A 57,671-nucleotide genomic window follows, 5' to 3' on the forward strand; every position below is an offset into this window, starting at 1 on the left:
CGCCACAGCGCCCTCGGCGGCAAACCACCCATCAGTCGACTGTCACCAACCTGATGGCCGAGTACAGCTAGAGCGCGGACCTGCGCCATCGACGTAGTCGTACGACACTGTGTTGATGCTGCGCCTGCGGCGCACGACGACGGCGAGGTCGCGCGCTAAGCGCAGAGCCAAACCTCCTCGACGTGCCACTTCTTGCGGGTTCAGCGACGCTGGAACCCGCAAGGAGTGGCACGTCGAGTCATTTAGGGTGGGAGCATGACGCGCGACGGGGATGAGGACGCCCTCACGTGGGGCGGCGACGAGGATCCGACGCTGGCCGTGTCGGCGGATGAGCGGCGAAACCGGTCCGCCGCCGTTGCTCCTCGGGACCAGTCCCCGCTTCCCGCCGAGTGGAAGGTCGTCGGCGCGCCTGGTCGCATCCGCTCCCACGGCTCCAGCGACCCCTCGGAGGCCGACGAGCCGGCCGCGGGCGACGCCGAGGATGACGGTGCACCGCCGAGCCAGACGAACTCGTTCGCGCTCGTCGTCCTGAGCGCGCTCGGCGGCGTCTACCTGCTCTACGCGATCGGCTGGGCTCTCACCGCCGGCCGCGTGCAGCAGGCGTCGGCGGATGTGGTGGCCGACGTCATGTTCGCCGTCGGCGCCTGGCTCGCCGTGCTCGCACCGGCGGGATGGTTCGCACTCGCTCTCGGTCTCCGGGGGCTCAGCACGCGTGCGCGCATCCTCTGGCTGCTTCTCGGCGCTCTGGCGCTGATCCCCTTTCCGCTGTTGATCGGGCGGGGGCTCGCGGCATGAGCGCATCCGTATCCACCACCGAGTCGGCCGCCGGGTCGCCCACCGGGGCCCGCACGCCGCTGTGGCTGGCCGTGACCCTTGCCATCGTGTTCGGGCTGTTCTACGCCTACGACGTGTGGGAGGCGGTGGGCAACCTCGTTGGACTCGCCCAGTTCGCGGCGGCCCTCGACACGACCTTCACGCCCGTCGGCTGGGTCGTGCTTCTCGCGGGCATCCTGTTGCCGGTGCTGCTGTTCGCGGCGGCCTTCGTGGCCGGTCGCCGACGCGGGCCGCTGCTGCAGGCGGCGTTCTACGCGGTGGGGCTCGCCGTGTCGGCGGCCTGGTCGCTCGACATCCTGGCGGCGTTCGGCCCCGGCAACATCCTCGCCTGACCCGGATTCGCCGCCGAATGCAGGATGAGCGGCACGCCAGCGCTCCCACGGCCTCGCTGTGCTGCTCATCCTGCGTTTCGCCCCGCGTGGCACCGCCGATGTCGCCGAGCGTCACGGAGTCGGGGCGGCTTCGGAGGCTGGGCTAGAGTCATTGGTGATCGCGTCCCGACGCTGCGACGCAGACCCCTCCCACCGAACGCTGAAGGAACAGATCCGTCGTGTCAAAGCCGGTCGTGCTGATCGCAGAAGAACTCTCACCCGCCACGATCGACGCCCTCGGGCCCGAGTTCGACGTTCGCTCCGTCGATGGCACCGACCGTGCGGCCCTGCTGTCGGCCATCGCGGAAGCAAACGCGATCCTCGTGCGGTCGGCGACCAAGGTTGATGCCGAGGCGATCGCTGCTGCCCCGAGGCTGCAGGTGATCGCGCGTGCCGGAGTGGGCCTCGACAACGTCGACGTCAAGGCGGCGACCACGGCGGGCGTGATGGTCGTGAACGCGCCGACCTCGAACATCATCTCGGCCGCGGAGCTCACCGTCGGCCACATCCTGAGCCTCGCGCGCAAGATTCCCGCAGCACGCGACTCGCTGCGGGCGGGGGAGTGGAAGCGCTCCAAGTACACCGGGACCGAGCTCTACGAGAAGACGGTCGGCATCATCGGACTCGGTCGCATCGGTGCCCTCATCACCGCTCGGCTACAGGCCTTCGGGGTGAACGTGATCGCCTACGACCCGTACATCACCTCCGCCAGGGCGCAGCAGCTCGGAGTCACCCCGGTGAGCCTCGACGAGCTGCTCGAGCAGGCCGACTTCATCACCATCCACATGCCGAAGACGCCCGAGACCACGGGCATGATCGGTGCCGAGCAACTGCGCAAGATGAAGAACACGGCGTACGTGGTGAACGTCGCACGCGGCGGCCTCATCGACGAGGATGCCCTGCACGACGCACTCGTGGCCGGGGAGATCGCCGGAGCCGGCCTCGACGTGTTCGTATCCGAGCCTCCGACCAAGACGGAACTGCTCGCGCTCGAGAACATCGTCGTCACTCCGCACCTCGGCGGATCCACCGATGAAGCCCAGGAGAAGGCCGGCGTCTCGGTCGCCAAGTCCGTGCGGCTCGCGCTGGCCGGAGAGCTGGTCCCGGATGCGGTCAACGTCGCGGGCGGCGTCATCGACCCGTACGTGCGCCCCGGCATCCCGCTCGTGGAGAAGCTCGGGCAGGTGTTCTCGGGACTCGCCCACAGCAGCCCGCTCACGAGCGTCGACGTGCAGGTGCGCGGCGAGCTCATCGACTACGACGTGAGCGCCCTGAAGCTCGCCGCCCTGAAGGGCATCTTCACCAACGTCGTCAGCGAGACCGTCTCGTACGTGAACGCGCCCCTGCTCGCCGAGCAACGCGGCATCGAGGTGCGCCTGATCACCGACTCGGTCTCAGAGGAGTACCGCAACGTGATCACCCTGAGCGGCGCCCTGGCGGACGGCAGCCAGGTCTCGGTCTCCGGAACGCTCACCGGCACCAAGCAGATCGAGAAGATCGTCGAGATCGACGGCTACGACGTGGAGGTGCCGATCGCCGCCCACCACATCGTGATGCTCTACACCGACCGGCCCGGCATCGTCGCGGTGTACGGCCGCGAGTTCGGCGACGCGGGCATCAACATCGCCGGCATGCAGATCGCGCGTCAGAAGGCCGGCGGGCAGGCGCTCTCCGTGCTCACCGTCGACTCGCCAGTGCCCGCTGAGATCCTCGAGAAGGTGCGGGTGGCCATCGACGCCGAGGCGCTCATCGAGATCGACATCACCGAGTAGGGCGGCAGGAACGAAGAAAGGCCCCGGCGCGAGCCGGGGCCTTTCTGGTTCTTTCTCGGCATCTGCCTACAGCTCGGGCGTCGAGCTCTCGTTGCGGATCACCCGCGCGCCGTTGGCGTCAACGCCAGTGCGCGTCTCGGAGACGCTGCGTCGACGACGCAGGAGAAGCGCGAGTCCCACGATGAGGATCACGACTCCCGCCGCCATCAGCACGTATCCCACGATGTCCAGGTCGAGCCAGCCCAGGTCGACGTTCAACGCCCAGACGAGGATCGCACCCAGTGCGATGAGGAAGATGCCGCCGCCGATGCTCATCGGCTACGCCGCTCGGTTGCCCGAGATCACTCGGATGAGCCAGGCGATGATCGCGATGACGGCGAGGATGATGCCGACCCAGAGCAGCCACGAGAGGGCGCTGTTCAGGCCGCCGATGATGGCCAGCACGATGGCGACGACCACGATGATGATGAACAACAGATTCATGTGAGGGATCCTTTCGACAGGACGCGGAGTGCGTCTGTGTTGCGGTTACTGAGGGGCGAAGGTGTGACTAGTCGAGAGCGTCTTTGACGTCGTCGCCCGCCTGCTTGACGTTGGCCTTGGCCTGGTCGACCTTGCCCTCCGCCTCGAGCTTCTCGTTGTCGGTCGCCTTGCCGACACCTTCCTTGACCTTGCCGCCGGCCTCTTCGGCCTTGTGCTTGATCTCGTCTCCGACGCTCATCGCTCGTTTCCTTCCGGATATTCACCGCTGGTGTAACCACCAGCGGTACCAGTGGTTTCAGGTTCTCCGCGCACATCCCCTTCGGGATAGTCGCCCGCGGTGTACTCGCCCTCGACCGATGCCTCGCCCGGTTCGACGATGACTTCGTCGATCTCGATGATGTCTACCTCGTCGGGCTGATCCAGCTCGTCGGCGTAGTCGGCATCGGGGTCACGACGATTGGCGTCGTCCGCATCCCGGGCGTCGTTCGTGGTGCTCATCTGGTAAATCCTCCTCAGGGAGGTTCAGGCTCGCCGGGTGGCGGGCCGACCTACACATTACGGTCCTGCAACGGCCCTGAACAGGGGGTTGACAGGGTGTTTCCGGCGCCGGTATCCGCCCGGGCGGACCAGACAATGAGGTGTCGCGATGGCGAACCGGCGGCGCACCACCGCCGCTACGCTGAGATCATCTCTGTCATCGTCGCGAGGAGGCCCATGTCGCGCGTCATCTCCCTGGCCGTCATCCCCGGTGACGGCATCGGTCCCGAAGTCGTGGGCGAGGCGCTGCGCGTTCTCGATGTCGCGACCCGAAGCGAGTCCGTCACGGTCGAGAAGACCCTCTTCTCGCTCGGAGCGGCCCGTTACCTCGAGACCGGCGACGTGCTGACGGATGCAGACCTGGCGGCGATCGCCGAGCATGACGCCATCCTGCTCGGCGCGGTGGGCGGAGCCCCCGGCGACCCGCGTCTGGCCGGAGCCAACATCGAGCGCGGGCTGCTGCTGAAGCTGCGGTTCAGCCTCGATCACTACGTCAACCTGCGGCCGTCGGTGCTCTTCCCCGGTGTGAAGAGCCCGCTCGCCGACGCCGGAGCGGTCGACTTCGTCGTCGTACGCGAGGGCACCGAGGGGCCGTACGTCGGCAACGGCGGGGCCATCCGTGCAGGAACCGCGCACGAGGTCGCCAATGAGGTCTCGGTCAACACCGCCTTCGGGGTCGAGCGCGTGGTGCGGGCCGCCTTCGCCCAGGCGGCAGGCCGGACTCGCAAGAAGCTCACCCTCGTGCACAAGACGAACGTGCTCGTCTTCGCCGGTTCGCTGTGGAAGCGCGTCGTCGACGAGGTCGGCGCCGAATTCCCCGACGTCGCGGTCGATTACCTGCACGTGGACGCCGCCACCATCTTCCTCGTCACCGATCCTGCTAGATTCGACGTGATCGTCACAGACAATCTCTTCGGCGACATCCTCACCGATCTCGCCGCCGCAATCAGCGGCGGCATCGGCCTCGCAGCCTCCGGCAACATCAACCCGGACGGCCGATTCCCGAGCATGTTCGAGCCGGTGCACGGATCCGCGCCCGACATCGCCGGGAAGGGCATCGCCGACCCGACCGCCGCCATCCTCTCCGTCGCCCTGCTGCTCGAACACCTCGGGTTGCCGGATGCCGCAGGGCGGGTGCACGACGCCGTCGCGGCCGACATCGCCGCACGCGGTGAGGACACGCGCTCCACCTCGCAGGTGGGCGACGCCATCGTCGAGCGATTGGTGAACGCCGCGGGTGGAGCAGACTAGACGCAACCCTGGACGAAAGAGCAGCACATGACGATTCAGCTTCCGCTCGCGAGCCGCGATCTGATCTGGCAGGTCACCCGCAACGAGAAGGCGCGCAACGCGCAGGACCGTGAGGCGATCCTGGCGAATCCCGGCTTCGGCAACTACTTCACCGACCACATGGTCGACCTGTGCTGGTCGGAACTGGGCGGCTGGCATCGACCGAGGATCTCGCCGTACGGCCCCATCCAGCTGGAGCCCTCCGCCGCCGTGCTGCACTACGCCCAAGAGGTCTTCGAGGGGCTCAAGGCCTACCGGCACGAGGACGGCTCCATCTGGACGTTCCGCCCCTACGAGAACGCCGCGCGGATGCAGCGCTCGGCCAAGCGCATGGCGCTGCCCGAGCTGCCGAGCGAGTACTTCATCGAATCGCTGCGGCAGCTCATCGCGGTCGACGGCGACTGGGTACCCACCGCGCCCGAGACGAGCCTGTACCTGCGCCCCTTCATGTTCGCCAAGGAGGCCTTCCTCGGGGTTCGCCCGGCGAAGAAGATCGCGTACTACCTCATCGCCAGCCCCGCCGGCGCCTACTTCACCGGTGGCGTGCGGCCGGTCTCCATCTGGCTCTCCACCGACTACGCGCGGGCGGGCAAGGGCGGTACCGGAGCGGCCAAGACCGGCGGCAATTACGCATCGAGCCTGCTGCCGCAGGCCGAGGCGTACGAGCACGGCTGCGACCAGGTGCTGTTCCTGTCGGAGGGCACCTACCTCGAGGAGCTCGGCGGCATGAACATCGTGCTCGTGCGCCGCGACGGCACCCTGCTCACCCCGGAGTCCGACAGCATCCTCGAGGGCATCACCCGCGATTCGGTGCTGCAGCTTGCGGAAGACCGCGGACACGCCGTCGAGCGTCGCGCCGTCACGCTGGACGAATGGCGGGAGGGTGCAGCATCCGGCGAGATCGTCGGCGCCTTCGCGTGCGGCACCGCTGCGGTCGTGACCCCCATCGGCAGGCTGCTCGCCGAGGACTTCGAGATCGGCCACGGAGGCCCCGAGGCTCAAGAACTCGCGCTCTCGCTGCGCGACGAGCTCACCGGCATCCAGTACGGCCGGGTCGAAGACCGCCACGGCTGGATGCTGCGCCTGGACGCATAGGGCGACGCCAACCTGGGCGAGCGGTCGATCGCCGACATCGAGGCGTGGAGCCGCTCGCCCGGGCGCGCGATAGCGTTGCAGTCATGAAGATCGCACGGTTCAGCAACGAGGGTCGCATCGCATTCGGAGTCGTCGATGACGACGAACTCGTCGTGCTCTCCGGCGACCCGATGTACGCGGGATACGAGACCACCGGCGAGCGTGTGCCGATCGCGGATGCGACGCTGCTGGCGCCGGTCATCCCACGCTCCAAAGTGGTCGCCGTCGGCAAGAACTACCTCGACCATGCGGCCGAGATGGGCGGTGAGGCACCCGCCGAGCCCCTCATCTTCCTGAAGCCCAACACCGCCGTCATTGGAACCGGCGACACCATCATCCTTCCGCCGCAGTCCCAGCAGGTGGACTTCGAGGGAGAACTGGCGATCGTGATCGGCCGGATCACCAAGAACATCTCGGAAGACGATGCCCTCGATGCGGTCTTCGGCTTCACCGTCGCGAACGACGTCACTGCTCGCGACCTGCAGCGCACCGACGGCCAGTGGTCGCGGGCCAAGGGCTTCGACACCTTCTGCCCGCTCGGTCCGCTCGTGGACACAGAATTCGACGTCGCGAACGGCCGCGTCATCACGCGGGTGAACGGCGTTGAGAAGCAGAACGGACCGCTGTCCGACATGGTGCACTCGGCGCCTGCCGTCATCGCCTACGCCTCGAGTATCTTCACCCTTCTGCCGGGCGACGTCATCCTCACGGGCACGCCGGCCGGTGTCGGGCCGATCGTCAGTGGAGATACCGTCGAGGTCGAGATCACGGGGCTCGGCACGCTCTCCAACCCGGTGCTGCGCCGCTGAGAGAGCGCCCCTTTGCTCGGCGCTCGGTCAGACCCTGAGTGCCTCGAGGGCGGCCACGACGTCGTCCCGGTCGTTCCAGAGATGGAACGCCACCCGCGCCCGACCGGCCCTGCCCGATGCGGTGATGCCGGCCGCGGTCAACCGGGCGAGCCGGCTGCCGTCCGCATCCGGCCAGGTGATGACGGCACGGCCGGCTGGATCGATGCCGACCCCGTCGGCGAACTCGGCAGCCAGGGCGGTGGCGTGCTCGTGCACGCGGCGGATGTCGAGATCGGCGAACAGGCCGACGGCCGTCTCGGCTCCGACCCAGACCGGCCACGCGGGCGAGACGTCGAAGCGCCGGGCATCGGCCGCCAGGGTCATTCCCGGCCCGTAGCACGACGTCCACGGGTTCTCGCCGGCGTACCAGCCCGTCTGGACCGGTCGCACGCGTTCCTGGAACGCTTCCGACATCGTGAGGAAGGCGGCGCCCCGCGGAGCGCACAGCCACTTGTAGCTGTGGCACAGCGTGGCGTCGAAGTCTTTCGCGTCGACGGGCAGCCAACCGACGGCCTGCGTCGTGTCGCAGAGAGTGAATGCGCCGTGGGCGGCCGCCGCCTCGCGGATGGCGTCGGCATCCGCCAGCGCGCCCGTGGCCGACTGCACGAGCGAGAACGCCACCAGCCAGGTGTCGCGACCGATGGACGCGGCGAGCCGCTCGAGCGGAACCTGACGCACGCGGACGCCACGATGCCCCTGGCTGAGGAACGGGAAGACGATCGAACTGAAGTCCCCGTCGACGCAGAGCACCTCGGCGCCATCCGGCACGCTCGCGGCGAGAAGCGCCGCCTGCACCGAGGTCTGCGAGCCGATGGCGACCCGATCCGTGGGAACGCGCACGAGGCGCGCATAGGCGGCTCGGGTGCGCTCCACGATGTCGGTGTAGTCGGCCGCAGACGCGCGTCCGGATGCCCATGCCTCCGTGTCAACGCGCATCGCTGCAGTGGTCTGCACCGTCGGGAGGCCGAGCGTGCAGGCGGCGAGGTATCCCGAGGGAGCGGTGAAGCACGCGCGGGCGTGCTCGAAGGTGACCATGCCTCCATGGTCCGATCCGGGGTCCTATAGAACAACGGCCAGTGTTCGATGTGATCGATAACGCTCCGTTATGCTTCGAGGCATGGCCTCGGACGATCTCGCCCTCGACTCGCACTCCCTGCGCATCGTGCTCGCCATCGCGGAGTCCGGCTCGATCACCGCCGCGGCGGCCCGCCTCGGCTACAGCCAGCCCGCGCTCAGTCAGCACCTGAAGCGCCTCGAGGCGCGGCTCGGCATGCCGTTGCTGCAGCGCGTCGGCCGAAGCGTGCGCCTGACGGATGCGGGCACGGTGCTCGCACGGCACGCCCAGTCCGTCGCGAGCGCACTCGACGCCGCGGCCGGGGAGATCGGGGAGTTGCAGGGCCTGCGCTCGGGTCGCGTGCGGCTGGCTGCCTTCCCGTCGGCGTCGGCGACGATCGTGCCGCACCTGCTCGCCGGAATGGCCGCGCGGCATCCGGGTGTGCGCTCGGAGTACCTCGAGTCCGAACCCCCGGAAGCGGTCGCCGCAGTGCGGGAAGGGCGTGTCGACCTCGCTCTCACCTTCAGCTATCCCGGGGATCGCGAAGACCCGCACACCGAGAGCGCGCGGGGTCTGAGTGTTCGCACTCTGGGAAGCGAGCCCGTACAAGTGGTGCTCCCCGCCGGCCACGCGCGGGCGGGCTCGGATGCCGTCGACCTGCGGCATCTTTCCGGCGAGAGCTGGATCGCCGGCTGCCCCCGTTGCCGCGGGCACCTCATCGAACTCTGCGACGCGAGCGGCTACGCCCCGCGCATCGGCTACGAGACCGACAATTTCAACGCGGTGCTCAATATGGTCGCCGCCGGGCTGGGCGTCGCGATGCTGCCGCGGCTCGCGGTGGCGTCGGCCCGTGTTCCGGCGGACGTCGTCGTGCTGCCGACGGCCCAGGACGACCGGCGCACGCTGCACCTCGTGATGGCCGAGGGTGCGGAGCGCATCCCCGCAGTGCGGGCCGCCCTGGCCGTCATCGGCGACCTGGACCGAACGCTCTGGGCTGCGGCGTAACGACGCCGGACGGGTCTGGGCCGCGGCGCCCGTGGCGGCGCCGGCCCCGAGGCGCTCTCGCTAGGATTGAGGGCGATGTCTGACACCGCCCACCCCTTCTCGACCGCCACCGGCAGCGACGTTCGCGTGCGCTTCTGCCCTTCGCCCACCGGCACTCCGCACGTCGGCCTCGTGCGCACGGCGCTGTTCAACTGGGCGTACGCGCGCCACACCGGCGGAAAGCTCGTCTTCCGCATCGAAGACACGGATGCGGCTCGCGACAGCGAGGAGAGCTACGAGCAGATCATCGACGCCCTCACCTGGCTGAAGATCGACTGGGACGAGGGCGTCGGCGTCGGCGGTCCGCACGAGCCGTACCGCCAGTCGCAGCGCTCCGAGGTCTACGCCGACGTGATCGATCGGTTGAAGGCATCCGGCCACGTCTACGAGAGCTACTCGAACGCGGAGGAGATCGACGCGCGCAACGAGGCGGCCAGTCGCCCGAAGCAGCTCGGCTACGACAACTACGACCGCGACCTCACCGAGGAGCAGCGCGCAGCGTTCCGTGCCGAGGGTCGCCAGCCCGCCTTGCGCCTGCGCGTCAACGACGAAGACCTCTCGTTCACCGACCTGGTGCGCGGCGAGATCACCTTCCCGGCCGGTTCATTCACCGACTTCGTCGTCGTGCGCCCGAACGGCGCTCCGCTCTACACGCTGGTCAATCCCGTCGACGACGCGATCATGCAGATCACGCACGTGCTGCGCGGTGAAGACCTGCTCTCCTCGACGCCGCGGCAGATCGCGCTCTACCACGCGCTCATCGACATCGGGCTGACGAGCTTCGTTCCCCAGTTCGGTCACCTGCCCTACGTGATGGGCGAGGGCAACAAGAAGCTCTCGAAGCGCGACCCCGAGTCCAACCTGTTCCACCACCGCGACCGCGGGTTCATTCCCGAGGGTCTCGTGAACTACCTCGCGTTGCTGGGCTGGTCGCTCTCGCATGACCGCGACGTGTTCAGCATCGACGAGATGATCGCGGCGTTCGACGTGGTCAACGTGAACCCGAACCCGGCGCGCTTCGACCTGAAGAAGGCGGAGTCCATCAACGGCGACCATATTCGCCTGCTCGACGTTCAGGACTTCGCGGCCCGCACCGTGCCGTACCTGGCGTCGGCCGGCGTGCTCTCGGAGCCGATCACGCCGGCGCAGGATGCGGTGCTCGCCGAGGCCGCCCCGCTCGTGCAGGAGCGCATCGGACTGCTCGGCGAGGCGCCGGGCATGCTCGGGTTCCTGTTCACCGCCTCGGCCGATCTCGTGATCGAGGACGACGCACTGAAGGCGCTCTCCGCCGACGCTGGGGCTGTGCTGGCGGCATCCGTCGAGCCGCTCGAGCGCATTCCCGCTCTGGAATGGACGCACGACCAGATTCAGCAGGCGCTCGCCGCCGCCCTCATCGACGGGATGGGGCTGAAGCCGCGCATCGCCTACACGCCGCTGCGCGTCGCCATCTCGGGCCGGCGCGTCTCGCCGCCGCTGTTCGAGAGCATGCAGATTCTCGGCAAGGACGAGACGCTCGCCCGCATCGCCGCGCTTCAGACGCGCCTGGCCGGCTGAGCGATGAGCGCTGAGGACAGGGTCGACGTCGCCGTCATCGGCGGCGGCCCGGCCGGGCTCTCGGCGGCACTCAACCTCGTGCGCGCTCGTCGCAGCGTTCTGCTCGTGGACGGGAATCGTCCGCGGAACGCCGCCACCCTGCACTCGCACGGCTTCCTCACTCGCGACGGGCTCTCGCCTCTCGAATTGCGCCGGCTCGGTCGCGAGGAGTTCGAACGCTATCCGGGGGCATCCGTCGCCTCGGCGCAGGTCGACGTGCTCCGCGGAGAGCACGACGGCTTCCTGCTCCAGGGGCGCGGCGTTCGAGGTGGCGCGAGTGTCGACGTGCGTGCGGGCGCCATCGTGCTCGCCACAGGCCTGCGCGAGAGCCTGCCGGCGTTCCCCAGCATCCGCGCCTGGTACGGCACCGACCTGCACAGCTGCATGGAGTGCGACGGGTGGGAGAAGGCCGACCGCAGACTCGCCCTGATCGGTGAGAGCGCGGACCTCGCCGACCGGGCACTGCTGCTCCGACAATGGTCGAGCGACGTGGTCGTGTTCACCTGCGGATCGACGGCGGTGACGGATCGGGAGGAGCGTTCGCTTGCCGAGCGCGGCATCCGGGTGGAGCGACGCGCGGTGACGGATGTCGTCGGCGAGGCCGGGCACATGACCGGTGTGCTCCTCGAGGACGGAAGCGTCCTCGAGCGCGACGCCGGCTTCGTGCGGCCGACGTGGCAGCCGATGCTCGAGTTCGCGAGCGAGCTGGGTCTCGCGGTGGATGCCGAGGGCCTGCTCGTCGTCGATGCGCACGGGCGTACCTCGGTGCCCGGTGTCTATGCGGCGGGCGACATCACGCCGCCGGGGCCGGAGCAGCTGATCGTGGCGGCGGGGGAGGGGGCCCGGGTTGCGGCGACTCTCAACCGCGACCTCGTCGGAGCACTTCACCTGCCGGACGCCTCCGTCTGAGATCGCGGACCGGTCTGCAGTCAGCTCGCGCCTTCGGCAGGAGTACGTGCGTTTGACAGGACTTCGTCGCTTTGACAGGACCGTTCGGCGGGATCCCTCCTGTCAAACGCGCGAAGTCCTGTCGAAGCGCGCCTTTCCTGTCGAAGCTCAGCATCCCTGTTGAAGCCGAGCCGCCCAATCCGGAGTAACCGAGGGGCCGCGCCACGCCCGGCGAGTCGCCCTCAGTTTGGAGGAGGCCCCCTCGGTCAGCTAAAGTTGCATGTCGGCCGGGGGTACGCTTCCGGCTGGTGGGGTATGGTGTAATTGGCAACACGACGGTTTCTGGTACCGTTGTTCTTGGTTCGAGTCCAGGTACCCCAGCACTGAAATATCCCCGGTCAACCGCCAAATCTGATTGGCGTCAAAGGCGGGTTGATTACTCTCTTGGTGGTTCGCGTCCCAAGGGATGTGCTGCCCGACCGGTGTCAGTCTCGCTGGGGCGTTACCGTCTTGCGCATCACGGTCTTGCTCTTGCCGATGTGACGCTCGAACGTGAATCCCGCCTTCTCGAACATGGCCCGAGTGCCGTTGTGAAGGAACGAGGACGACGTCTTCTTGGCGGGGTCGACCTCGTTGGGGAATGAGACGACCTCGCCTCCGCCGGCCTGCGCGATCAACTGGAGCGCGCCATCCAGCGCCTCCCGTGCCACTCCAGAACGCCGGTGGTCTCGGTCGACGAAGAAGCAGGTGATGCGCCAGGGTGCGGGCCGATTCTCGCTCGCGTCGTACTGCTTGCGATGGTAGATGTTCGGTAGTTCGCTCGGCCCGCCGTATTGGCACCAGGCGATCGCGTCATCGCCGTCGATGACGAGAGCGGCGTGCGCGACTCCCGCCGCCACCAACCGCTCCTTGAACGTCGGCCTGTCATAGTCGCTCTTGGCAGTGTGCGGCGTGTCTCCGTGGAAGTACGAGCAGTAGCACCCGCCCCAGACCCCGTTGTGCTTCTGCGCGAGCGCCAGCCATGCCGGAAACGTCTCGGGACTGAGCGGCTTGATCACGTGCGAAGTCGTCACGTCTCTCTCACCGGCCCATCGTTGCGGTCTGCCGTGCGGCTCGAACGTTCTCGTCGGCCATGGCGGAATCCTCCCGTTGGTGCTGCCAGTGTGCCGCCTCACTCCGGCGTGATACAAGGGCGGAGGCTGTCGGCGCGCGCGTTTGGATCCGACTGCGCAGTCGTCGGCGGATGCGCCCCGTGGTCGCAAGTATCCCGCTCGAACCCCCTCGACTGGGGGACACGCGCGGGTCTAGCCTGAAGACGGCGCGTCGCGGCCGCTCGTCAGGCATGCAGTGGATCGCGCTCCGGCACGAAGGACTCGATGATGAGAACCTCACTGCGAATGCTGCTCGGCGGCATCCTGTCCGTCATCTGCGCGGCCGCCCTGCTCGCGGCGCCAGCCGGTGCGGCGAACGCGGCCACGGGCACGCCGATCATCGGAGCCGCATCCGAGCTCTGCCTCGACGTCGTCGGGGCCGTGCAGACGCCGGGCACACGCACGATGATCTGGAACTGCCACGGCGGCGCGAATCAGCGCTGGGAGCTGACGGCGGCCGGCGAATTGCGCGTCTACGACGGCGCCCGCTGCCTCGAGGCGGCCGACGGCGCTCGCACCGGCGGCACCCGCTCGGTCATCGCGCTCTGCACCGGCTCGGCGAACCAGAAGTGGAAGTACACCAGCGGAAGGTCGCTCAAGCACAGCGCATCCGGCCTGTGTCTCGGCGTGCGCGGTACGGAGACGGCTGCCGGATCCGAGGTCAGGATCTGGACCTGCAACGGCACTGCCAATCAGCAGTGGAGGGTGCGCACGTCCACCCCGGACACGACGCCTCCGACGGCTCCGACCGGCCTCACGAGTTCGGCCCTCACGTGTTCCACGGTCACCCTGACGTGGACGGGGTCGACGGATGCCGTCGGCGTCACCGCCTACGACCTCTACCACGACGGTCAGCTCGTGAAGTCGGTCGCGGGCTCGGTGCGTTCCACCTCGGTCGCCGTCGTGGCCGGCGTCCCGTGGGGTTGGTACGTGAACGCCCGTGACGCGGCGGGCAACGTCTCGCAGGCGAGCGCCACGGTCACGGTGACTCCGCCCCAGTGCTCGAGCGACACCGTCGCACCCTCGGTTCCGCGGAACGTCGCGGCCGTCGCATCCGGAACCAGCGTCGCCGTCACCTGGTCGGCTTCGACAGATAATGTCGCGGTCACCCGCTACGACATCCGGCGTGACGGGGTCGTCGTCGGATCGGTGGGAGGGAGCGTTCTCGCCTTCACCGACAGCGGCCTCGCCGTGAACCACGCTTACTCCTATTCAGTGATCGCCCGCGACGCTCAGGGCAACGCCTCGGCCGCGAGCGCCGCGGCGACGACCACCACCGGCTCCGCCTGCGGAAGCGCGATCTGCGGGGTCACGGAGGTGACGACGGACACCGACATCCCCTGGGGACTCGTCCCGTTGCCCGACGGTTCGGTGCTCTACGCCCGGCGTGATGTGCTCGAGGTGGTGCGGCTCGTGCCGTCGACCGGCGTCAAGACATCGATCGGCGCCATTCCCACCGCGCAGGGGACCGATGGCGAAGGCGGGGTGCTGGGCCTGGCGATCGCATCGGACTTCGCCTCCGATCCCTGGCTCTACATCATGCACAGCACGGCGACCGACAACCGCATCGTGCGAATCAGGTACACAAGCGGCACGCTCGACACTGCGTCGGCCCAGGTGCTGGTGAGCGGAATCCTGCGCAACAAGTACCACAACGGCGGCCGGCTGCGGTTCGGGCCCGATGGCATGCTGTACGCATCGACGGGTGACGCGCAGAACGGCGACTACGCCCAGCGGCTCACGGGCACCGGGGCGCTGAACGGCAAGGTGCTGCGGCTGACGCGCACCGGCGCCGTGCCGAGCGACAACCCCTTCAGCGGCAGCTACATCTGGAGCTATGGCCACCGCAACCCGCAGGGCCTCGCCTTCGACAGCCGCGGCAGGCTGTGGGAGCAGGAGTTCGGCAACAGCGTGATGGATGAGACGAACCTCATCATGAAAGGCGGCAACTACGGCTGGCCGCAGTGCGAAGGCACAACGGGCGACGGATGCGGCGCGGCCGGCCTCGTCGCCCCCAAGCAGACGTATCCGGTGGCCGAGGGGTCGTGCAGCGGAATCGCCATCGTGCGCGACGTGCTCTATGTCGCGTGTGCCCGGGGGTCGCGCCTCTATCGCGAGGTGATCAGCGGCGACTCCCTCACCAACGCGCAGCAATTCCTCGTCGGCACCTACGGGCGACTCCGAACCGTCGAGCCGAGCATCGACGGCGGACTCTGGCTCACCACGACGAACTACGGCGATAAGGACAGCATCGCGAACAACAGCAAGGAGAAGGTGCTGAAGGTGTCGCTGGGCGGATAGCCGGATCGACTTGCCACTTTTCGCGGCTTCCGGCCGTCACGAACCCACGAAAAGTGGCGAATGGATGGCAGTCGTTCCGCGTTCGCCACCACCACCTTTGGGCGCGACTCGAGTCCGAGCATGCGAGTGTCGACAGGCGCTCGCGAGGAGGGCATCATGGGACGGGGAGGAATACTCATGTATGACAGCGGCTCTATCTCAGGCGGGGGGGTGTTCGCCGGTGGCCTCGCCGCGACCGGCGTGGCTGCCGGGCAGTGGTGGATTCTGGTGCTCTCGATCGCTTTCGTGGTGACCGGCCTGCTGATCATCCGATTCTCATCCCGAAAGGCGATCCGGCGCGTTCGTCTGGCGAACTGGGATGACCTCGACGATGCCATCGGCGTTGACCCCCGCGGGTTGGAGTAGTCGTCCCGAGGCGTTCTGGTCTTCCAGATTCGCGGCTCGCGTGGGCGCGCTCAGTGCTGGCCTGCTCGTCGCATCCGCCGTGTCGCTGGTGCTCCGTGTCATCGAAACGCCGAACGTCGCGATCCACCTGGGATGGCTCTTCATCGCGGTGCTCGTCACTATCCAGTTCGTGCTCTCGCTCCTAGACCGTCCCTTCACTGTGAGTGATACCGAACGTGCTGGACTGGAGGGCCTGCGTGTCGTGATCCTCGTGCCGTGCTACAACGAAGACCCCGAATTGTTGGTGAACGGCCTGCGATCGATGCTGGGGCAGACGCGAACCCCCGCAGCCATCTCGGTCGTCGATGACGGGTCGAGCATCGACTACGCCGACGTCGAACGGACGATGAGAGCGGAAGCCGATGCGGCAGGTGTCCAACTGCACTGGCGGAGGACGCAGAACCACGGAAAACGCTACGCCCTGGTCAATGCCGCTCGACGCGAGCCGGATGCCGACATCTACATGACCGTCGACAGCGACAGCATTCTCGACCGCGCGGCGATCGAGGAAGGTTTGAAGCCGTTCGCCGACGCACGCGTCCAATCCGTCGCGGGGTTCCTGTTGGTCTTGAATGCTCAGGAGACCTGGCTGACGCGAATGATGGAGTTGTTGATCGTCAGTTGGGGTCTCTTCGAGCGGTCAGCGCTGTCGCTCGCCGGGTCTGTGCTCGTGAATTCGGGCGCCTGCGCCTTCTACCGGGCAGAAGTCGTGCGCGAGAGCGCAGCGGATTTTCTGTCCGAGACGATTCTCGGCCGCAGGATGACGTTCTCCGATGACAGCCTGCTGACGCTGTTCGCGCTCGAGCGAGGTCGCGCTGTGCATCAGAGGACGTGTTTCGTCTTCTCCAGCATGCCGACCGCGATCCGCCCGCATCTCATCCAGCAGTCGCGCTGGATGAGAGGCGCGATCGTTCGTGCATGGTGGAGATTCAAGTACCTGCCGCTGACCTCGGTCGCCTATTGGGCGCTCGCGGCGAAGTGGCTGCAGTTCCTACTGCAGACCGTCGTGCCACTCATCTTCCTAGCGGTGCTGGTGTCGGTCGCTCCCCAGAGCCTCGTCGTTTTCGGCGTGTGGTGGTTATGCGTGCAATTCGCCATCAGCTCCCGCTATCTCGCCTTGCGGCGCAGCGATCAGACCCGCCGACAGCGGTGGGTTGTGTTCGCCTGCGTTCCCGTCATGGTCTTCTGGCAGGCCTTCGTGCTCCACCCGCTACGCCTGTATGCGTACGCGACGTTCGCCCGCACCGGATGGGGGAGCCGGGCGTCCGTGTCGGAGACGATCGGTGAGGGTCGAGGGATCTCTATCGAGGCGGCTGATCCGGGGCCCGCCGGGGGCGAAGGCGTCTCCAACGGTTCTCGCGATGCAGCACGCCCCGCGAACCGCTTCGTCGTCGCGGCCGGACTCGCCGTGATCTTCGCCGCGATGGCGGCCTTGGCACGGGGTCGGTGGATCCGCGCAGGTGGGAGGGATCATTCGTCCGAGCGAGAACGAGTGCGCCTTCGATACTCTGCCCGCGGGAATTAGGGAGAGGAGGCTCAGGGGGGTGAAGAAGCGCCTATTGGTCGTCGGGCAGGGTTTCGTCGGTCAAGCCCTCTCACGGGAGGCCGCAGACCGGGAGTTCGACGTCACCGGATTCGACGTGGATGTCGCTCACGCTGCACGGCTTGACCGGACCGTCAGGTATCGGGTCGTGAGCGACCCCGACGAGGTCGGCGCGTTCGACATCGCGGTGATCGCCGTACCCACGGTGCTCGCGGCCGGAGTGCCTGACCTGAGTCACCTGCGATCGGCAGCTCGACTGATCGGCCGCACGCTCAGCCCGGGTGCACTCGTCGTGGTCGAATCGACTGTGTACCCGGGTGTGACCAGAGACGTTGTGGCGCCCGCACTCAGCGATGTGTCGGGGCTCCGTCCCGGCACAGACTTCGGCCTCGGCTACAGCCCGGAGCGGCTCAATCCAGGTCCCCGCTCCCCAGGGCTGACAGACGTGCCAAGGGTGGTGGCGGGCATCGACGACGAGTCGCTTCGTCGCACGCGGGAGTTCTACGACGCGCTGGTGCCCGCTACTCACCCTGTCTCCAGCATCGAAGTGGCCGAACTCTCCAAGCTCATCGAGAACACCTTCCGCCATATCAACATCGCCTTCGTGAACGAGTTGGCCCTTGCGGAACCACTGCTCGGCGTGGATGTTCGAGAAGCACTCGACGCGGCAGGGTCGAAGCCGTACGGCTTCATGAAGTTCACACCGGGCGTCGGCGTCGGTGGTGACTGCATCCCGGTGTCTCCCGCGTACTTGGACTGGGCGCTGACGAGGCGCGGGGGTCATGCCCTGCGCTTCACCGAACTCGCGAACGACATCGATCGATTGAGCTCCACGCACGTCGTCGACCACGTCGAATCGGTGCTTACCGCGCTCGGCAAGCCTCTGTCGGGAGCGCGCGTTCTTCTTGTCGGCGTCGCCTATAAGAAGGATGTCCCGGAGGTCCGCAGTTCGGCTGCCCTGAGAATCGGCCGGCTCCTTCGGGAGCGGGGCGCGGTTACCACGGCAGCCGACCCGCTCATCCCGTCGAGTGCGTGGCCGGATGAACTCGATCGGATCGACCTCGTTCCCGAGGCCATCGCCGAGCACGACATCGTCGTCGTGCTGGTCCGCCACACGGATATCGACGTTGGTGCCTTGGCTTCCAGCGACATCCCGATTCTGGACACGGGGCGCACCCTGAGCGGGCCGACCGTGATCGCCTGCTGAATGGTAGACGGAGACACCGGCGCCGTAGTCGGCTAGGTTTCGATCATCGAGATCGCCCATGTTCAGCGCGGGAGAAGCCATGGATCTGGATGTCGCGGGGGTTGCTCAGACGGCGAGTACGGGAGCGCTCCCGTCTGGTGCGACGATCGACGAACTCGTGGCTGCGGCCTATCGCCGGGCCGCTGAGCATGGGGAGGGCGTTGTGGCCGACTACATCCCGATTCTCGCCGAGGCTGATGCCGAGGCGTTCGGGCTGTGCCTCGCCGGTGTCGACGGGGGCCTGCACGAACTCGGCGACACCCGCACTGATTTCTCCATCCAGTCCATCTCGAAGGCTTTCGTCTACGCCCTTGTATGCAACGAGTTCGGTCACGAGAAGGTCCTCGACGTCGTCGGGGTGAACAACACCGGACTGCCCTTCAACTCGGTCGTCGCCATCGAGCTGAATGACGGCCATCCGATGAACCCGATGGTGAATGCCGGCGCCATCGCCACCACGGCGCTCGTGCCAGGGGAGACCGCAACGGAGAAATGGACGGCCATTCTCTCCGGTCTCTCGGCGTTCGCGGGGCGCAGCCTTCACCTTGACGAGGTCGTCTACCGGTCGGAGGCCAGCAGCAACCAACGCAACGAGGCCATCGCGCGACTGCTCGCGAGCTATGGACGGATCGGCGATGACCCGGCCGCGGTTCTCGACGTGTACACCCGCCAGTGCGCCATCTCCGTGGACGCCCGCGACCTCGCCATCATGGCCGCGACCCTCGCGGACGGAGGCGTCAACCCCGTCACCGGAATACGTGTCGTCTCCGCCGACGTCGCCCGCGACACGCTGGCGGTCTTGGCGGCGAACGGACTGTACGAGCGCTCCGGCGAGTGGCTCTTCGAGATCGGATTGCCGGGCAAGTCCGGTGTCTCCGGTGGTCTCGTCACGGTTGCGCCAGGGAAGGGCGGCGTGGGCTCGTACGCGCCCCGCCTGGATTCCGCCGGCAACAGCATCCGGGGACAGATCGCGGCCGCGTACCTCTCGCGGGCACTCGGGTTGAACCTGTTCGCATCCGATCCCCACGTCGCGGCGACCCCGGGACCCGACAGCGCGAAGGAGCATCCATGACATCCCCGACGGCCCGACCCGAGGTGCGCACCTCGTGGGTGCCGATGATCGGCCTCTTCCTCGCGCAGATCCTGATGTCGTACAACGTCTCGGCGCTGCCCGTCTCCCTCGGTGGCATGGTCGAGGACTTCGGCGTGCCGCCGACCGACGTCAGTACGGCGATCGTCACGTACGGGCTGGTCGTGGCTGCCCTCGTCATGGTGGGGGCCAAGATCGGTCAACGTATCGGGTGGATCATCGTGTTCCGTGTCGTCGTCGCGCTGTTCACCGTCTCGGCCGTCACGATGATCCTCTCGCCATCCATCGGATGGGTCATCTTCGCTCAGGCCCTTGCCGGGGGCTCGGCCGCCATCATCGTGCCATCCCTCGTCGCCCTCATCGCCGAGAACTACCGCGGTACCCAGCAGGCCGCGGCCATCGGATCCCTCGGCTCGGCTCGCGCCCTGGCCGGCGTCGCCGCGTTCCTGATCGGCGGCACCCTGGCCACCCTCGTCGGCTGGCGCTCCGTGTTCGTCGTGGTTCTCGTGCTCGCGGTGGCCGTGTTCATCCTCAGCTTCTGGCTTCGCTCCGACCGGGGGAGTAAGGCGATCACCATCGACGTCGTTGCCGCGATCCTCATCGGCGCCGGCATCGTGATGCTGACCGTCGGCGTGAACAATCTCAACTCGTGGGGGGTGCTGCAAGCGAGATCCGACGCACCATTCGACCTGGCCGGAATCTCGCCGGCGCCCGTGCTGATCGTGCTCGGCATCGTTCTCGTGCAACTGTTCTTCCTGTGGAGCCGGCGCCGCACGAAGGCGGGAAGGGTTCCCCTGGTAAGCCTGTCGGTGTTCGGTTCCTCGCGCGAGCGAGCCGCGGTCTACGCCATGTTCATCGTCGTCTTCATGGAGGCCGCCCTGAACTTCACGGTGCCGCTGTACATCCAGATCGTGCAGGGGCGCACCCCGTTCGACACCTCGCTGGCGATGCTGCCCTTCAACCTGACCGTATTCGTCACCGCCACCCTCGTCGTTCGGTTCTACCGGCGATTCCCGCCGCGAACCATCGGCATGTTCTCGTTCGCACTCACCACCATCGCCCTGGTTTGGCTGTCGTTCGTCGTGACCAACAATTGGGAGACGGTTCCCACCATCCTCGGTCTCATCGTCTTCGGCATCGGTCAGGGGGCCCTCGTCACCCTCGTCTTCAACGTGCTCGTGACGGCAGCCCCGAAGGAACTCGCCGGCGACGTGGGTTCCGTGCGCGGCACGACCCAGAACCTGGCCTCCGCCGTCGGAACAGCGGTTGCAGGAGCGCTCCTCGTCGGCATTCTCACCGCGAGCGTGGCCGGCGCACTCGCCGGCAACGTCGACCTGCCACCGTCGCTGGTGTCACAGGTCGACCTCGACCGCACGAACTTCGTGAGCAACGACAGGCTCCAAGAGGTGCTCTCGGCGACGGATGCGACCCCAGCGCAGGTCGACACCGCCGTCAGCCTGAATGAGTCGGCCCGCCTCCGGGCGCTTCGCACCGGACTGCTGATACTGGCGGGCATCAGCGTGCTCGCGGTCGTGCCGGCCAGTCGGCTGCCGAGATACCGGCCGCAGGAGATTCCCGAGTCCGTCGCGGTCGGAGAGCGCCCGTAGCGCAGGCCTGGATGATCGCGGCTGCGCTCACGCACGGCGATCCCCATCGCTCGGTCTCGTCATTGACGTAGTGCGGAGCCAGATGCCACGCTGGGGTCAGGCGTTGCATCGGGGGCACGCATGGGAATCGCACGAAGCCGCACGACACTGAGGAAGACGGTCAGCCTTAGCACGGTGCTCACCGTCCTTGTCGGGCTCGGCCTTCTCGCGGGGGCTGCGCCGCGGGCGGTGGCTGCCGCCGATGATGCGCAGAGCCTCTACCTGGCGGACCAGCAGAAGAATCAGCAGGTTCGGCTTGCTGCCGGGGGATCCGAATTCGCGCCCGAAACGACGTTGCCGACCGCGACGAACGTCGGTGCCATCGGCGTCGTGCTGGATGCGACCGGAACGACGGCGTACTACATGTCGAAGACGTCGCCCGCATCCGTGCAGCGCGTCGATGTCGCCACCGGCACGGTGACGGGAACTGTTTCGCTCGGTCTGTCGCTCGCGAGCTTCTACGGCACTCCGCTCGCGTTGAGTCCCGACGGCGCGACCTTGTACACGGCGGGCAACGGCTCCGTCGGCGTCATCGACGTCACATCGTTCACCCTTCGGGCGCCCATCGCCCTCGGTGGTGAGATCAGGGGAGTAGCGCTGAGCCCCGATGGCTCGCGGCTTTATGCGACCGACCATCTCAACAACAAGTTCTTCGTCGTCGCACTCCCCGGCCGGACCGTGAGCACGTTCACCGTCAGCAGCGACCCTTATTCGATCGCCGTGTCGCCCGACGGAGCCAGCGTCGCCGTCGCCTTCGATACCCCGAGTACGACGGCGCAGGCCGCGGTTCGGATCGTCAACGCGGATGGATCGCTGCGGGCGCTGGTGACCCCCGCGACCCTCGGCTCGGCGAGTGGAAACGGCTCGACCTCGGTCGCCTTCTCGCCCGACGGGAGTGTGCTCTACGCGATCACCTCCGCAACGAGCAACATCGTGGAGATCGCGCCGGCGACCGGTGCGGTGATTCGACAGGTGTCGACGGGTACGACCAACGTGAATGGCTTCACGAGCCATCTCGCGGTGAGCTCCGACGGAGCCCGCGTCTACCTGCAGACGGCGACGAGCGTGCTGCGGTACGACGCGATCGGTCATGTCATGGGGGCGAACCTGGGGCCGGTCGGCGCTCAGAACGTGCAGATCTCCCTTGCCCCAGACCAAGCGCCGACAGCGGCCTTCTTTGCGACGCCCGCGCCGGCCGGTGTTCCGACCTCGTTCGACGCGTCCGCATCGACGGCGGCTGCCGGAACAGTGGCCCTCTACACCTGGGACTTCGGAGACGGCCAGACGACGACCACCACGACGCCGACGCTGGAGCATGTCTACGGAGGACCGGGCGCCTTCGACGTCACCCTGACCGTGACGTCGTCGGGAGGCACGTCGACGACTGTCGTTTACACGGGACAGATGGTCTCGCGCAACGGCGGTCCCACGGCCACCACGCGGCAGCCGGTGGACATCCTCGATGCGCCGGAAGAGATCTTCGCGCCCGACCTGTCGTCGTACATCAGTGCACCCGGCTGCGGTGTGCCCGGCGCGCTGACGTTCACCAACAACCCTCCCACTGCAGAGCCGAACGGGTACGAGTTCCCCGGCCAGGGCTTCCGGGTCTTCCTCGATCCGCCGTACTCCGGCGTGAACACCTATACCGCCAGGATCGACCCGGTAGAGCCCGGCTTCGATCCCGCGTTCCCGAGCGGCACGACCATCCTCGGTGAAACCGTCCAGATTCTGACGGTACTGCCCGCGACCGGTCCGCAGTCGACCGATCCGAATGCACCGTGCTACGTGGCCCCGCCACCGACGCCGATCGCAGCCCCCGACCTTTCGACGATGGTCAGCCCGCCCACGTGCACCGCCAACGGATCGCTGTTGTTCGCGAACAATACCCCCGCACGTGACCCGAATGGTTATGAGTTCCCCGGGCAGGGATACCGGGTCTACCTCGCTTCCGCTTACACGGGCCCCGGTACGTACACCGCCACCGTGGAGCCGGTCGAGCCGGGCTTCGATCCCGCCTTCCCCAATGGAACGGTCATCACCTCCGGCGAGACCGTCCAGACGCTGACGGTGCTGCCGGCGATCGGATTCCAAGCCACCGACCCTGCCGCTCCGTGCTACGACCGACCGACCCTGCCGACGGTCGAGGTGATCGAGCCGCCTACGCAGGTCACACCCGTGGGAACGCCGGCCTCCGTCACGGTGGATGCGGTGGCCTCCGACGGCGAGCCGGTGATCTTCACCGCCACAGGTCTGCCGCCTGCCCTTGTCATCGACCCCGCGACCGGCATCATCCGCGGCATCCTGACGACGCCCGGAACCTACGAGGTGACAACCACCGCGTGCATCGTCAGTCTGCCGACCATCTGCGATACCGACCCCTTCGAATGGATCGTGGTGCAGCCCACGGCGGCGGGCGGCGGCGGCAACGGTCCTCTCGCAGCAACCGGCGGCGATCAGGCGGCTGTGGGGTGGGTCGCCTCGGCAGCGCTCCTGGTGGGCGCGGGCATGATCTTCGCCTTCCGACGCCGACCGGTGAAGCGCTCGCTCGAGCGAGCACGCTGACGCGGATGCCGGCGGCTCTCGTCCGATCGGCCGCTGAACCCGTTCGCGCGGTGTCGGTGGTCACGGGGAGAATCTCGGCGTGAGCGGGATGAGGGAGTTCTGGGGCGCTCTGCCGACCGAGGGACGCTGGTTGCTGTCCACCGTCGCCCTTCAGACGCTCGGGCGCGGCCTGACGCTCCCGTTCACGATCATCTACCTGCACGAGGTGCGCGGCTTCGATCTCGGGCTCTCGGGTGCACTCATGAGCATCATCGCGGTCACCGGCCTTCTCGTCACCGGGCCGGGTGGCACGCTCATCGACCGCTACGGTGCCCGATCGATCCTGCTCGCTGGCCTCGCATCGATGATGCTCGGATGCTCCCTGCTCGCGTTCGCGACGGAGCCGGGCATGGCGGCGCTCGCCCTCGTGCTGATCGGCGTGAACTTCGGCGTCTCGTGGCCGGGGCTCAACGCGCTCATCGCCTCGATCGTGAGCGGCAACCTGCGGCAGCAGTACTTCGGGGTGAACTTCGCCCTGCTGAACCTCGGCATCGGCGTCGGCGGCATCATCGGCGGCTTCTACGTCGACGTCTCGCGACCCGAGACGTTCACGGTCATCTTCCTGCTCAATGCGGCGAGCAGCCTTGTTCCCGCCGCGCTGCTGCTGGGACCACTCCGGCACGTTCGCACGCAGACGGCGCCCGACGAGGACCAGCCCGTCGGCGGGTATCGCGAGATCCTCCGGCAACCGGCGGTGCGGTGGCTCACGCTGCTCACGTTCATCTCGGTGTTCATCGGCTACGGACAGATGGAGGCCGGATTCCCGGCCTACGCGCGGCAGGTCTCGCACGTCTCCACGCAGGTGGTGGGATTCTCGTTCGCGGTCAACACCGCCGTGATCGTGCTGCTGCAGTTCACCGTGCTGAAGCACATCAGCGGCCGTCGCCGCACGCGCGTGATGGTGGTCATGGCCGCGGTCTGGGCGACCTCGTGGGTGGTGCTCGGCGCGAGCGGGCTGCTTCCCGGTACTCTCGCGGCCGCCATCGGCGTGCTCGGATACATGGGTGTCTTCGCCTTCGGCGAGACGCTGCTGCAGCCGACCGTGCCGGCGGTCTACAACGACCTCGCCTCAGACAGCACCCGTGGACGCTACAACGCCATCAACTCGGCCGCCTTCCAGGCTGGCACGATCACGGGTCCCGTCGCGGCCGGCCTGCTCCTCGAGCACGACCTGGGGGCCTGGTACATCGCGCTCATGGTGGCCGGATGCGCCGGCATCTGCGTGCTCGCATCCGTTCTCGAGAGACGCATCCCGGCGACGGCGAACGGGATGCCGGCCTCCGAGCCCGCGGCCGGCTGATCGTCGGGAATCGGTCCCGAGAGACGCCGATCGGACACATCGGCATCAGATGCCGCCAAACCGGAGGCCATCGGCGACGAACAGGCAGCGGCACGGCTTGACTTTCCTCACCGCCCCGTCATCCATGGTGGGTTCCGAGGGCGGGGGAGAGGTGAGGCACATGTCTCGGGAAGTGACTGTTCTCAGGAGTTGGACGGGCTGGATCCGCCGAGCGGACCGCGAGCCCTATCGGGAGTACCTGGAGCGCACCGGACTGAAGGAATACCGGGCGACCCCCGGCAATCTCGGTGCGGTGCTGCTCTATCGCGACGTGGACGAGGACCGCACCGAGGTTCGAACCCTGTCTCTATGGAGTTCGCAGGCCGACATCGCCGCGTTCGCGGGGGAGCGCATCGAGGAGGCGGTGTTCTACCCGGAAGATGATCGCTATCTGATCGAGAGGCAGACGACCGTGGAGTACTTCGACGTGCCGTGGTCTGATCTGAGCACTCAGTAGCCGCGCATTCGGTGTCGCTCGAACCGTCGCCGGAGCAGTGGATGGAGCCGACCCATAGAACCGGATCCGGCCGCTGTCAACGCGTGCGACGGCACTTTCTGGAGGAACTACTGTTGGAAGATGGCCCAAATCTCCGGGAACGCGACCACGCGGCACAACAATGCCTCGTTGCTCTCGGTTGCAACCACGCTCGCGAACCGCATCACCACGTCGGACGACATCGAGCGTCATCTTCTTCCCGTGCTCCAGCGGCTGAAGTTGCCGACGCGTCTGCTCGAGCGCGTCGCCGGGGTTCGTGAGCGCCGCAATTGGGAAGAGGGCGTGACCTTCGACTCCGCCGCCGTCGACGCCGGGCGTCGCGCGCTCGCGGAGGCAGGAGTACGCCCCGATCAGGTGGGCCTGCTCATCAACACGTCGATCACCCGCCCGCATCTCGAACCGTCGGTCGCGGTGCGCATCCACCACGGGCTCGGGCTTCCGTCGTCGGCCATCAACTTCGACGTCACCAACGCCTGCCTCGGTTTCGTCAACGGGATGAACCTCGCCGCCGGAATGGTCGACTCCGGGCAGATCGACTACGCCGTCGTCGTCGACGGCGAGGATGCCGACCAGGTGCAACTGAACACCATCGAGCGCCTGCAGCGCGAGGGCATTGGACGCGCGGAGTTCATGAGCGAGTTCGCCAGCCTCACCCTCGGGTCGGGCGCCGCGGCCGCCGTGATCGGCCGCAGCGATCGGCATCCGGAAGGCCACCGGATGCTCGGCGGCGTCACCCGCGCCGCAACCCAGTTCAACGCGCTCTGCGTCGGCAGCGTCGACGGCATGTTCACCGATGCGAAGGCCCTGTTGAAGGGCGGCATGGACCTCGTGACGGCTGCATGGCGCGAGGCCCGCAAGAGCTGGAACTGGACGCAAATGGACCGCTACATCATGCACCAGGTCTCCGACGTGCACACCGACGCGATCGTGAAGGCCGCGAAACTCGACCGCTCGCGCATCCCCCTCACCTACCCGACCCTCGGAAACATCGGGCCGGCCTCGATTCCGATCACGCTCGCGCAGGAGGCGGCCTCGCTTCGGCGTGGGGATCGGGTGCTCCTGATGGGCGTGGGCTCCGGGTTGAACACGTCGATGCTCGAGATCGCCTGGTAGCGGGTGGTCATCGCTGCATCCCTGCCGAGTTCCGGCCTGCCCGGACTCGACGCGGGGTACTCGCGGATCGTCAGCGCGGCGGGTGCGGAATGGCACCTGCTCGACAACGGCCCCGCGCTCGAGGCCGCGGGCGTCACACCGGTCGGCACCCTGCTGTGCGTCCACGGGAATCCCACCTGGTCCTACCTGTGGCGTCAGCTGGTGACGCAGGCGACCGATGCCGCACTCGCCGACGGCTCCGACTCCGGCTGGCGGGTGATCGCCGTGGACCAGCTCGAGATGGGCTACTCCGAGCGCACCGGGCGCGTACGCCGTCTCGCCGACCGTGTGGCCGACCTCGGCGCCCTCACCGAGGCGCTCGGGCTCGAGGGGAAGCTCATCACGGTCGGGCATGACTGGGGTGGACCGGTGAGCCTCGGGTGGGCGGTGGATCACCCCGACCTGCTGGCCGGAGTCGTGCTGCTGAACACGGCGGTGCACCAGCCGGAAGGTCGGCCGATCCCGGCTCCGCTCCGCCTCGCCCTCGCGCCGGGCGTGCTCGACGTCGGAACGGCGGCGACGCCGTCCTTCCTCGAGACGACGCTCTCGCTCGCGCGGCCGGCGCTCGAACGGGGCGTGCGCGACGCATTCCATTCGCCGTACACGTCGTCCAGGCGCCGGCGCGGCATCCGCGACTTCGTCGCCGACATTCCGGCCGACCCGTCCCACCCCAGCTTTCCCGAACTCGATCGCATCGCGGCGGGAGTCGCCGCACTCGATGTTCCGGCCCTCGTGCTGTGGGGCCCCCGTGACCCCGTCTTCGGTGAGGTGTACCTGCGCGATCTCATCGACCGGCTTCCTCACGCCGACGTTCACCGCTTCGAGGGCGCCGGGCACCTCATCGCCGAAGAGGTCGACTACGCATCCGTCGTGCTCGACTGGCTCGACGAGACGGTTCGGCCGCCCCGCGCCGATTCCGCATCCGAGGCGGCGAGTGAGGATGAGAGGGAGCCGAGCGAACCGTTGTGGGCCCCCATCCAGCGCAACGCGGGTCTCGACGCCCCCGCGCTCATCGACATGGGAGCGGGCCCAGATGGCTCGGAGCGCGTGGTCACCTGGTCGCTCCTCGCACGACGGGTCGAGCAACTGGCGCACGGACTGGTGGCAGCCGGAGTGCGCTTTGGCGACCGGATCAGCCTGCTCGTGCCGCCATCGGCCGACCTCACGGCCGTGCTGTACGCGGCGGTGCGCATCGGAGCCGTCGTGGTCGTGGCCGACGCCGGTCTTGGGCTGCGCGGACTCGGTCGGGCCATCCGCGGCGCCCATCCCACGGTGATCGTCGGAGCGCTGCCGGGACTCCTCGCGGCCCGAGCGCTCGGATGGCCCGGCCGCCGCATCTCGGTCGCCACCCTGTCCCCGGCCTTCGCCCGCTCCCTCTCGGTGGAGCACTCCCTGGGCGACCTGCTCCGATTGGGACGCGCGCGTATGGCCACCGGCACGGATCGCGCGCCGCTTCCCACGCCGTCGGGCGCCGACCTGGCGGCAGTGCTCTTCACCTCGGGCTCGACGGGACCGGCGAAGGGCGTGCGCTATACGCAGGCCCAGCTCGGTGCCCTGCGCGATGCGCTCGCGACCCACTTCGAGCTGGGGGAGGGCACGGGCCTCGTCGCCGGTTTCGCGCCGTTCGCCTTGCTCGGGCCGGCGCTGGGCGCGCGCTCCGTGATTCCCGTCGGCGACGTCACCGCGCCGCGCACCCTGACCGCGACGGCCGTCGCCGACGCGGCCCGCGCCGCCGACGCGACGGTGCTGTTCCTCTCGCCGGCCGCGCTCGCGAACGTCGTCGCGACCGCCGATCGGCTCGACGATGCCCAGCGCGACGCGCTCGCCCGCATCCGCACAGTGCTCTCGGCGGGGGCTCCCGTGTCGGCGCGACTGCTCGAGCGCATCGTCGCGCTCATGCCGGCCGCAACCGCCCACACCCCGTACGGCATGACCGAGGGCCTGCTCATGACCGACATCACGCTCGACGGCATCCACGCCGCGAGCGGTGCCGGGGAGGCCCGCCCGACTGATGGTGAAGCGGATGCCGGAGGCGTCTGCGTCGGCGCGCCGGTAGCCGGCGTCGTCGTGCGCATCAGCCCGCTCGACTCCGAGGGCCGCCCGACCCCTCGGCTCACGGCCGAGCCGGGCGTCACCGGTGAGATCGTCGTGGCCGCGCCCCACCTGCGTGAGGGCTACGACCGGCTCTGGGCGGTCGACCGCATCGCCAGGGCGCACAGTGACGGCGCAGTGCGCCGACACAGCACCGGGGACGTGGGTCACCTCGACGCCGAGGGGCGTCTCTGGATCGAGGGACGACTGCAGCACGTGATGGTCACGGCCGACGGGGTCGTGACCCCGGTCGGAATCGAGCAGCGCATCGAGGGCGTCGACGGTGTGCGTCGCGCCGCCGTGGTCGGCGTCGGCCCGCGCGGTACCCAGGCCCTCGTCGCGGTGGTCGAACTCGACCGCAGGGCCGGTGCGGGCCTTGCGGACGCGTCGCTCGCCGCAGCGGTGCGAGCTGCGTCGTCGCGACCGCTCGCGGCGGTGCTCACGGTCGGCGTGCTGCCCACCGACATCCGCCACAACTCCAAGATCGATCGCACCGCACTCGCGGCGTGGGCCGATTCCGTGCTGCGCGGGAAACGGGTGCGTCGGCCGTGAAGGTGCTCGTCACGGGAGCCAGCGGCTTTCTCGGCGCGGCGGTGGCGTCGCAGCTCCTTGCGGCTGGGCACGCGGTCACCACGCTCCAGCGTCGGCCCTCGAGGGTCGCCGGCGCGACGGATGCCCTGGGCGACGTGACGGATGCCGCGCACGTGCGGAGGGCGCTCGCGGGCACGGAAGCCGTCGTGCACCTCGCCGCCAAGGTCTCGTTGGCGGGAGCGGTCGCCGATTTCGACCGGGTCAACGTGGGCGGTACCCGCCTGCTGCTGGCCGAAGCGCAGGCCGCCGGAGTGCGGCGCTTCGTGCAGGTCTCGTCCCCCTCCGTCGCCCACCTCGGTGCGTCGATCATGGGGGAGGGCACGGCGCGCGCCGATCCGGCTCACGCGCGCGGCGACTACGCCCGCACCAAGGCAGCTGCCGAGTTGCTCGCCCTCGACGCCGACACAAACGGGTTCGCGGTCGTCGTCGTTCGCCCACACCTGGTCTGGGGACCGGGGGATCCGCAGTTGGTGGGCCGCATCGTGCAACGTGCCGCGAAGCGGCGACTGCCCCTGCTCGGCAGCGGCGCAGCGCTCATCGACTCGACCTACATCGACAACGCGGTCTCCGCGATCGTCGCGGCACTCTCGCGGGCGGAATCGGTGCACGGCCGCTCCTACGTGGTGACGAACGGCGAGCCGCGGCCGGTGGCGGAACTGCTGGCGGGCATCTGCATCGCCTCCGGCGTCCCGGCTCCCTCCTGGCGCGTGCCCGCGGCTCTCGCGCGCACCGCCGGAGGTGTCGTCGAGGCCGTCTGGCGCATCCGCCCGGGGCGCGACGAGCCGCCGATGACCCGGTTTCTCGCGGAGCAGCTCTCGACGGCGCACTGGTTCGACCAGCGCAGCGTGCGGACGGACCTTCAGTGGACCCCGAGCGTCACGATCGACGAGGGTTTCGCGCGGTTGGCGGAGTGGTCAGCCGCCGACGATTTCGCGCCTGAGGGTTGAGGCCGAGCGCCGGATGTGATCGGCTGGCCTCGAGCAAGGGGGCATCAGATGAGTGATCCGTCCTGGACGCAAGTCGTCAAGACCGCCGAACCGGAACAGCCGGAGCTCAAACGGGTGCTCGGGCCCGGACTGCTGCTGCTCTTCATCGTCGGCGACATCCTCGGAACCGGCATCTACGCGCTCACGGGCCAGGTCGCAGCCGAGGTCGGCGGCGCGGCGTGGCTGCCCTTCCTCCTCGCCTTCGCGGTGGCGACGGTGACCGCCTTCTCCTACCTCGAGCTGGTCACGAAGTACCCGCAGGCCGCGGGAGCGGCGCTGTACACGCACAAGGCGTTCGGCATCCACTTCTTCACCTTCATCGTGTGCTTCATCGTGATGACCTCGGGCATCACGTCGGCGTCGACCGCGGCGCGCGCGTTCGCCGTGAACCTCACCGTCGCCTTCGCCATTCCGGATGCGGTGCTCACGACGATGCTCATTGCTCTCGCGTTCATCGTGGTGATCATGCTGGTGAACCTGCGAGGGGTGAGCGAGAGCGTCTGGCTCAACGTGCTGCTGACGCTCGTCGAGCTCTCGGGCCTGCTGCTCGTCATCCTCATCGGCATGTGGGCGATCTTCGGCGGAAATGCGGACTGGTCGCGGGTGGTGGCGTTCGAGACGCCGGAGGACAAGGGGGTGCTGCTGGCGATCAGCACGGCCACGTCGTTGGCCTTCTTCGCGATGGTCGGCTTCGAGGACTCGGTGAACATGGCCGAGGAGACGAAGGATCCGAGCCGCATCTTCCCGAAGATGATGCTGAGCGGACTCGGCATCGCGGCCGTCATCTACGTGCTCGTGTCGATCACCGTGGTCGCCCTCGTTCCCATCGGCGAGCTCGTCGGCAGTGAGACGCCGCTCGTGACGGCGGTCGAGGCGGCCGCTCCCGGCTTCCCCATCAACGCCCTGCTGCCGTTCATCTCGATGTTCGCCGTCGCGAACACCGCGCTGATCAACATGATGATGGCCAGCCGTCTTCTCTACGGCATGAGCAGGCAGCATGTGCTTCCTCCGTTGTTCGCGAAGGTCGCGCCCAGGCGTCGCACGCCCTGGGCGGCGATCCTGTTCACCAGCGCGCTGGCGGCGGGCCTGATCGTCTACGTCTCCCTGGACGAGAAGGGTCCGATCGTCGCCCTGCTCGGCGGCACCACGTCACTGCTGCTGCTCACCGTGTTCGCGGTCGTCAACGTCGCGGTGCTGGTTCTGCGCCGACAGCCGGTCGAGCACATCCACTTCCGAACGCCGGTCGCCCTGCCGGTCATCGGCGCCATCACCTGCGTCTACCTCGTGCTCCCGTGGACCTCGGGACGCCCGAGTGGCCAATACGTGATCGCGATCGCGCTGCTGGCCATCGGCGTGCTCTTGTGGGTCGCCGAGCGGATCTACACGACCGCACGGCGTCGACGGGGCCCAGCGGCCGCGCCGCCGGCGAGTTGAGCGACCGCGACGCCGAGCTGAGCTTTCGTCGATGTGGAGTGGCCCCTCCACAAAGTACGGTTGACCTATCCGAACGAGAGGATGGGCGAATGTCGGCTGAGGCGGTCGCACTGGGTGAGTTCCTGCGCGCACGGCGCAACGTGCGTCAGCCAGAGGAGTTCGGCCTCGACCGGGGATCGGGCCGACGCGTGCCCGGCCTGCGCCGCGACGAGGTCGCCAGGCTCGCGGCCATCAGTCCCGAGTACTACCTGCGGCTCGAGCAGGGCCGCAGCGCCCGGCCCTCCGACCAGGTGCTGAACGCTCTCGCGCAGGCGCTGGGACTGGATGCCGACTCACGTCGCTACCTGTTCCGCCTCGCCAGCGGGGACCTGCCGCGCACCGTGCTCCCCGCCGCGGAGTCGGCGGACCGCATCGCGCGCGTACTGAGCCAGTGGACCCACACTCCGGCCTACGTCTCCGACAGCAACCGCGACATCATCGCCGCGAATCCGCTGGCGACGGTCTTCGGGCACGGCGGCCTCTCCGCCGGCTCGAATGTCGCCCTCGACCTGTTCAACGATCGGATGAAGAGCACGCTGGTCGAGTGGGAGCCGATGACGCTGTCGACACTGGCCGGGCTGCGTCGCGATGCGGACCCCTTCTCGCCCCGATTGAAGCAGATCATCGACGAGCTCTCGATCGATCCCGACTTCGTGCGCATGTGGGAGCGCTACGACGTGTCGGGACCGGAAGACGCCCACATCCACATGCTGGTCGAGAACGTCGGCACGATCGAGATCGACGTGCAGAACTTCGCCGTGCGCAGCATGCCGGGCTACCTCCTGACGGTGCTGTCCGCCCCGCCCGAGAGCGTGACCGCGATGGTGTTCTCAGACCTGGCTGCCTCGCTCGCATCCGCCGACGAGACGCCGGTGGGTTCGGACTGACGGCACGAGGACCGCGGCACCCCAACGCGGGCGTTCCCCTGCATCAGCGCGCGGAGTAGCGTGCAGAACCGCGCCGGAGGGCCGGCGCTCCTAGCTGCGTTCTGGGCCACCAGAGGAGAGATGAGGTGCCGCATGGGCGCGGCCACTGGCCTCGACGCCGTGGGCAGGCTGCTGGATCACGCCAGCGTGCTCGGTGGGTTGCCCTGGAGCCTGCAGCGGCTGCCTGCCGGCACGGCATTCCTGCGGTTCGATGTGCCGCCGCCCTACGGAGTCGTGCTCATGCCCGCGCGCCGCAGGTGGCGGCTGATCATCGACACCCTCGGCGAGAGGGCGGGCGAGGGCCTCGACGTGCTGGTCGCCCCGCTCCGCACCGATCCGGCTTCGCTCATCGTCCGGGTGACGACCCTCATCGGCGTCGCCGCGACGGATGCCGGCCGCAACCAGGACAGCGCCGGCGCCATCGTCCTCGGTGAATTGAGCCATCGGCTCGCTCGACGCATCGGCGATGCATCGCTGGGTGCGATGGCGGCCGACATCGTCGGCAGCGCGCACCTGCGCAGGGGCGATTCCGCCGAAGCGTTGAGGTGGCTGCGAGGGGCGCGCAACCAGTTCCTGCGCGTAGACGACCTCCTTGCCCGCGAGGCGGAGGCGAAGCTGCGCTCAGCGCGCGCGGTTCTGGGATCCGCCTCCGCGTACGGCGAGGGTTCGCCCGAGCACCAGCCCAGTTAGCAACGTTCGACATCGCGGTGGCCGCGAGCGCCGTCGGCAGGTTCAGCTGCCCTGGGGGTCGGGGTCTTCTCCTTCGGCCTGCGAGGGCTTTCCCTCGGCCGGCTGCACCTGCTGCTCGCCGTCACGGGCGTCGTCGCCCTCGGCCTGGGAGGGTTTGCCCTGCGGATCGGTGTTCGACATCTCGGATCCCTTCACGCGTTCACGACGGTCGCCTCCATCGTGCGCGCTGCGCGTGGCCGTCGCACGGGGGTTGACACCCCGACCGCCTGCGGGGGAATCGGGAACGCTCCGCGATGCGGCCGCCGTCGCTGTCGGGCTGCGAAGCTCAGTGCACGAGCGTGCCCAGCCAGATCACCGCGAGGCCGAGGCCGGCGGTGATGATCGCGCTCAGGATGCGCAGGTACAGCGGACTGCGATTGCGGGCCGAGTTCCCGTAACCGATGATCGCGAGCATGAGCACGCCCAGCCAGAGCGCGATGTAGTACGCCACGTATTCGTCGAGCACCCCGACGGAGGCCAACCCGAGGAAGAAGGCCGGCAGCAGCATGGCCACCACGATGCCCGAGGAGTGGCGCGCGGCATCCAGCACCGCCTCACGAACCGGGCGGGCGCGCCCTTCCTCGGTATGCCTGCTCGCCACCACGGCGGCATAGATGTGCGTCAGCCAGAACACGCCGACCGTGCCCAGGATGAACCAGAGCACTTCGAGGTCGGTGTCGAAGTGCCACCCCACGGCGATGAGGGCGCTCACGAGAACGACTCCATACACGGAATGCTCGGAGCTGTAGGTCTCGAAGACGGCGCGAGCCGGCCGGGCAGCGGTCTCGGCGATCCGACTCCTGTCGCGACCGGACATGACCCGAAGGTAGTCCCGGGCGGGGCGCGACGTCCAGCATCGGCGACGCGGGGCGCCGAAGGGGCAGGATGATGCCATGGGCACGGATGCGTTGACGCAGGCAGCGGAGGAACTCTACGGCCTACCGCTCGCGGAGTTCACACGGGCCCGCAACGACCGGGCTCGTGAGCTGCGCGCCTCCGACAGGGCGCTCTCGGAGAGCATCGGCGGCCTGCGCAAACCGGCCGCCGACGCCTGGGTGGTGAACCAGCTGGTGCGCGAGAGTCGCAGCGACGTGGAGGACCTGCTCGACCTCGGCGCGCGCCTGCGGGCGGCCCAGGATGCCCTGGACGCCGGCGAACTCGCATCCCTCTCCCGGGAGCGACGGCGAGCGGTCGCGCAGCTGGTGGACCAGGCGGCGGCCCTCGCCGGCGACGCTGGCCAGAAGCTCGGCCCAGCCGTGCGCGATGCCGTCGGGAACACCCTCAACGCGGCGGTCGCCGATGCCTGGGCTGCGCAGGCGGTGCTCACGGGTCGACTCGTGCGCGGCTTGGAGAGCGTCGGCTTCGATCCCGTCGACCTGCGCGATGCGACGGCGGGAGGCGTGGGAACGGCCACTCCGCGAACGGCGGTCGACGGTGGTGAAGCGCACGCCCGGAAGCCGGCTGCCCGAAAGTCCGATTCCCGGAAGCCGGGTGGGCGGGAGTCGTCTTCTCCCACATCCGACGCAGGCACGGGCGCGGCCGGCGAACGCGCCCGCCGCGCACAGGAGCGGGAACAGGAGCTGCGTGAGCGGACCGAGCGTGCGGAACGTGCACGGGCCGAGGAACGCCGGCAGGCGCAAAAGGAGGCCGACGAGGCGCGCCGGCAGTTCGAGGGCGCCCGCGAGGAATCCGACCGGCTCCAGCATCAGCTCGATGACGCGCATCGGGCCGAAGCCGCATTACGGGAACGTCAGCGCGACCTCGAGGAACAACTTCGCCGGGTCGACCGGGAACTCTCCAGCGCTGAGCACGAGGTCCGCACCCTCGACCGCGACCACGATCGCGCCGTACGGCGTACCCAGCGTCTCGAGGCGGCGGCCGTCGACGCCGACGACGCCGTGCGCCGGCTCTCCTGATCCGTCGCGACGTGAGGCCGCCGGAGACACTGCGAGTCGTGGCGGGCGGTCAGGGCCGGATGCGCGCGATGTCGAGCGCGACGCGCTCCATCTCGGCGGCCGAGGCCTCGATGCCCGCGCTGCGGAAGCGGGCGCGAAGCGCCTCGAGCACCGTGCCGGCGGAATGCCCGGCGTAGTGCTCGCGGAGTTCCAGCAGGATGGTGCTGACCATCGGTGTGGCCATGGTGCTCTCGTTCCCCTTTCGGGCAGGCGGCGTTGCCTCCCGATCGATCCGTTCAGCCGTCGTCACTGACGGTCCTTCCGCGTGGTGTGCTTCGCGGTGGCGATGCACTAGTGGTTCTGGTTCTGCTTCTGTCTCATCCGGCCGCTGCCGTCATCATCGGTGATGGAGGCGCCCTGATCATTGTGCGCCGCTGTACTCGCCGGAGGGGTTCGGACATGCTCCGCGTCGAGATCCCGAGTGTTCTGCTCGCGTGAGTAGCGAACGGCCTCGTCGTATTCCTCGGATTCCGATTGCGCCATCATGTCGATCCCCGCAGACGTCCTCCGTCGAGTAGCCGGTGGACTGCATGCCACCGCGGACATCCTCAAAACTAGGAAGACCGTGTCGGGGCGACAAGGGGTTGACCGCCCTAGGGGCGTGTGTTAATCACGCCTGTGCCGGTGGCTCGCGCACCACATCCGCGGGTGCCTTGTCGGGGCGCAGGCCCCTCCACGTGGGATGCCGCATGCTTCCGCCGCGGGTCCACTCACTGAACTCGACCTCGCCGACGATGTCGGGCTTCACCCAGCGTGCGTCGGCCGCCTCCGCGCGCGGGACCTCGTGGAACGGGCTCTGCCCGCTGCCCAGGCCGGTGAGGGTGCGGTGGAGCATGGCGAGGTCGGCCTCGCGGAAACCGGTGCCGACGCGTCCGACGAACTCGAGCCCATCGCCGTCGGGAATGCCGACCAGGAGCGAGCCGATGGTTCCCTCACGGCGGCCCTTGCCGGGCCGCCACCCTCCGATCACGACCTCCTGCGTGGAGACGTGCTTGATCTTGATCCAGGCACCCGAACGTCGGCCCTCGGTGTAGGGGGAGTCCAGCTCCTTCGCGAGCACGCCCTCCAGTCCCAGCTGCCGGCTCGTGCGGATGGCCGCCTCGAGGTCGCCCTCGAAGGCGTCGGGAACGCCGATCGGCGATCCTGTGCGCTCCTCGACGACCGAGGAGAGCACCGCTCTGCGACGGGAGTAGGGCTCCCGGATGAGGTCGGCTCCGTCGAGCTCGAGCACGTCGAACAGCAGCAGGCGCACGGGCACCCGTGCGGCCGTCGCACGGATCTCGCCCGGTTTAGTGAGCCCCATCCGCTCCTGCAGCAGACCGAAGCTCGGCCGGCCCGAGGCGTCGAGGGCCACGATCTCACCGTCGAAGACACCGCTGCGTGCGGAGATGAGATCAGGCAGGTCGGCGAGCTCCGGATAGCGCTCGGTCACGTCGATGCCGTTGCGGGTGTGCAGGCGCACCGAGCCGTGCTCGACGGAGGCCAGCGCACGGATGCCGTCCCACTTCATCTCCACCGCCCACTCCTGCGCAGAGCCGACATCGGCCGGGGAGCCGGCCCGCGCGAGCATGGGCGAGTGCTCCCGTACGGGTGCGTCCCGGATCGCCTCCGGCGCCGACGCGGACTCGCTGATCGGGTGGCGGCTGTCGCGGCTCCACGTTCCGGGCGTCTCGTCCTTCATGCGGTGGATGAGCCAGTTCTGCTTGCCGTCGGCCTCGAGCTTCGTGCGGATGAGGGCCACCCGGCGCGCCTCGCCGAGACCTCCTCCCGGTTCACCGTGCAGGGTGACGATGACCTCGTCGTCGCGCCACTTCTCGAGTTCGTACGTTCCTGCATCCCAGATGCGTACGGTGCCCGCGCCGTATTCCCCGGAGGGAATGCTGCCCTCGAAGGAGCCGTACTCGAGCGGATGGTCTTCGGTATGCACGGCGAGGTGGTTGCGTCCCGGATCGGTCGGCACTCCTTTGGGCAGCGCCCAGCTCACGAGCACGCCGTCGTGCTCGAGCCGGAAGTCGTAGTGCAGGCGCCGGGCGTGATGCTCCTGGATGACGAAACTGTGCCCCTGCTGCGCTCCCTCCGAGACCACCTTCGCGGCGGGAACGGGTTCCGGTGTCTTCTCGGGGTCGCGCATCGATCGGTACGTGGCCAGCCGGTCCTCCGGCGCGGCGGCCCGAACGCCCTCGGGTCGGGCGGGTGGCGAGGGCTCGGGCGTCGGGCCGACGCCGGTGTCGATCGCAGCGAGGGCGTCACCCTGTTCCCGCACGCGCTCGAGCACCTCGTGGTATTCCAGTTGCCGCAACGAGGGCGAGGCCAGTTCGCGCCAGGTGCGCGGCGCGGCGACCGTGGGGCGGAACCGGCCGCGCAGCGAATAGGGGGCGATGGTGGTCTTGCTGCCGTTGTTCTGGCTCCAGTCCACGAGCACCTTTCCGGTGCGCAGTGTCTTCTTCATGTCGCTGACGACGAGGTCGGGATGGTCGGCCTCCAACGCCCGCGCGAGTTCGTGAGCGACGGCCGAGACCTCGTCGGAGCTCTGGCGCTCGTCGAGCTGGGCGTAGAGGTGGATGCCCTTGGACCCGCTCGTGACCGGCAGCGGGTCCAGCCCCATGCCCTGCAGGATGCGGCGGGCCAGGCGCGCGACCTCCGCGCATTCCTGCAGGCCGACTCCCTCGCCGGGGTCGAGGTCGAGCACGAGGCGATCGGGGTTGCGGCGGCGTCCGTCGTGGGTGAAGCGCCACTGCGGAACGTGGATCTCGAGGGCGGCGACCTGCGCGAGCCACGCCAGTACCGCCGCGTTGTTGACCAGGGGATAGGTCTTGGGTCCATCCGAGTGCTGGATCTCGGCACGGGGAACCCAGTCGGGAGTGCCGCCACCGAGGTCCTTCTGGAAGAACACCTGGCCGGGCTTCTCCGGCGTTCCGACGCCGTGCACCCAGCGTTTGCGGGTCGCGGGGCGGAACATCGCATGGGGGAGGAGAACCGGCGCCACCTGCGTGTAGTAGCCGAGCACGTCGGCCTTGGTCATCCCCGTCTCAGGGTAGAGCACCTTGCTGAGGTTGGAGACCTTGAGCCGGTGTCCGTCGACCGAGACGAGCTGCGCATCCGTTGCCGCCATATCGTCAACTTAGGGCATCGGGCAACGGTGCGGGTTGGGCTAGGCGCACCGGGCCCCGGGGGTGTTCACTTGACGGATGAGGTCCATCTGGAAAGGCGCGCTCACCTTCGGCCTGGTCAACGTGCCGGTCAAGCTCTACAGCGCGACCGAGAGCCACGACGTCTCGCTGCATCAGGTGCACGACAAAGACGGTGGTCGCATCCACTACGAGCGCCGCTGCGACATCTGCGGCAAGGTCATTCCCTACCAGCACATCGACAAGGCCTACGACGACGGCGAGCGAACGGTCATCCTCAGCGACGACGACCTCGCAGCGCTCCCGGCGGAGCGCAGTCGGGAGATCGAGGTGGTCGAGTTCGTCCCGAACGACCAGCTCGACCCGCTGTGGTTCGACAAGAGCTACTACCTCGAGCCCGACAGTGACTCCCCGAAGGCGTACGTGCTGCTGCGGCGCACGCTCGAGTCCACCGACCGAACCGCGATCGTGCGGTTCGCGCTGCGCCAGAAGACGCGGCTGGCCGCACTGCGCGTGCGCGGCGACGTGCTCGTGCTGCAGACCATGCTGTGGTCCGACGAGGTGCGCGAGGCCGAATTCCCCTCGCTCGACGCCGACGTGCGCATCTCGAGCAAAGAACTCGAGCTCTCATCGAGCCTGGTCGACTCGTACGCGAGCGACTTCGACCCCGACCAGTTCGTCGACGAGTACCAGCAGGAGTTGCGCACCCTGATCGACGAGAAGCTGAAGCAGGGCGACGCCCTCGACACCGAGGCCACCTTCGGCGAGGCGCCCGAGAAGCCCGAGGAGGGTGGTGAGGTCATCGACCTCATGGAGGCCCTGCGCAAGAGCGTCGCGAACGCGCGTGGTGAGAAGGACGGCGGTTCCGCCTCCGCAGCCGACGATTCGCCCAAGAAGGCGAAGAAGCCGGCGGCCAAGTCCTCGGGCAGCACGAAGAAGCCCGCGTCGAAGTCGGAGGCGAGTAAGGCGCCCGCCCGCCGGAAGGCCCAGTAGAAGAGCGTCGGCGGCGCTGTTTCGGCCGCGGATTGCTGTCAAGCCCCTTCCTCGCGGGCAGGCTCGGGCGTGGAATGAGAGCATGACGCCAGACGCCGACGACAAGACCGACCCCACCAGCAAGCACGACACCGGCCCCTTCCCCGAGGAGGAGCAGGGTCAGCCCGGCATCACCCGGGAGATGAAGACCGAGCCCGATCACGGTGAGGACAGCTACGAGGGCTCGGGCCGGTTGGCGGGCCGAAGCGCCCTGATCACGGGAGGCGACTCCGGTATCGGCCGGGCCGTCGCGATCGCCTACGCCCGCGAGGGAGCCGACGTCGCCATCGTCTACCTTCCCGAGGAGCAGGAGGATGCGGAAGAGACTTCTCGATGGGTGCAGGACGCCGGGCGGACGTGCGTGCTGATCCCCGGCGACCTGCGCGACGAGCGCTTCTGCGCCCAGGTCGTTGAGCAGACCGTCGCCGAGTTCGGCAAGCTCGACATCCTCGTCAGCAACGCCGCGTATCAGAAGGCTCGGGAAGGCATCGAGAACGTCGAGACCGCCGAGTTCGAACGCGTCTTCACGACCAACCTGTCGGCGACCATCTGGCTGATGCGGGCCGCGGTACCGCGTCTGGAGTCGGGGTCATCGATCATCATCACGAGCTCGATCCAGGCCTTCGACCCGTCGCCGGAGCTTTTCGACTACGCCATGACGAAGGCCGCCCTCGTGTCGCTGACCAAGTCGATGGGGCAGGAGCTCGCCCCGCGCGGCATCCGAGTGAACTCGGTCGCCCCTGGCCCCATCTGGACACCGCTGATTCCCGCCACCGATTGGGACGAGCAGGAGAAGGTCGAGCAGTTCGGCTCCGACACGCCCCTCGGCCGGGCGGGCCAGCCCGCCGAACTCGCCGGGGCCTACGTGTACCTCGCCTCCGAGCAGGCCTCCTACGTGGCGGGCGCCGTTCTTCCCGTCACCGGCGGTCGTCCGCTCTGAGTCGGTTGCCCGCCGAGACGTCGAAGAAGAGAAGAGAAGGGACGAGGGCGATGCCCGGTTCACGAGATTCCCGTCTGAAGAGGGCCGAGCTCATCGGCTCGCTGCGGCGCCACTGACGTGCCGCGACTGCGTCGAGTGCAGCCGTACGCGGCCGGGGGGTACACGCGTGTGCGCTCCGGCCGCGGTTTCCGCTACCTGGATGGCGAGGGGAACGCGCTCCCGGCTGAGGAGCGCGCCCGTGCCGAAGCCCTGGTCATCCCGCCCGCGTGGACGAACGTGTGGATCGCGGAGCGGCCCAATGCGCACATCCTCGCCGTCGGGGTCGACGACGCCGGGCGGCGACAGTACATCTACCATCCGCAGTGGCGTGCCGCCCGCGACAGCGTGAAGTTCGAGCGGGCCCGCGCCCTGGCGGCTGCGCTGCCGGCCGCGCGCGCCCGGGTCACCCGCGATCTCTCGACCGAGGGGCTCGGTCGAGATCGCGTGCTCGCGGGATCGTTCCGGATGCTCGACCTCGTCGCCGTTCGCGTCGGTGCCGAGCAGTACTTCGAGGCCAACGGCAGCTTCGGGCTCTCGACGCTGCTCGTGCGCCACGTGAAGCTGGACGGCGACGTCATCCGGCTCGCCTTCCCCGCGAAGAGCGGACAGCACATGCGTGCCGAGGTGCAGGACACGCCCCTCGCCACGATCAGCGCGGAACTGCTCCGACGCAGCCCGCGCTCCCGGTTCCTCGCCTGGCAGGAAGCCGGCCGGTTCCGCGCCTTGAGCGGCGCACAGATCAACGACTACGTGCGCGGCGCGACGGGAGGCGAGTTCACCGCCAAGGACTTCCGCACGCTGCGCGGCACCATCGCCGCGGCGATGTCGCTCGCGCAGTCAGGGCCGGCCACCACCGAGCGGGAGCGCAAGCGCGCACTGCGGGAGGCGTTCATCGCCGCCTCCGACACCCTCGGCAACACGCCGGCGATCGCCAAGAACAGCTACGTCGATCCGGCGGTGATCGATCACTTCCTTGCGGGGCGCACCATGCCGTTGAAGGGAACGCCGGAGAACGCGTTGCTCGCCCTGCTGTCGGACGAGGAAGAACCCGTGGTCCCACCGGACACCGCCGACTTGGCCTGAGTCCGCCCAGCCGAACCTCGACTCAGTGGGAGGTCGACGTCAGGCCGTCTTCGATCTCGTCGTCCTCGCGAGCGCCTTCGGCCTTGCGGCGTGCGCGAGGAAGCAGTACCCAGAGCGTCCCGATCACCAGCAACGCCACGATTCCGGCGATGATCCCCGCAGTGCGCCCCAGAGTGAAGTCGAAGATGAGGCTCGTCACACCCGCGGTGAGCAGGCCGACGACGACGACCTGAGCGATGAGGAAGCGGTTGCCGGCGTCGACCACCCGGCTCTTCACGTGTCGGCGGAAATACGTGCGGTGCTCGCTCACCGGCGCCAGCCCGATCGCGGTGCTGAGACCGGCCAGCCCCACGAGGATGAGGTAGAGCGTGAGTCCGTAGGCGTCGAGGTCGCTGAAACGCTGCTGGAAGGCGACCGTCAGCAGGAAGCCGCCGATGATCTGCGTTCCGGTCTGGGTGACACGCAGCTCCTGCAGGATGTCGGACCAGTTGCGATCGAGCTTCTCCGTCGGCGTCTCATGGCGCTCGGCGTCGTCGTTGGGGTGGGCGGCCATGAGGGGATGCTAGGGCATCCGCGACGGCGCCGCCGGGCGGTTGCGCTCAGGCGCTCAGGCGCTGCGCCAGCCAGACGTCCTCATATCCGCCGAGCGACCCGAGGTAGGACGCGCCGCCGGGAAAGGCCGGACGGCCGGGAAAGCTCGGCTCGCCCGGGTAGGCGGGAACCCCACGCCGGAGATGGCCGATCTCCTGCACCAGCCGGTCACCCACGACGGTGCCGAGGTAGTCGCCATCCGGGGTCAGGGCTTCGGCGTCGTCCCAGGGGAACCAGCCGATCCAGTCCCCGTCAGGGGAGAAGAGGTACTTGCCTTCCGCGGAGTGGCGGAAGGCGATCCAGTCGCCGGAGAGGTCGAAGAGGTAGGAAGTCATGCGGGTTCACCTTCTGAGGAGCGTTCGGGTCGCAAGGTGGTACCGGGCCGACGGGAGGGCAGCCCGTGGAGCAGGTGCATGGTGGAGCCGGGCCGCAGGAGGGTACGGGGCAGCCCGTGGGTCGGGTCGATCAGTGGAGCCGGGTGAGCAGGGTAGCTGCACACATCATGGCTCCCGTAAGGGGGACCCGCAAGACGACACGCACCACCCCTTTCGGGGGTGGTCTACGGCGCCGCTGCTCACAACTGGATGCTGTCTCCCGGTTCGAGGGCGTCGTAGTGGCCGCCGCCCTGTTCCACCGCCCACTGCAGGCGCGTGTTGGAGAGGTCCTTGCCCGCGCGGGAGAGGACCATCTCGTGCACCGGGAAGGCGCGCTTCGGGGCGACGGCGAGCACGTAGTCGATCGCGTCGCCGACCTTCATCCAGGGCGCACCGGCCGGAACGGCGAGCGCGTCGACCGAGACGCCCTCGGGGATGTGGAACGAGTCGCCGGCGTAGTAGAGGGTGTCGTTGACGAGCACGCCCACGTTGTCGACGACGGGGATGGAGGAATGGATCACGGCGTGCCGACCGCCGAAGAAGCGCAGCGTGAATGCGCCGATGCTGTGCACGTCACCGGGGGAGACCGTCTCGACCGGGAAATCGGACGCTGCGGCGGCCGCCACTCCGCTCGGACCGAGGATGCGCGCCTGCGGGCTGTCGGCGAGGATGCGGCGCACCTGGTCGGCCGTCCAGTGATCGCCGTGCTCGTGCGTGATGACGATGGCGACGACGCCGGTGGCCTCCGTGATCGGCGTGGTGAAGGAACCGGGATCGATGATGAGCCGTTCGCCGCCTTCCTCGAGCACGAGGGTGGAGTGTTCCAGTTTCATCAGGCGCATGCTTCGAGCCAACACCTTCATCCTCCAGCACGCAACTCGCCCGCCCGTCGATGCATCGCGGCATCCGTTGGCGTCCATAATCGCCGTATGACTGCTGGTGAAACGCTCCGGGTCACCGTGGCCATCAATCCGAACGCCTCATTCGGCAAGAACCGCGACGTGGGCCAGCGCGTCGTGAGGGCTCTCGTCGCCTCGGGCCACGAGGTGGCCATGCTTCGCGAGCCCAACTTCGAGTTGCTGCGCCGGGAGACCGAGCACGCCGTGCATGCAGGCACCGACGCCCTCATCGTGGTGGGCGGCGACGGCATGGTCTCGCTCGGAACGAACCTCGTCGCCGGCACCGGGATCCCGTTGGGCATCATCGCGACCGGCACGGGCAACGACATGGCCCGTGGGCTCGGCCTGCCCGTCGGCGACGCGGATGCGGCGACCCGGCAGGTGACGGCCGCGCTCGGGCGCACGCCGCGACGCATCGACGCCGCTCGCGTACGGCACGGGCCGCTGACGACCTGGTACGCCGCCGTGCTCTCGGCGGGGTTCGACGCGGTGGTGAACGAACGGGCCAATCGAATGGTGCGCCCGCGCGGCGCCAGTCGCTACGTCATCGCCCTGCTGCGCGAACTGCTCACCCTTCGAGCGGTGCGCTACTCCCTCGTCATCGACGGTGTCGCCAGGCAGGTCGAGGCGATGCTGGTATCCGTGGCGAACAACCCCTCCCTCGGCGGCGGCATGCGGGTCGCACCGGACGCCGAACTGGACGACGGCCTGCTCGACGTGTTCATCGTGAGCAAGATCGGCCGACTCGAGTTCCTGCGGGTGTTTCCGCGTGTGTTCCGCGGTACACACGTCGGTCATCCGGCCGTGGAGATCATCCGTGCCCGCTCGGTGCAGATCGACTCGGATGCCGACATCGTCGCCTATGCCGATGGTGAGCGGGTCGGCGCTCTGCCGGTCGCCATCGAGGTCGTGCCCGGGGCGCTGGCCGTTCTCGCGTGAAACGCCCGGAGGGCGCGGCCGATTTGGCCGCCCCCTGAGGCTATGACATACTTTTACCTGTTGTTCGAGAGGCCCCATCGTTTAGCGGCCTAGGACGTCGCCCTCTCACGGCGGTAACGCGGGTTCAAATCCCGCTGGGGTCACAACATCACGAGGCAGGTCTCCGGTTCGCCGGAGACCTGCCTCTTCTCGTTTCGGGCGACCTTGCCCCTCCCGGTCGGGATGCGGCCGGGCCTGGCTCATCCGCTAAGCTGAAGGCGCGAAGGGGAGTATCCCATCACGCCGTGAACGTCATCACGAGCAGCATCGCCGCTGTTCCGGACGCGGTGGCATCCAGAGGATGCGGGAGAGACTTTCGGAATCCTCCCGACCCCACTTCGAAAGGCCGCACCGCGTGCTCGACCTCCCGCTCTGGTTCGAAATCACCTCGCTCGTCGTTCTGACGCTCATCCTCGTGGGAGACCTGCTGCTGGTCGTCAAACGACCGCACGTTCCCTCCTTCCGCGAATCCAGCCTGTGGGTGGCGTTCTACGTCGCGCTCGCGCTCGCCTTCGCGGGGCTGATGTTCGTACTCGGCGACGCCGAGCACGGCGGCCAGTTCCTGGCCGGATGGCTTACCGAGTACAGCCTGTCGATCGACAACCTGTTCGTCTTCGTGGTGATCATGGCGCGCTTCGCCGTACCGCGGAAGATCCAGCAGGAGGTGCTCATGGTGGGCATCATCATCGCCCTCGTGCTGCGCGGCATCTTCATCCTTCTCGGCTCCGCGCTCATCGAGAACTTCAGCTGGGTGTTCTACATCTTCGGCGCCTTCCTGCTCTACACCGCCATCAACCAGGCGTTCGGCAACCACGACGACGACGGCGAGGAGAGCGGGCTGGTCAAGATGATGCGCCGGCGGCTCTCGATCGCCCCCGACTTCGACGGCATCAAGGTGCGCACGCTCATCGACGGCAAGAAGATCTTCACGCCGATCCTCATCGTCTTCATCGCCATCGGAACGACCGACCTCATCTTCGCGCTGGATTCCATCCCGGCGATCTTCGGCATCACCCAGAGCCCGTTCATCGTCTTCACCGCCAACGTGTTCGCGCTGATGGGCCTGCGTCAGCTCTACTTCCTGCTCGGCGGATTGCTCGAGCGCCTGGAGTACCTCAAGTACGGGATCGCCTTCATCCTCGCCTTCATCGGCGTCAAGCTCGTGCTGCACGCGTTGCACACCAACGAGCTGCCGTTCATCAACGGCGGCCACCACGTGGAGTGGGCGCCCGAGATCGGAACCTGGACCTCGCTCATCGTGATCATCGCCTCGATGGCCCTCGCGACGGTGGCGAGCCTCATCAAGGCCGGGGCGGATGCCCGTCGTCGCGGCACGAAGCTCAGCGACGAGGTTCCGCACTTCACCGCCGACTGAACGCCGACCCCGCAGTTGCTAGTGTGGTGGCGCTCGCTGCCGCAGGCGGGCGCCGACCGAGGGGGCGATCGTGGAATGAGTGCACTGCGCCGCTCGATCGCATCGACACCGGCCGGTCCGCTCGAGATCACCGTGACGGCCGCGACGCACACGGGACTCGTACGCTCCGCGAATGAGGACAGCTTCCTCGCCGAGGGCGCGGTGTTCGTCGTGGCCGACGGAATGGGTGGGCATGAGCGCGGCGAGGTGGCCAGCCGCAGCGCCATCACGGTGCTGCGCGAGGGCCTGAGGCTCGACGCGCCGAACACACCGGTCGCCCTGCTCGCCGCCATCGATGACGCCAACAGCACGGTGCGTGCCCTCAGTGCGACGACGGATGTCGGAACGCGGGTCGCCGGAACCACGCTCGCCGGCGTCGCGCTCGTCGATGCCGGAGACCCGAACCGGCTCTACTGGATGGCATTCAACGTCGGCGATTCCCGCGTCTACACCTGGGACGGTCGAAAGCTGGAGCAGCTGAGCGTCGACCACTCGGCGGTGCAGGAGCTCATCGACGCCGGCGCGATCTCGGTCGCCGACGCGGCATCGCATCCCGACCGCAACATCATCACGCGGGCGTTGGGCGCCGAGGTCGACGTCGACGCCGACGTGTGGCTGCTGCCCGTCTCGGGGCATCAGGGCTTCCTGATCTGCTCGGATGGACTGACGAAAGACGTCGGCGACGAGCGCATCGCGGCTGCGCTCGCCGAGCACGCGGACGCGGCGGAAGCGCTCGTCGAACTCGCGCTCTCCGCCGGGGGTCGCGATAACGTGACCGTCGTCATCGTCGAGGCGGTCGCGGCAGAGGGCGTCGACGCCGTCGAGACGACCCAGGACAGGGATGGCCTCGCGGAGGGCACCGATGAGGACACCACGCCGCGGCTCGTGAGGGGAACATGATGCAGATCGACTACGAACCGGATGCCGCGGGGGAGTGGCTCGCGATCGTGGCGCCGAGCCGGGTGATCGTGCTGCGTCCCGGAGAAGCAGACGTGGCAGGGCTGCACCGGCTGATGCTCGGCGACGCTGCTCCCGGTGCCGTCATCGAAGCGCTCGCAACGAGCGGATTGAGCTCCATTCCCCCGTTCGCGCTCGTGGCCGAGGAGCCCGGCGGCCTGCGCGTCATCGTGCGTGGGGCCGTCGACGTCGTGGCCGATGTGGACGGGCGATCCCAGACCTTCAGCGGTCGCACGTTCTCGACGTGGGCCGAGAGCGTCGTCGCGGCGACGAGCGCCCGCGTCACGACCGGCCGTCCGGCCGGCGGAGCGAGCCTGCCCCTCCTCTCCGGCGCGGCATGGGCGGCAGGCGTGCACATCGCGGTCGGGAACGCCGAACCAGAGCAGCGGGAGCTCGATGACAGCACGGTCGTCGTTCCTCGTCCGGCATCCGGTGCGCGATCGGATGCCCTGCTCGAGACACCCGGGCCCGCACCGGAGGTGACGGTCGTCGACATCGATCGCGAGGCCGAGCCCGTCGCCTCGATCGATGAGGCCGGCGATCACGACGGCCAGACGGTGCTGAGCGACCAGTTGCGCGACGTGATCGGCCGGGCGCGAGCGGAACGCGGCACCACGCCACAGCAGCAGCCGCCCGAGGCGGCCGGCTACGGCCTGCGGCTGCCCGACGGGCGCATCGAACGGGTGGAGACCGCGGTGCTCATCGGCCGGGCGCCGAGCCTCAGCCAGCACTCGGGAGGCCCCGTACCGCGCCTGCTCGCGATCGGCGGCGCGGACAACGACATCTCGCGCAACCACGTGCACGTCGAGCTGCAGGGCGACACGCTCGTCGCGACCGACCTGCATTCCCGCAACGGCACGATCCTGACGCTTCCCGGCACCGAACCGCGCAAGCTGCGGGCGGGGGAGGCCGCGACCGTCGTGGCCGGCAGCGTCATCGACCTCGGTGGGGGCATCACGATCGCCGTCGAGACGAGCCCTGCCTGATGCGCCGACCACCCTCCGCGCCGCCGACCCTTCCGGGCTACAGCTACCTGCGCCTGCTCGGATCCGGCGGGTTCTCCGACGTCTTCCTCTATCAGCAGGCCCTTCCGAGGCGCGACGTCGCCGTGAAGGTGCTCGTGGCCGACCAGCTCGACGAGCAGGCCAAGCGCAACTTCGTCGCCGAGGCGAACGTGATGGCGCAGCTCTCCGCGCATCCCTACATCGTCACCATCTTCCACGCCGACATCGCCGGCGACCGGCCCTACCTCGTGATGGAGTACTGCTCGGGGCCGAGCCTCGCCGAGCGCTACAAGCGCGAGCGCCTCTCGGTCGAGTTCGTGCTGCGCACCGGGGTGCGGCTGGCGAGTGCCGTGGCGACGGCGCACGCCGCCGGCATCCTCCACCGCGACATCAAGCCGGCGAACGTCTTGACGAACGACTACGGCTGGCCGGCGCTGACGGACTTCGGCATCGCCTCGAGCCTGGACGATGACCTGCCGGTGGCGACGACGACGGACTGGACCGGCGGATCGGCCTCGCAGACGGGCGGCAACGCCTCGGCGGTCGGCCTGTCGGTGCCGTGGTCGCCTCCGGAGATGTTCGATGACGATCCGAGCCCCGACGTGCGCAGCGACGTCTTCTCGTTGGCCGCGACCATCCACACCCTGCTGGCCGGGCAGACGCCGTTCGAGATCAAGGGACGATCCAACGGAAGCCTCGACCTGATCGGACGCATCGAACGCGGCCAGGTCACTCCGATCGGCCGGGACGACGTGCCGCAGTCCCTTCTCTCGGTGCTGCGCAAGGGCATGGCGACGCAGCGCGCCCACCGCTACCAGAGCGCCCTCGAACTCGCGCGGGGCCTGCAGCGCGTCGAGATCGAGCTCGGCTACGCCCCGACCTCGATCGAGGTTCCGGCCTTCCTGCTCTCCACCCCTCCGACACGGCAGGCCGGCACCCCGGATGCCGACGAGACCCGCGTGCGCACGGTGCAGATCGTGCAGCCGCAGCCGGCGCCGGTACCCGCCTCCGACGCCGACGAGACCCGCATCCGCCCGGCGGTGGTTGCGCCGCAGCCGGTCGACGACGGCACGGTGGTGCGCCCCCGGCCGCCGCTCGCGCAGGCTTCCCCGCTCGAGCCCCAGCCCGAGACCGAGACCGCCGGTGCGGACGCGAGCGATGAGGCGCCGACAGGTCGGCGTCGCCGCCTGCCGATCGTGCTGGGATCGGCCGCAGCTCTCGTGCTCGCCGCCGCGATCGCGGCCGTCGTGCTCGTTCCCCGCCCCGAGACCGGCCCGGCGGAGCCGACGTCCCCTCCGAGCGATGGCCCGGCCCTCTCCGCGGTCATCCCGGCGCCGGCGGTCGACCCCGGCATCCGCTCCGCCGACGGCGCGAGCGTGAGCTTCGCCGTGCGCAGCGACTCGCCGCACGATGGCGACATCTACCGATGGTCTCGCACCGACGCGCCGGACCGACCGCAGGCGGCGACGACGTCGCCGATCGTGGTGACCGGCGTCGTTCCCGGCAGCCAGGTCTGCATCGACGTCGTCATCCAGCGCTCCGGGAAGACGAGCGAGCCGGCACGGGGGTGCACGCCGTGACGCCGCTGCAGGTGATGTTCTGCGGCGAGGAGTACGTCGTCGAACCCGAGAGCACGTTCACCGTGGGTCGCGAGGCCGACCTGACGATCGATGAGAACCCGTACCTGCATCGTGTCTTCCTCACCCTGTCGAGCGAGTTCGACCTGTGGTGGATCACGAACGTCGGGCACACGCTCTCGGCGACGGTCTCCGACGAATCAGGGGCCGTGCAGGCATGGCTGGCTCCCGGGGCCCGCCTGCCGATCGTCTTCCAGCACATGCACGTCATGTTCAGCGCCGGCGCGACCACGTACGACTTCGAGATCCACGCGGCCTCCGACGTGTACAACACCTCGCTCTCGGCGGTGCCGATCGCCGGAACGACCACGCTGCTGCCCGTCACTCTCACCCGCAGCCAGCGCCAGCTGATCGTCTCCCTGTCGGAGAACATCCTGACGCGCTCGACGCCGGGTCGTGGGGAGATCCCGAGCTCGGCCGACGCCGCGGCCCGGCTGGGCTGGTCGATGACCACGTTCAACCGCAAGCTCGACAACGTCTGCGACAAGCTCGACCGCATCGGCGTCTCGGGCCTGCGCGGAGGGCGTGGCAAGCTCGCCACCAACCGCCGTGCCCGGCTGGTCGAGTACGCCCTGGCCACCCGGCTGGTGAGCGCCGAGGACCTTCCGCTCCTGGATGCGGTGGCGGAACCCGAGCCCGACCTCGATGCCGATGGAGCGGCCGAGGTGCCCTGATCGGGAGGATCCTGCCACCTCTCCGGGCATGTTAGCGTCGAGTGCCGTATACGGAACCGGGCGGGGACCGCGGAGCGGCCTTCGCATCCGATCGACGTGTGCGGGTAGGGGGAGCAAGCTGTGGGCAGGCTGATGTCGTGGCTGAGGGAGCGCAAGACGCTCGCTTCGGTCGCCGCGATCACCGTGCTCGTCGGGGTTCCCGTGACCTTCGCGGTGCTGCACCAGGGCTTCCCCGTGACAGACCCCGACCTCAGCCCGCGTGACGTGTGGGTCACGAACGGCCAGGCGCTGAGCGCCGGACGCATCAACCGGCCCATCGAGGAACTCGACGCCGCGGTGGGCACCGCCTCCAACGACGTCGACGTGATGCAGCACGGCGACGACGTCTTCCTCTACGACCGCAACCTCGCGACGGTGCAGCGCGTGGACCCGGCGTACACCGACCTCGCACAGGGCGTGAACGTTCCGGCCGGCGCGCAGGTGGCATTCGGAGGCAAGACCCTGGCCATCCTCGCGCCGAACGGCCGCCTGTGGCTGACGAGTGCCGTCGGACAGCTGGCCTTCGACTTCACCTCGGCCAAGCCGGTCGCCAAGCTCGGGCCGGGTGCCCACGTCGCGGTCGGGCTCGATGGCCGGGCCTATGCGACCTCGCCCTCGAAGAAACAGCTGCTCAGCTTCGCCGACGTGCACGCGCACGCCGCGATCTCCGCCCTGCCGAAGCTCGGCGAGCACCAGCTGAGCGTGGTCGGTGAGACGCCCGTCGTGCTCGACACCGACGCCCACGTCGTGATCGCCGACGGCGCCGAACGTGCCGTTCCCAAGGATGCGCTGCGCATCCAGCAGCCCGGATCGCAGAACGACCGGGTGGTGGTGGCCGCGAGCGATTCCCTTCTCGAAGTGCCCCTCGGCGGCGGCGATCCGACGGTCGTGAAGACGGATGCCGCACCCGCGGCGGGTGCGAAGGACCTCGCTGCGCCGGTCTGGCTCGACGGCTGCGCGCACGGGGCATGGAGCGGGTCGGCGACCTACGTCTACGCGTGCGATGGCGCCAAGCCGACGGTGACGCCCATCGAGGTGCCGATCGCCGGCGCTCCGATCGAGTTCCGCGTGAACAAGCACATCGTCGTGCTCAACAACCTCGCGAACGGCAATGTCTGGCTGCTGGATGCCGACATGCGACTGGTCGACAACTGGGACGAGGTGACGCCGCCCGAGGAGACCGAGGAACTCGAGGGCGACGAGAAGAGCGCCAAGCAGAGCTTCGAGGACACGCTGGCCGAGCGCACCCCCAACAACCGGCCGCCCATCGCGCGGGACGACAGCTACGGTTCGCGCCCGGCACGCACCACCGTGCTCGACGTGCTGCAGAACGACACCGACCCCGACGGCGACGTGCTCACCGTCACCGACACGACGGATGTGGCCGAGACCGCGGGGCGTCTCGACGTGATCGACGGCGGTCGGGCGCTCCAGTTCACGCCCGCCGAAGGCGCAACGGGAACGATCGGATTCCAGTACACCGTCTCCGACGGGCGCAACGGGGTCGCGACCGCGCAGGTCTCGGTCTCGGTGACCCCGCCGGAGGTGAACAACGCGCCGGTCGCCATCCGCGAGGGACGCACCTCCGTCGAGCAGGGCCAGAGCATCAGCTACAACGTGCTCACCGACTGGCGCGATCCGGACGGCGACGACATCTACCTCGTGAACGCCTCGCCGACGAGCGGCGACTCGGTGCGCTTCAGCCCGGACGGCTTCGTGACCTTCGAGCACCGCTCGGGCGAGCTCGGCAGCAAGGAGGTCGCCTTCACGATCTCGGACGGTTCGACGAGCGCCACCGGAACGCTCACCGTCGACGTCAAAGCGGCCGGGAGCCTGAAGCCGGTGGGCACGCCCGACTTCGCCCAGACCTTCGTCGGCGAGCCGACCGTGCTGAAGCCGCTCGAGAACGACCTCAGCCCCTCGGGAGCGTCCCTGTCGCTCGTGGACACGAAAGAGGTTCCCGGCGGCATCAACGTCTCGGTCAACACCGACCGGGGAACGATCACCGTGACCTCCGACAAGCCGGGCAGCTTCGTCTTCCTCTACTCCGTCGCCGCCGGAGCGAGCGTGAGCACCGGCCTCGTCCGCGTCGACGTGCAGGAGCGGCCCAAGCAGGCCCAGCCGCCGATCGCCGTAAAGGACATCGCCTACCTGCGCCCGGGCCAGCCCACGCTCGTCTCCGTGCTGGCCAATGACGTCTCGCCGAACGGGTCCGTGCTCGCACTGCAGTCCGTCGACACGAGTGCGGTCGACGACGTGCTCTCGGTCGAGATGCTCACCAACACCGTCGTGCGCATCTCGACGACGGAGGCGCTGAGCAGCCAGCTGCAGCTCTCGTACACCGCTTCCGACGGCGCCCAGACCTCGAGCGCCACGATCACCGTCGTGCCGGTGCCGCCGCTCGTGAAGCACCAGCCGCCGGTCGCACTCGACGACGCCGCCACCGTGCGCGCCGGCGACATCGTCACGGTTCCCGTGCTCGAGAACGACTTCCATCCCGATGCCGCGCAGATGCACCTGTCGGCGACGCTTCCCGACTCCTCGAACGCCGGCGGCATCGTCTTCGTCGCGCACGACGCCGTGCGCTACCAGGCGCCGATGACGGCGGGTTCGTACTCCGTCGTCTACGAGGTCGTCGACGAGTACGGCCAGACGGCGCGGGCGACGCTGCGATTCCAGGTGACCGCGGCATCCGCCGACGGGAACCGTGCGCCGGTGCCTGCGCCGCTCACGTCGCGCACCTTCGCCGGCTCGACCGTGAAGATCGACGTTCCCCTGGACGGGCTCGATCCCGACGGCGACAGCGTCGTGCTGAGCGGTGTGGATGCTCTGCCCCAACTCGGGCGCATCGTCGCCACGACGAGCACGAGCTTCACCTACGAGGCCTACGACGGCTCGGCGGGAACCGACCAGTTCAGCTACACGGTCCAGGACACCGCCGGAAAGGCGGCCACCGGCACCGTGCGCATCGGCGTCGTTCCGCGACCGGTCAACGCCCTGCCGCCCAACGCGGTCGACGACACCATCGAGATGCGCCCCGGGCGCACCGCATCCGTCGACGTGCTGTTGAATGACTCCGACCCGAACGGCTACGCCATCAAGGTCGCCTCGAAGCTCACGAGCGTCTCGGACGGCTTGGTCGCCAAGGTCTCGAAGAACCGTCGCGTCATCGTCACGGCCCCCGACGAGGAGGGCGGCTACAGCCTGCGCTACAGCATCACGAACGGCAAGGGCGGCTTCGACACCGCTTTCGTGCAGGTGCTCGTGAAGAAGGATGCGCGCATCAACCCGCCGACCGCCGAGGACCAGGTGATCGAGCCCAAGCAGGTGGCCGACGGCAAGAAGGTGACGGTCGACCCGCTCGAGGACGCCTCGAACCCGGGCGGCGTGGTGGACGACCTGAAGGTCAGCGTTGAGGGACCGCACGCCGACGACGTCGACGTCGCCTCCGACGGGCGCATCGTCGTGACGCCCACCAACAAGCGCTACACGGTGGCCTACCGGCTGACCAACACGATCGACGACCTGAGCGCCATGGCCTTCGTGGTCGTTCCGGCCGTGCCCGAGAAGCAGGCCAGCGCCACGGCCGACCCCAAGAGCCAGTTCCCGCCACCGCACCTGGCGGACCTGGGGCAGCAGATCGTGCGCATGAACGGCTCGATCACCTGGAAGGCGGGCGACATCGTCGTGGTGCCCTCTGGAAAGCCCGCCCTGATCCTGAGCGCGACGGCGACGAACAGCGACGGCAGCAACCCCTTCCAGGACGGCTCGACCATCACCTACAAGCCGGCCAAGGACTTCCGCGGGCCCTCGACCGTCACCTTCACGGTGACCGACGGCACGAGCGCCTCCGACCCCGAGGGGCGCACGGCGACCCTCGCCTTCCCGGTGACCGTCGGGGACCCGAACTTCGAAGACGTGCCGCCCACGTTCACGCCGCCCAAGATCACGATCGAGGCCGGAGAGGCGCCGGTGAAGATCGACCTGCGCACCTCGAGCAGCCACCCCAACCCCGACATCGTGCAGAAGCTCGCCTACTCCGGCTTCTCGGGATCGACGGCCGACGTGAACGCGACAGCGGATGGCAGCGTGCTCACCGTATCGTCGCCCTTGGGGGTGCAGCCCGGAACCAAGGCCACGATCAGTTTCACGGTGGACTACAAGGACTTCCACGTTCCCGGATCCGTCGACGTGAGCGTGGTCTCGTCGACGCGGCCGAAGGCCCAGGCGCTCGACGACGGGCCCGTCGAGATGAAGCGGGGAGCGAGCCAGCGCATCGACGTGCTGGCCAACGACGTCAACCCGTTCGCGCCGAGTCCCGCCCTCAAGGTGATCGACGCCCAGATCGACCAGCAGAACGTGAGCGGCGCGACCGTGACGCACACGACCGGCGACATCACCGTCAAGGCGGGCCCGGGCTTCACCGGCACTCTCAGCGTCATCTACCGGGTGCAGGATGCGACGAAGGATCCTGCTCGCGAGGTGCAGGGACGCGCCGAGGTCGTGGTGCGCGACGTGCCCGACACTCCGCGTGCGCCGACGATCGTCGAGGTCGGCGACGGCAGCGCGAAGATCCGCTGGAGCGCCCCGGCCGACAACAACGCGCCGATCACCGGCTACACCGTGATCCAGAACGGTTCGCGAAGGATCGCGTACTCGCCCAATGATGCGGGCCGCGACCAGCAGATCACGGGACTGAACAACGGTTCCTCGTACACCTTCACCGTGGTCGCCACGAACAAGATGGGCGACTCCAACACCTCCCCTGCCAGCGCTCCCGCCGTTCCCTACGGTCTGCCCGGGGCGCCACGCAACGCGAGCCTGGCGGCCTCGAGCGACGGCAGCGGCGGCATGACCCTGGACTGGGCGGCACCGAGCGATGACGGCGGGCGTGCGGTGACGAGGTACGAGTGGCGCTTCACCGAAGGCGGCGGGGCGGGCATCCACTCGACCACGGCGACGAGGGACAGCGCGAACGGGTCCAATGGCACCACCTATCGCTACGAGGTGCGCGCCTGCAACCTCGCGGGGTGCGGAGCATTCGCCGCATCGAGCCGTGCCACTCCGACCGCTCCGCCGCCGACGGTGACGCTGCGGAAGGGAACAGCGATGGGCCCGTACCACGGCGCATACGGCGACTGCAACGGAACCTGCTGGTTCTACGACGTGACCGTCGCGCACTTCAGCGGCGGCTCGGTGACCGTCACGCCGTACTGCAACGGCGGGGCGCTGAAGGGCCGGTACACGATCACCCTGAACAGCAGCGGCGGTGGCCGCTATCAGGGCCGCTACAACAACGGCATCCCCGAGAGCTTCTGCGGCGACCAGGCCTACGTGAGCGTGGACGGCGTGCGGAGCAACGACTGGTGAGCGCGCGCGCCGCCCAGAACACCCCGATCAAGGAAAGAGTTTCACGAGCATGGCACTGACCCAAGAGCAGGCGGACTGGTTCGCGAGCGCCTTCGAGCGCCTCATCGACAACATCGACCAGGCCATCCTGGGCAAGCGCGAGGTGATCAAGCTCGTGGTGACCGCGCTGCTCTCCGAAGGCCACGTGCTGCTCGAGGACTTCCCGGGAACCGGAAAGACCGTTCTCGCGAAGGCCCTCGCCAACACGATCGACGGCACGAACTCCCGCATCCAGTTCACCCCCGACCTTCTGCCCTCCGACGTGACCGGCGTCACCATCTACGACCAGGGCAAGGGCGTCTTCGAGTTCCACAAGGGGCCCATCTTCGCCTCGATCGTGCTCGCCGACGAAATCAACCGCGCGAGCCCGAAGACCCAGAGTGCGCTGCTGGAGGTCATGGAGGAGTCCCGGGTGACGGTGGACGGCGTGGGCTACCCGGTCGGTGCTCCCTTCATGGTGATCGCGACCCAGAACCCCGTCGAGCAGGCGGGCACCTACACGCTGCCCGAGGCGCAGCTCGACCGCTTCCTGATCAAGACGAGCCTCGGCTACCCCGACCACGACACGGCGGTCACGCTGCTGCTGGACTCGTCCAATCGCGCCCGCGCATCGATGGTCTCGCCGATCATCGCCTCGGAGTCGGTGGATGCGATGTCGAACCTGGCGCACCAGGTGCACGTCGAGGCCTCGGTGATCGGCTACCTCAACGAGATCGTCACCGGAACGCGGGAGCACAAGGATTCCCGCCTGGGTGTCAGCATGCGAGGGGCGCTCGCGCTCGCGCGGACCGCGAAGACCTGGGCGCTCACCCAGGGACGCACCTACGTGACCCCCGACGACGTGCGCGAACTGGCGATCCCGGTGCTCGCGCACCGCATCATCGTCGACCCCGAGTCGGACTTCGCCGGGGTGACGGCGACGCAGATCGTCTCCGACGTGCTCGTCGAGATCGAACCCCCGGTGTACCGCGCGGCATGAGTTCTCCCGCATCGTCCTCGCCGCCTCGCGGCCAGTCCCGCTACGCCCTGCGTGCGTTGCGGGACTCGGCGCGCGCGTTCGACGCGCGCGTCGGTGAGGGCGCGGCGCAGGTCGTGTCGGCCGTGCAGCGCTTCATCCTGCCGGTGACCTCCGTGATCACGAGGGCCGGATGGCTCGTGCTCGCGAGCGCCGCGGTGTCGCTCGCGGTCTGCTTCGTGCTCGGTTGGGTCGAGTTCGGCTATCTCGGATTCACGCTCGTCGGCGCTCTCCTCGTCAGCGCGGTCTTCCTGTTCGGGCGCGCGCGCTTCCGGGTGGCGATCGACCTGGAACCGCGCCGCGTCATCGCGGGGGAGCGGGCCTACGGTCGCATGAGCGTGACCAACACGGCCTCGAAGGCATCGTCTCCCTCGCGCATGGAACTGCCCGTGGGCGCCGGGGTCGCCGACTTCCTGGTGCCGCCGTTGCAGCCCGGCGCAGAGCACGAGGAGCTCTTCGCCGTTCCCACCCAGAAGCGGGCCGTCATTATCGCAGGACCGGCCATCTCGGTGCGGGGCGACCACATCGGGCTGCTGCGGCGCACCGTGCGCTGGGCAGACCCGGTCGAACTGTTCGTCCACCCCGTGACCACGCGCCTCGCCCCCTCTGCTGCCGGCCTCATCCGCGACCTGGAAGGCCAGATCACCAAGGTCATCACCGACAACGACATCTCGTTCCACGCGCTGCGGCCCTACCAGCCGGGTGACCCGCTGCGGAACGTGCACTGGCGCACCTCGGCGCGCACCGGAGCACTCATGGTGCGCCAGTTCGAGGAGACCCGGCGCATGAACCTGACCATCGTGCACACCACGGAGCGCTCCTCCTACGCCGACGACGAAGAGTTCGAGCT

General features: G+C 68.6%; 51 protein-coding genes and 2 tRNA genes (1 of these 53 running past the window's edge). 39 read left to right on the forward strand and 14 right to left on the reverse strand.

Features of this window, described 5'->3' with window-relative positions; translation table 11 throughout:
• Positions 1-255: 255 nt before the first annotated feature.
• From WDJ51_RS05240 to serA, 3 genes are all read left to right on the forward strand, one after another.
• A complete protein-coding gene (locus WDJ51_RS05240) occupies positions 256-795 on the forward strand; it encodes a hypothetical protein (protein ID WP_337851381.1) in 540 nt (179 codons plus the stop codon).
• Positions 792-1,166, forward strand: a complete 375-nt coding sequence (locus tag WDJ51_RS05245; RefSeq protein ID WP_337851382.1) for a hypothetical protein — start codon at positions 792-794, stop codon at positions 1,164-1,166. The genes WDJ51_RS05240 and WDJ51_RS05245 overlap by 4 nt, the downstream gene beginning before the upstream one ends.
• A 218-nt stretch (positions 1,167-1,384) precedes the next feature.
• On the forward strand, positions 1,385-2,977 hold the full coding sequence (gene serA, locus WDJ51_RS05250) for a phosphoglycerate dehydrogenase (protein ID WP_337851383.1): 1,593 nt from the start codon (positions 1,385-1,387) through the stop codon (positions 2,975-2,977).
• Between the two features lie 66 nt (positions 2,978-3,043).
• On the opposite strand, the gene WDJ51_RS05255 is transcribed toward serA, so the two are convergent.
• From WDJ51_RS05255 to WDJ51_RS05270, 4 genes are all read right to left on the reverse strand, one after another.
• Entirely contained in the window at positions 3,044-3,292 is a 249-nt protein-coding gene (locus WDJ51_RS05255) for a DUF6458 family protein (protein WP_337851384.1), read from the reverse strand.
• Positions 3,293-3,295: 3 nt separating this feature from the next.
• Positions 3,296-3,460, reverse strand: coding sequence for a hypothetical protein (locus tag WDJ51_RS05260; protein WP_337851385.1), 165 nt, complete (start codon positions 3,458-3,460; stop codon positions 3,296-3,298).
• A gap of 67 nt (positions 3,461-3,527) precedes the next feature.
• On the reverse strand, positions 3,528-3,698 hold the full coding sequence (locus WDJ51_RS05265; protein ID WP_337851386.1) for a CsbD family protein: 171 nt from the start codon (positions 3,696-3,698) through the stop codon (positions 3,528-3,530).
• Complete coding sequence (locus tag WDJ51_RS05270) at positions 3,695-3,958, reverse strand: hypothetical protein (protein WP_337851387.1); 264 nt, start codon at positions 3,956-3,958, stop codon at positions 3,695-3,697. Before WDJ51_RS05270 ends, WDJ51_RS05265 begins: the two co-directional genes overlap by 4 nt.
• A 216-nt stretch (positions 3,959-4,174) precedes the next feature.
• Between WDJ51_RS05270 and WDJ51_RS05275 the strand changes: the two genes are divergently transcribed.
• From WDJ51_RS05275 to WDJ51_RS05285, 3 genes are all read left to right on the forward strand, one after another.
• The gene (locus WDJ51_RS05275) at positions 4,175-5,248 is read left to right on the forward strand and encodes a 3-isopropylmalate dehydrogenase (RefSeq protein ID WP_337851388.1); all 1,074 of its coding nucleotides are present in this window, start codon (positions 4,175-4,177) and stop codon (positions 5,246-5,248) included.
• A gap of 27 nt (positions 5,249-5,275) precedes the next feature.
• Entirely contained in the window at positions 5,276-6,382 is a 1,107-nt protein-coding gene (locus WDJ51_RS05280; RefSeq protein WP_337851389.1) for a branched-chain amino acid aminotransferase, read from the forward strand.
• Between the two features lie 83 nt (positions 6,383-6,465).
• Positions 6,466-7,230: a fumarylacetoacetate hydrolase family protein gene (locus tag WDJ51_RS05285; protein ID WP_337851390.1), complete on the forward strand. Its 765-nt coding sequence runs from the start codon at positions 6,466-6,468 to the stop codon at positions 7,228-7,230.
• Positions 7,231-7,257: 27 nt separating this feature from the next.
• On the opposite strand, the gene WDJ51_RS05290 is transcribed toward WDJ51_RS05285, so the two are convergent.
• A complete protein-coding gene (locus tag WDJ51_RS05290) occupies positions 7,258-8,304 on the reverse strand; it encodes an aminotransferase class V-fold PLP-dependent enzyme (RefSeq protein WP_337851391.1) in 1,047 nt (348 codons plus the stop codon).
• Positions 8,305-8,386: 82 nt separating this feature from the next.
• Here WDJ51_RS05290 and WDJ51_RS05295 point away from each other — a divergent pair, with 82 nt between their 5' ends.
• The 4 genes from WDJ51_RS05295 (at position 8,387) to WDJ51_RS05310 (ending at position 12,229) form a co-directional block, all read left to right on the forward strand.
• A complete protein-coding gene (locus WDJ51_RS05295; protein ID WP_337851392.1) occupies positions 8,387-9,328 on the forward strand; it encodes a LysR family transcriptional regulator in 942 nt (313 codons plus the stop codon).
• Between the two features lie 75 nt (positions 9,329-9,403).
• On the forward strand, positions 9,404-10,921 hold the full coding sequence (gene gltX / locus WDJ51_RS05300) for a glutamate--tRNA ligase (protein ID WP_337851393.1): 1,518 nt from the start codon (positions 9,404-9,406) through the stop codon (positions 10,919-10,921).
• Between the two features lie 3 nt (positions 10,922-10,924).
• The gene (locus WDJ51_RS05305; RefSeq protein ID WP_337851394.1) at positions 10,925-11,869 is read left to right on the forward strand and encodes an NAD(P)/FAD-dependent oxidoreductase; all 945 of its coding nucleotides are present in this window, start codon (positions 10,925-10,927) and stop codon (positions 11,867-11,869) included.
• A 288-nt stretch (positions 11,870-12,157) separates the two neighbouring features.
• A tRNA-Gln gene (locus WDJ51_RS05310) sits at positions 12,158-12,229 on the forward strand.
• Between the two features lie 104 nt (positions 12,230-12,333).
• Here WDJ51_RS05310 and WDJ51_RS05315 read toward each other — a convergent pair.
• The gene (locus WDJ51_RS05315) at positions 12,334-12,921 is read right to left on the reverse strand and encodes a GNAT family N-acetyltransferase (RefSeq protein WP_337851395.1); all 588 of its coding nucleotides are present in this window, start codon (positions 12,919-12,921) and stop codon (positions 12,334-12,336) included.
• A gap of 306 nt (positions 12,922-13,227) precedes the next feature.
• Here WDJ51_RS05315 and WDJ51_RS05320 point away from each other — a divergent pair, with 306 nt between their 5' ends.
• From WDJ51_RS05320 to WDJ51_RS05390, 15 genes are all read left to right on the forward strand, one after another.
• Positions 13,228-15,300 (forward strand): PQQ-dependent sugar dehydrogenase, encoded by a 2,073-nt coding sequence (locus WDJ51_RS05320; protein WP_337851396.1) that lies wholly within the window; start codon positions 13,228-13,230, stop codon positions 15,298-15,300.
• 177 nt (positions 15,301-15,477) lie between these two features.
• Entirely contained in the window at positions 15,478-15,705 is a 228-nt protein-coding gene (locus WDJ51_RS05325) for a hypothetical protein (RefSeq protein ID WP_337851397.1), read from the forward strand.
• A gap of 40 nt (positions 15,706-15,745) precedes the next feature.
• Positions 15,746-17,269 carry a glycosyltransferase gene (locus WDJ51_RS05330; RefSeq protein ID WP_337851398.1) on the forward strand — a complete coding sequence of 508 codons (1,524 nt, stop codon included), beginning with the start codon at positions 15,746-15,748 and terminating at the stop codon, positions 17,267-17,269.
• Positions 17,205-18,494, forward strand: coding sequence for a nucleotide sugar dehydrogenase (locus WDJ51_RS05335; protein ID WP_337851399.1), 1,290 nt, complete (start codon positions 17,205-17,207; stop codon positions 18,492-18,494). Before WDJ51_RS05330 ends, WDJ51_RS05335 begins: the two co-directional genes overlap by 65 nt.
• A gap of 79 nt (positions 18,495-18,573) precedes the next feature.
• A complete protein-coding gene (glsA, locus tag WDJ51_RS05340) occupies positions 18,574-19,605 on the forward strand; it encodes a glutaminase A (RefSeq protein WP_337851400.1) in 1,032 nt (343 codons plus the stop codon).
• On the forward strand, positions 19,602-21,230 hold the full coding sequence (locus tag WDJ51_RS05345; protein ID WP_337851401.1) for an MFS transporter: 1,629 nt from the start codon (positions 19,602-19,604) through the stop codon (positions 21,228-21,230). Before glsA ends, WDJ51_RS05345 begins: the two co-directional genes overlap by 4 nt.
• 174 nt (positions 21,231-21,404) lie before the next feature.
• Positions 21,405-23,831: a PKD domain-containing protein gene (locus tag WDJ51_RS05350; protein WP_337851402.1), complete on the forward strand. Its 2,427-nt coding sequence runs from the start codon at positions 21,405-21,407 to the stop codon at positions 23,829-23,831.
• Between the two features lie 88 nt (positions 23,832-23,919).
• On the forward strand, positions 23,920-25,170 hold the full coding sequence (locus WDJ51_RS05355) for an MFS transporter (protein WP_337851510.1): 1,251 nt from the start codon (positions 23,920-23,922) through the stop codon (positions 25,168-25,170).
• A gap of 160 nt (positions 25,171-25,330) precedes the next feature.
• The gene (locus WDJ51_RS05360) at positions 25,331-25,666 is read left to right on the forward strand and encodes a hypothetical protein (protein WP_337851403.1); all 336 of its coding nucleotides are present in this window, start codon (positions 25,331-25,333) and stop codon (positions 25,664-25,666) included.
• A 120-nt stretch (positions 25,667-25,786) separates the two neighbouring features.
• On the forward strand, positions 25,787-26,818 hold the full coding sequence (locus WDJ51_RS05365; RefSeq protein ID WP_337851404.1) for a 3-oxoacyl-ACP synthase III: 1,032 nt from the start codon (positions 25,787-25,789) through the stop codon (positions 26,816-26,818).
• A 3-nt stretch (positions 26,819-26,821) separates the two neighbouring features.
• On the forward strand, positions 26,822-29,500 hold the full coding sequence (locus WDJ51_RS05370; RefSeq protein WP_337851405.1) for an alpha/beta fold hydrolase: 2,679 nt from the start codon (positions 26,822-26,824) through the stop codon (positions 29,498-29,500).
• A complete protein-coding gene (locus tag WDJ51_RS05375; RefSeq protein ID WP_337851406.1) occupies positions 29,497-30,486 on the forward strand; it encodes an NAD-dependent epimerase/dehydratase family protein in 990 nt (329 codons plus the stop codon). The genes WDJ51_RS05370 and WDJ51_RS05375 overlap by 4 nt, the downstream gene beginning before the upstream one ends.
• 48 nt (positions 30,487-30,534) lie before the next feature.
• Entirely contained in the window at positions 30,535-31,959 is a 1,425-nt protein-coding gene (locus WDJ51_RS05380; protein ID WP_337851407.1) for an APC family permease, read from the forward strand.
• An 89-nt stretch (positions 31,960-32,048) separates the two neighbouring features.
• Complete coding sequence (locus tag WDJ51_RS05385) at positions 32,049-32,885, forward strand: helix-turn-helix domain-containing protein (protein WP_337851408.1); 837 nt, start codon at positions 32,049-32,051, stop codon at positions 32,883-32,885.
• A gap of 132 nt (positions 32,886-33,017) precedes the next feature.
• Positions 33,018-33,614 (forward strand): hypothetical protein, encoded by a 597-nt coding sequence (locus WDJ51_RS05390; RefSeq protein WP_337851409.1) that lies wholly within the window; start codon positions 33,018-33,020, stop codon positions 33,612-33,614.
• Between the two features lie 42 nt (positions 33,615-33,656).
• Here WDJ51_RS05390 and WDJ51_RS05395 read toward each other — a convergent pair whose 3' ends face one another.
• Together WDJ51_RS05395 and WDJ51_RS05400 are read right to left on the reverse strand one after the other, a co-directional pair.
• A complete protein-coding gene (locus tag WDJ51_RS05395) occupies positions 33,657-33,794 on the reverse strand; it encodes a hypothetical protein (RefSeq protein ID WP_337851410.1) in 138 nt (45 codons plus the stop codon).
• Positions 33,795-33,939: 145 nt separating this feature from the next.
• Entirely contained in the window at positions 33,940-34,470 is a 531-nt protein-coding gene (locus tag WDJ51_RS05400; RefSeq protein ID WP_337851411.1) for a hypothetical protein, read from the reverse strand.
• 76 nt (positions 34,471-34,546) lie between these two features.
• On the opposite strand from WDJ51_RS05400, the gene WDJ51_RS05405 reads away from it, so the two are divergent.
• Positions 34,547-35,569: a transposase gene (locus WDJ51_RS05405; protein ID WP_337851412.1), complete on the forward strand. Its 1,023-nt coding sequence runs from the start codon at positions 34,547-34,549 to the stop codon at positions 35,567-35,569.
• 49 nt (positions 35,570-35,618) lie between these two features.
• Here the strand turns inward: WDJ51_RS05405 and WDJ51_RS05410 are convergent, their stop codons facing one another.
• The 3 genes from WDJ51_RS05410 to WDJ51_RS05420 form a co-directional block, all read right to left on the reverse strand.
• On the reverse strand, positions 35,619-35,792 hold the full coding sequence (locus WDJ51_RS05410) for a hypothetical protein (protein WP_337851413.1): 174 nt from the start codon (positions 35,790-35,792) through the stop codon (positions 35,619-35,621).
• A gap of 107 nt (positions 35,793-35,899) precedes the next feature.
• Positions 35,900-36,094, reverse strand: coding sequence for a hypothetical protein (locus WDJ51_RS05415; protein ID WP_337851414.1), 195 nt, complete (start codon positions 36,092-36,094; stop codon positions 35,900-35,902).
• Positions 36,095-36,218: 124 nt separating this feature from the next.
• On the reverse strand, positions 36,219-38,720 hold the full coding sequence (locus tag WDJ51_RS05420) for an ATP-dependent DNA ligase (protein ID WP_337851415.1): 2,502 nt from the start codon (positions 38,718-38,720) through the stop codon (positions 36,219-36,221).
• 76 nt (positions 38,721-38,796) lie between these two features.
• Here WDJ51_RS05420 and ku point away from each other — a divergent pair, with 76 nt between their 5' ends.
• From ku to WDJ51_RS05435, 3 genes are all read left to right on the forward strand, one after another.
• Positions 38,797-39,729 (forward strand): non-homologous end joining protein Ku, encoded by a 933-nt coding sequence (gene ku / locus WDJ51_RS05425; protein WP_337851416.1) that lies wholly within the window; start codon positions 38,797-38,799, stop codon positions 39,727-39,729.
• Between the two features lie 82 nt (positions 39,730-39,811).
• On the forward strand, positions 39,812-40,708 hold the full coding sequence (locus WDJ51_RS05430; protein WP_337851417.1) for a glucose 1-dehydrogenase: 897 nt from the start codon (positions 39,812-39,814) through the stop codon (positions 40,706-40,708).
• Positions 40,709-40,825: 117 nt separating this feature from the next.
• On the forward strand, positions 40,826-41,830 hold the full coding sequence (locus WDJ51_RS05435) for a DNA topoisomerase IB (protein WP_443218457.1): 1,005 nt from the start codon (positions 40,826-40,828) through the stop codon (positions 41,828-41,830).
• A gap of 22 nt (positions 41,831-41,852) precedes the next feature.
• Here the strand turns inward: WDJ51_RS05435 and WDJ51_RS05440 are convergent, their stop codons facing one another.
• The 3 genes from WDJ51_RS05440 to WDJ51_RS05450 all read right to left on the reverse strand — a co-directional run bounded on the left by WDJ51_RS05440 (position 41,853) and on the right by WDJ51_RS05450 (position 43,637).
• Positions 41,853-42,383, reverse strand: coding sequence for a DUF6328 family protein (locus WDJ51_RS05440; protein ID WP_337851419.1), 531 nt, complete (start codon positions 42,381-42,383; stop codon positions 41,853-41,855).
• A gap of 46 nt (positions 42,384-42,429) precedes the next feature.
• Complete coding sequence (locus WDJ51_RS05445; RefSeq protein WP_337851420.1) at positions 42,430-42,756, reverse strand: hypothetical protein; 327 nt, start codon at positions 42,754-42,756, stop codon at positions 42,430-42,432.
• Between the two features lie 239 nt (positions 42,757-42,995).
• Entirely contained in the window at positions 42,996-43,637 is a 642-nt protein-coding gene (locus WDJ51_RS05450; RefSeq protein ID WP_337851421.1) for an MBL fold metallo-hydrolase, read from the reverse strand.
• A gap of 87 nt (positions 43,638-43,724) precedes the next feature.
• Between WDJ51_RS05450 and WDJ51_RS05455 the strand changes: the two genes are divergently transcribed.
• From WDJ51_RS05455 to WDJ51_RS05500, 10 genes are all read left to right on the forward strand, one after another.
• Positions 43,725-44,633, forward strand: a complete 909-nt coding sequence (locus WDJ51_RS05455; protein WP_337851422.1) for a diacylglycerol/lipid kinase family protein — start codon at positions 43,725-43,727, stop codon at positions 44,631-44,633.
• Between the two features lie 70 nt (positions 44,634-44,703).
• Positions 44,704-44,776, forward strand: a tRNA-Glu gene (locus WDJ51_RS05460).
• A 197-nt stretch (positions 44,777-44,973) separates the two neighbouring features.
• A complete protein-coding gene (locus WDJ51_RS05465; RefSeq protein WP_443218458.1) occupies positions 44,974-46,047 on the forward strand; it encodes a TerC family protein in 1,074 nt (357 codons plus the stop codon).
• Between the two features lie 75 nt (positions 46,048-46,122).
• Positions 46,123-46,986, forward strand: coding sequence for a PP2C family protein-serine/threonine phosphatase (locus WDJ51_RS05470; RefSeq protein ID WP_337851424.1), 864 nt, complete (start codon positions 46,123-46,125; stop codon positions 46,984-46,986).
• Positions 46,986-48,029 carry an FHA domain-containing protein gene (locus tag WDJ51_RS05475; RefSeq protein WP_337851425.1) on the forward strand — a complete coding sequence of 348 codons (1,044 nt, stop codon included), beginning with the start codon at positions 46,986-46,988 and terminating at the stop codon, positions 48,027-48,029. The genes WDJ51_RS05470 and WDJ51_RS05475 overlap by 1 nt, the downstream gene beginning before the upstream one ends.
• A complete protein-coding gene (locus tag WDJ51_RS05480) occupies positions 48,029-49,627 on the forward strand; it encodes a serine/threonine-protein kinase (RefSeq protein ID WP_337851426.1) in 1,599 nt (532 codons plus the stop codon). Before WDJ51_RS05475 ends, WDJ51_RS05480 begins: the two co-directional genes overlap by 1 nt.
• Complete coding sequence (locus WDJ51_RS05485) at positions 49,624-50,358, forward strand: hypothetical protein (protein WP_337851427.1); 735 nt, start codon at positions 49,624-49,626, stop codon at positions 50,356-50,358. The genes WDJ51_RS05480 and WDJ51_RS05485 overlap by 4 nt, the downstream gene beginning before the upstream one ends.
• Before the next feature lie 120 nt (positions 50,359-50,478).
• The gene (locus WDJ51_RS05490) at positions 50,479-55,767 is read left to right on the forward strand and encodes an Ig-like domain-containing protein (protein ID WP_337851428.1); all 5,289 of its coding nucleotides are present in this window, start codon (positions 50,479-50,481) and stop codon (positions 55,765-55,767) included.
• A 49-nt stretch (positions 55,768-55,816) separates the two neighbouring features.
• Positions 55,817-56,785 carry an AAA family ATPase gene (locus WDJ51_RS05495; RefSeq protein ID WP_337851429.1) on the forward strand — a complete coding sequence of 323 codons (969 nt, stop codon included), beginning with the start codon at positions 55,817-55,819 and terminating at the stop codon, positions 56,783-56,785.
• On the forward strand, positions 56,782-57,671 hold the 5' portion of the coding sequence (locus WDJ51_RS05500; protein ID WP_337851430.1) for a DUF58 domain-containing protein. 403 nt of this gene lie beyond the right edge of the window; only the first 890 of its 1,293 coding nucleotides appear in the window; its start codon is at positions 56,782-56,784; the stop codon falls past the right edge of the window. The genes WDJ51_RS05495 and WDJ51_RS05500 overlap by 4 nt, the downstream gene beginning before the upstream one ends.

It is taken from the genome of Rathayibacter sp. YIM 133350 (genome assembly GCF_037404875.1).
GTDB lineage: Bacteria > Actinomycetota > Actinomycetes > Actinomycetales > Microbacteriaceae > Orlajensenia.

Excerpts from the sequence above, each read along its gene's own strand:
- WDJ51_RS05240 (WP_337851381.1), top strand. The coding sequence starts at position 256 with ATGACGCGCGACGGGGATGAGGACGCCCTCACGTGGGGCGGCGACGAG.
- WDJ51_RS05245 (WP_337851382.1), top strand. The coding sequence starts at position 792 with ATGAGCGCATCCGTATCCACCACCGAGTCGGCCGCCGGGTCGCCCACC.
- WDJ51_RS05255 (WP_337851384.1), bottom strand. The coding sequence starts at position 3,292 with ATGAGCATCGGCGGCGGCATCTTCCTCATCGCACTGGGTGCGATCCTC.
- WDJ51_RS05260 (WP_337851385.1), bottom strand. The coding sequence starts at position 3,460 with ATGAATCTGTTGTTCATCATCATCGTGGTCGTCGCCATCGTGCTGGCC.
- WDJ51_RS05265 (WP_337851386.1), bottom strand. The coding sequence starts at position 3,698 with ATGAGCGTCGGAGACGAGATCAAGCACAAGGCCGAAGAGGCCGGCGGC.
- WDJ51_RS05270 (WP_337851387.1), bottom strand. The coding sequence starts at position 3,958 with ATGAGCACCACGAACGACGCCCGGGATGCGGACGACGCCAATCGTCGT.
- WDJ51_RS05275 (WP_337851388.1), top strand. The coding sequence starts at position 4,175 with ATGTCGCGCGTCATCTCCCTGGCCGTCATCCCCGGTGACGGCATCGGT.
- WDJ51_RS05280 (WP_337851389.1), top strand. The coding sequence starts at position 5,276 with ATGACGATTCAGCTTCCGCTCGCGAGCCGCGATCTGATCTGGCAGGTC.
- WDJ51_RS05285 (WP_337851390.1), top strand. The coding sequence starts at position 6,466 with ATGAAGATCGCACGGTTCAGCAACGAGGGTCGCATCGCATTCGGAGTC.
- WDJ51_RS05290 (WP_337851391.1), bottom strand. The coding sequence starts at position 8,304 with ATGGTCACCTTCGAGCACGCCCGCGCGTGCTTCACCGCTCCCTCGGGA.
- WDJ51_RS05295 (WP_337851392.1), top strand. The coding sequence starts at position 8,387 with ATGGCCTCGGACGATCTCGCCCTCGACTCGCACTCCCTGCGCATCGTG.
- gltX (WP_337851393.1), top strand. The coding sequence starts at position 9,404 with ATGTCTGACACCGCCCACCCCTTCTCGACCGCCACCGGCAGCGACGTT.
- WDJ51_RS05305 (WP_337851394.1), top strand. The coding sequence starts at position 10,925 with ATGAGCGCTGAGGACAGGGTCGACGTCGCCGTCATCGGCGGCGGCCCG.
- WDJ51_RS05320 (WP_337851396.1), top strand. The coding sequence starts at position 13,228 with ATGAGAACCTCACTGCGAATGCTGCTCGGCGGCATCCTGTCCGTCATC.
- WDJ51_RS05325 (WP_337851397.1), top strand. The coding sequence starts at position 15,478 with ATGTATGACAGCGGCTCTATCTCAGGCGGGGGGGTGTTCGCCGGTGGC.
- glsA (WP_337851400.1), top strand. The coding sequence starts at position 18,574 with ATGGATCTGGATGTCGCGGGGGTTGCTCAGACGGCGAGTACGGGAGCG.
- WDJ51_RS05345 (WP_337851401.1), top strand. The coding sequence starts at position 19,602 with ATGACATCCCCGACGGCCCGACCCGAGGTGCGCACCTCGTGGGTGCCG.
- WDJ51_RS05355 (WP_337851510.1), top strand. The coding sequence starts at position 23,920 with ATGAGGGAGTTCTGGGGCGCTCTGCCGACCGAGGGACGCTGGTTGCTG.
- WDJ51_RS05360 (WP_337851403.1), top strand. The coding sequence starts at position 25,331 with ATGTCTCGGGAAGTGACTGTTCTCAGGAGTTGGACGGGCTGGATCCGC.
- WDJ51_RS05365 (WP_337851404.1), top strand. The coding sequence starts at position 25,787 with ATGGCCCAAATCTCCGGGAACGCGACCACGCGGCACAACAATGCCTCG.
- WDJ51_RS05380 (WP_337851407.1), top strand. The coding sequence starts at position 30,535 with ATGAGTGATCCGTCCTGGACGCAAGTCGTCAAGACCGCCGAACCGGAA.
- WDJ51_RS05385 (WP_337851408.1), top strand. The coding sequence starts at position 32,049 with ATGTCGGCTGAGGCGGTCGCACTGGGTGAGTTCCTGCGCGCACGGCGC.
- WDJ51_RS05390 (WP_337851409.1), top strand. The coding sequence starts at position 33,018 with ATGGGCGCGGCCACTGGCCTCGACGCCGTGGGCAGGCTGCTGGATCAC.
- WDJ51_RS05395 (WP_337851410.1), bottom strand. The coding sequence starts at position 33,794 with ATGTCGAACACCGATCCGCAGGGCAAACCCTCCCAGGCCGAGGGCGAC.
- WDJ51_RS05400 (WP_337851411.1), bottom strand. The coding sequence starts at position 34,470 with ATGTCCGGTCGCGACAGGAGTCGGATCGCCGAGACCGCTGCCCGGCCG.
- WDJ51_RS05405 (WP_337851412.1), top strand. The coding sequence starts at position 34,547 with ATGGGCACGGATGCGTTGACGCAGGCAGCGGAGGAACTCTACGGCCTA.
- WDJ51_RS05410 (WP_337851413.1), bottom strand. The coding sequence starts at position 35,792 with ATGGCCACACCGATGGTCAGCACCATCCTGCTGGAACTCCGCGAGCAC.
- WDJ51_RS05415 (WP_337851414.1), bottom strand. The coding sequence starts at position 36,094 with ATGATGGCGCAATCGGAATCCGAGGAATACGACGAGGCCGTTCGCTAC.
- WDJ51_RS05420 (WP_337851415.1), bottom strand. The coding sequence starts at position 38,720 with ATGGCGGCAACGGATGCGCAGCTCGTCTCGGTCGACGGACACCGGCTC.
- ku (WP_337851416.1), top strand. The coding sequence starts at position 38,797 with ATGAGGTCCATCTGGAAAGGCGCGCTCACCTTCGGCCTGGTCAACGTG.
- WDJ51_RS05430 (WP_337851417.1), top strand. The coding sequence starts at position 39,812 with ATGACGCCAGACGCCGACGACAAGACCGACCCCACCAGCAAGCACGAC.
- WDJ51_RS05440 (WP_337851419.1), bottom strand. The coding sequence starts at position 42,383 with ATGGCCGCCCACCCCAACGACGACGCCGAGCGCCATGAGACGCCGACG.
- WDJ51_RS05445 (WP_337851420.1), bottom strand. The coding sequence starts at position 42,756 with ATGACTTCCTACCTCTTCGACCTCTCCGGCGACTGGATCGCCTTCCGC.
- WDJ51_RS05450 (WP_337851421.1), bottom strand. The coding sequence starts at position 43,637 with ATGCGCCTGATGAAACTGGAACACTCCACCCTCGTGCTCGAGGAAGGC.
- WDJ51_RS05455 (WP_337851422.1), top strand. The coding sequence starts at position 43,725 with ATGACTGCTGGTGAAACGCTCCGGGTCACCGTGGCCATCAATCCGAAC.
- WDJ51_RS05465 (WP_443218458.1), top strand. The coding sequence starts at position 44,974 with ATGCGGGAGAGACTTTCGGAATCCTCCCGACCCCACTTCGAAAGGCCG.
- WDJ51_RS05470 (WP_337851424.1), top strand. The coding sequence starts at position 46,123 with ATGAGTGCACTGCGCCGCTCGATCGCATCGACACCGGCCGGTCCGCTC.
- WDJ51_RS05475 (WP_337851425.1), top strand. The coding sequence starts at position 46,986 with ATGCAGATCGACTACGAACCGGATGCCGCGGGGGAGTGGCTCGCGATC.
- WDJ51_RS05480 (WP_337851426.1), top strand. The coding sequence starts at position 48,029 with ATGCGCCGACCACCCTCCGCGCCGCCGACCCTTCCGGGCTACAGCTAC.
- WDJ51_RS05495 (WP_337851429.1), top strand. The coding sequence starts at position 55,817 with ATGGCACTGACCCAAGAGCAGGCGGACTGGTTCGCGAGCGCCTTCGAG.